Source organism: Cupriavidus sp. OTU4054, from assembly GCF_038440175.1.
GTDB classification, from domain to species: domain Bacteria; phylum Pseudomonadota; class Gammaproteobacteria; order Burkholderiales; family Burkholderiaceae; genus Cupriavidus; species Cupriavidus pauculus_D.
Genome location: NZ_JASATF010000001.1, coordinates 444,206 through 499,838, shown reverse-complemented (window position 1 = coordinate 499,838; position 55,633 = coordinate 444,206). Strand labels below are relative to the sequence as shown.

53 protein-coding genes (2 of these 53 cut by a window edge) are annotated in these 55,633 nt (G+C 67.0%); 36 read left to right on the top strand and 17 right to left on the bottom strand.

Annotated elements, in window-relative coordinates; translation table 11 throughout:
• A protein-coding gene (locus AAHB16_RS02520) for an ATPase domain-containing protein (protein WP_150372160.1) crosses the window boundary here: on the bottom strand, positions 1-558 show its beginning. 909 nt of this gene lie to the left of the window's left edge; only the first 558 of its 1,467 coding nucleotides appear in the window; the start codon lies at positions 556-558; its stop codon lies beyond the left edge, outside the window.
• A gap of 243 nt (positions 559-801) precedes the next feature.
• Between AAHB16_RS02520 and AAHB16_RS02515 the strand changes: the two genes are divergently transcribed.
• The 7 genes from AAHB16_RS02515 (at position 802) to AAHB16_RS02485 (ending at position 7,634) form a co-directional block, all read left to right on the top strand.
• A complete protein-coding gene (locus AAHB16_RS02515; RefSeq protein WP_342049980.1) occupies positions 802-1,440 on the top strand; it encodes a CDP-alcohol phosphatidyltransferase family protein in 639 nt (212 codons plus the stop codon).
• 5 nt (positions 1,441-1,445) lie between these two features.
• Positions 1,446-3,242: a bifunctional alpha/beta hydrolase/class I SAM-dependent methyltransferase gene (locus AAHB16_RS02510; RefSeq protein WP_342049979.1), complete on the top strand. Its 1,797-nt coding sequence runs from the start codon at positions 1,446-1,448 to the stop codon at positions 3,240-3,242.
• Complete coding sequence (locus tag AAHB16_RS02505) at positions 3,242-4,630, top strand: phosphatase PAP2/dual specificity phosphatase family protein (RefSeq protein WP_150372158.1); 1,389 nt, start codon at positions 3,242-3,244, stop codon at positions 4,628-4,630. The genes AAHB16_RS02510 and AAHB16_RS02505 overlap by 1 nt, the downstream gene beginning before the upstream one ends.
• Complete coding sequence (locus tag AAHB16_RS02500; RefSeq protein ID WP_223851276.1) at positions 4,617-5,087, top strand: hypothetical protein; 471 nt, start codon at positions 4,617-4,619, stop codon at positions 5,085-5,087. Before AAHB16_RS02505 ends, AAHB16_RS02500 begins: the two co-directional genes overlap by 14 nt.
• Positions 5,088-5,115: 28 nt before the next feature.
• A complete protein-coding gene (locus tag AAHB16_RS02495; protein WP_150372157.1) occupies positions 5,116-5,784 on the top strand; it encodes a lysophospholipid acyltransferase family protein in 669 nt (222 codons plus the stop codon).
• A 5-nt stretch (positions 5,785-5,789) separates the two neighbouring features.
• Positions 5,790-6,746 carry a phosphatidate cytidylyltransferase gene (locus AAHB16_RS02490; protein WP_150372156.1) on the top strand — a complete coding sequence of 319 codons (957 nt, stop codon included), beginning with the start codon at positions 5,790-5,792 and terminating at the stop codon, positions 6,744-6,746.
• Positions 6,747-6,896: 150 nt separating this feature from the next.
• Positions 6,897-7,634 (top strand): SDR family NAD(P)-dependent oxidoreductase, encoded by a 738-nt coding sequence (locus AAHB16_RS02485; RefSeq protein WP_342049978.1) that lies wholly within the window; start codon positions 6,897-6,899, stop codon positions 7,632-7,634.
• A gap of 222 nt (positions 7,635-7,856) precedes the next feature.
• Here the strand turns inward: AAHB16_RS02485 and AAHB16_RS02480 are convergent, their stop codons facing one another.
• Both AAHB16_RS02480 and AAHB16_RS02475 read right to left on the bottom strand, forming a co-directional pair.
• Positions 7,857-10,067 (bottom strand): amylo-alpha-1,6-glucosidase, encoded by a 2,211-nt coding sequence (locus AAHB16_RS02480; RefSeq protein WP_342049977.1) that lies wholly within the window; start codon positions 10,065-10,067, stop codon positions 7,857-7,859.
• 11 nt (positions 10,068-10,078) lie between these two features.
• Positions 10,079-11,158, bottom strand: coding sequence for a glycosyltransferase family 4 protein (locus AAHB16_RS02475; RefSeq protein WP_342049976.1), 1,080 nt, complete (start codon positions 11,156-11,158; stop codon positions 10,079-10,081).
• Positions 11,159-11,254: 96 nt separating this feature from the next.
• Between AAHB16_RS02475 and AAHB16_RS02470 the strand changes: the two genes are divergently transcribed.
• Positions 11,255-11,968 carry a Crp/Fnr family transcriptional regulator gene (locus AAHB16_RS02470; RefSeq protein ID WP_342049975.1) on the top strand — a complete coding sequence of 238 codons (714 nt, stop codon included), beginning with the start codon at positions 11,255-11,257 and terminating at the stop codon, positions 11,966-11,968.
• 163 nt (positions 11,969-12,131) lie between these two features.
• Positions 12,132-12,269, top strand: coding sequence for a hypothetical protein (locus AAHB16_RS02465; RefSeq protein ID WP_191002114.1), 138 nt, complete (start codon positions 12,132-12,134; stop codon positions 12,267-12,269).
• A 56-nt stretch (positions 12,270-12,325) separates the two neighbouring features.
• On the opposite strand, the gene AAHB16_RS02460 is transcribed toward AAHB16_RS02465, so the two are convergent.
• Entirely contained in the window at positions 12,326-13,255 is a 930-nt protein-coding gene (locus AAHB16_RS02460; RefSeq protein ID WP_342049974.1) for an AEC family transporter, read from the bottom strand.
• Between the two features lie 305 nt (positions 13,256-13,560).
• Here AAHB16_RS02460 and AAHB16_RS02455 point away from each other — a divergent pair, with 305 nt between their 5' ends.
• Positions 13,561-14,724: a patatin-like phospholipase family protein gene (locus AAHB16_RS02455; RefSeq protein ID WP_342049973.1), complete on the top strand. Its 1,164-nt coding sequence runs from the start codon at positions 13,561-13,563 to the stop codon at positions 14,722-14,724.
• Between the two features lie 67 nt (positions 14,725-14,791).
• Positions 14,792-16,399 (top strand): methyl-accepting chemotaxis protein, encoded by a 1,608-nt coding sequence (locus tag AAHB16_RS02450; RefSeq protein WP_342049972.1) that lies wholly within the window; start codon positions 14,792-14,794, stop codon positions 16,397-16,399.
• Positions 16,400-16,472: 73 nt separating this feature from the next.
• Here the strand turns inward: AAHB16_RS02450 and ybaL are convergent, their stop codons facing one another.
• Entirely contained in the window at positions 16,473-18,230 is a 1,758-nt protein-coding gene (gene ybaL / locus AAHB16_RS02445; RefSeq protein WP_150372149.1) for a YbaL family putative K(+) efflux transporter, read from the bottom strand.
• A gap of 275 nt (positions 18,231-18,505) precedes the next feature.
• Here ybaL and AAHB16_RS02440 point away from each other — a divergent pair, with 275 nt between their 5' ends.
• On the top strand, positions 18,506-19,405 hold the full coding sequence (locus tag AAHB16_RS02440; RefSeq protein WP_150372148.1) for a glutamate/aspartate ABC transporter substrate-binding protein: 900 nt from the start codon (positions 18,506-18,508) through the stop codon (positions 19,403-19,405).
• 18 nt (positions 19,406-19,423) lie between these two features.
• On the opposite strand, the gene AAHB16_RS02435 is transcribed toward AAHB16_RS02440, so the two are convergent.
• The 3 genes from AAHB16_RS02435 to AAHB16_RS02425 all read right to left on the bottom strand — a co-directional run bounded on the left by AAHB16_RS02435 (position 19,424) and on the right by AAHB16_RS02425 (position 22,449).
• The gene (locus tag AAHB16_RS02435) at positions 19,424-20,593 is read right to left on the bottom strand and encodes a CaiB/BaiF CoA transferase family protein (protein ID WP_342049971.1); all 1,170 of its coding nucleotides are present in this window, start codon (positions 20,591-20,593) and stop codon (positions 19,424-19,426) included.
• A gap of 16 nt (positions 20,594-20,609) precedes the next feature.
• Positions 20,610-21,605 (bottom strand): tripartite tricarboxylate transporter substrate binding protein, encoded by a 996-nt coding sequence (locus tag AAHB16_RS02430; protein ID WP_342049970.1) that lies wholly within the window; start codon positions 21,603-21,605, stop codon positions 20,610-20,612.
• A gap of 82 nt (positions 21,606-21,687) precedes the next feature.
• Entirely contained in the window at positions 21,688-22,449 is a 762-nt protein-coding gene (locus tag AAHB16_RS02425; RefSeq protein ID WP_150372146.1) for an enoyl-CoA hydratase/isomerase family protein, read from the bottom strand.
• An 80-nt stretch (positions 22,450-22,529) separates the two neighbouring features.
• On the opposite strand from AAHB16_RS02425, the gene AAHB16_RS02420 reads away from it, so the two are divergent.
• The 7 genes from AAHB16_RS02420 (at position 22,530) to AAHB16_RS02390 (ending at position 28,840) form a co-directional block, all read left to right on the top strand.
• Complete coding sequence (locus AAHB16_RS02420) at positions 22,530-23,225, top strand: GntR family transcriptional regulator (protein WP_150372145.1); 696 nt, start codon at positions 22,530-22,532, stop codon at positions 23,223-23,225.
• Positions 23,218-23,985 (top strand): IclR family transcriptional regulator, encoded by a 768-nt coding sequence (locus AAHB16_RS02415; protein ID WP_191002113.1) that lies wholly within the window; start codon positions 23,218-23,220, stop codon positions 23,983-23,985. Before AAHB16_RS02420 ends, AAHB16_RS02415 begins: the two co-directional genes overlap by 8 nt.
• A 122-nt stretch (positions 23,986-24,107) precedes the next feature.
• Complete coding sequence (locus AAHB16_RS02410) at positions 24,108-25,088, top strand: Bug family tripartite tricarboxylate transporter substrate binding protein (RefSeq protein ID WP_223851272.1); 981 nt, start codon at positions 24,108-24,110, stop codon at positions 25,086-25,088.
• A 14-nt stretch (positions 25,089-25,102) separates the two neighbouring features.
• Positions 25,103-26,041, top strand: coding sequence for an SMP-30/gluconolactonase/LRE family protein (locus tag AAHB16_RS02405; protein ID WP_342050019.1), 939 nt, complete (start codon positions 25,103-25,105; stop codon positions 26,039-26,041).
• Positions 26,042-26,051: 10 nt separating this feature from the next.
• On the top strand, positions 26,052-26,942 hold the full coding sequence (locus tag AAHB16_RS02400) for an isocitrate lyase/PEP mutase family protein (protein ID WP_342049969.1): 891 nt from the start codon (positions 26,052-26,054) through the stop codon (positions 26,940-26,942).
• 66 nt (positions 26,943-27,008) lie between these two features.
• The gene (locus AAHB16_RS02395; RefSeq protein WP_150372142.1) at positions 27,009-28,031 is read left to right on the top strand and encodes a Bug family tripartite tricarboxylate transporter substrate binding protein; all 1,023 of its coding nucleotides are present in this window, start codon (positions 27,009-27,011) and stop codon (positions 28,029-28,031) included.
• An 8-nt stretch (positions 28,032-28,039) separates the two neighbouring features.
• Positions 28,040-28,840, top strand: a complete 801-nt coding sequence (locus AAHB16_RS02390; RefSeq protein WP_150372141.1) for an HpcH/HpaI aldolase family protein — start codon at positions 28,040-28,042, stop codon at positions 28,838-28,840.
• Between the two features lie 36 nt (positions 28,841-28,876).
• On the opposite strand, the gene AAHB16_RS02385 is transcribed toward AAHB16_RS02390, so the two are convergent.
• Positions 28,877-29,584 (bottom strand): GntR family transcriptional regulator, encoded by a 708-nt coding sequence (locus AAHB16_RS02385; RefSeq protein ID WP_342049968.1) that lies wholly within the window; start codon positions 29,582-29,584, stop codon positions 28,877-28,879.
• A gap of 101 nt (positions 29,585-29,685) precedes the next feature.
• Between AAHB16_RS02385 and AAHB16_RS02380 the strand changes: the two genes are divergently transcribed.
• Genes AAHB16_RS02380 through AAHB16_RS02355 form a run of 6 tightly spaced genes read left to right on the top strand, consistent with a single transcriptional unit; the run spans position 29,686 to position 35,038 of the window.
• Positions 29,686-30,438, top strand: coding sequence for an SDR family NAD(P)-dependent oxidoreductase (locus AAHB16_RS02380; RefSeq protein WP_342049967.1), 753 nt, complete (start codon positions 29,686-29,688; stop codon positions 30,436-30,438).
• A gap of 29 nt (positions 30,439-30,467) precedes the next feature.
• Entirely contained in the window at positions 30,468-31,661 is a 1,194-nt protein-coding gene (locus AAHB16_RS02375) for an acyl-CoA dehydrogenase family protein (RefSeq protein WP_342049966.1), read from the top strand.
• Entirely contained in the window at positions 31,654-32,709 is a 1,056-nt protein-coding gene (locus tag AAHB16_RS02370) for a phosphotransferase (RefSeq protein ID WP_150372138.1), read from the top strand. Before AAHB16_RS02375 ends, AAHB16_RS02370 begins: the two co-directional genes overlap by 8 nt.
• A gap of 35 nt (positions 32,710-32,744) precedes the next feature.
• Positions 32,745-33,443: a CoA transferase subunit A gene (locus tag AAHB16_RS02365; protein ID WP_150372137.1), complete on the top strand. Its 699-nt coding sequence runs from the start codon at positions 32,745-32,747 to the stop codon at positions 33,441-33,443.
• A 15-nt stretch (positions 33,444-33,458) separates the two neighbouring features.
• Entirely contained in the window at positions 33,459-34,103 is a 645-nt protein-coding gene (locus AAHB16_RS02360) for a 3-oxoacid CoA-transferase subunit B (RefSeq protein WP_342049965.1), read from the top strand.
• Positions 34,104-34,129: 26 nt separating this feature from the next.
• The gene (locus AAHB16_RS02355) at positions 34,130-35,038 is read left to right on the top strand and encodes an IclR family transcriptional regulator (RefSeq protein WP_342049964.1); all 909 of its coding nucleotides are present in this window, start codon (positions 34,130-34,132) and stop codon (positions 35,036-35,038) included.
• Here the strand turns inward: AAHB16_RS02355 and AAHB16_RS02350 are convergent.
• The 3 genes from AAHB16_RS02350 to AAHB16_RS02340 are packed head-to-tail and all read right to left on the bottom strand — an operon-like array spanning position 34,933 to position 37,678.
• Positions 34,933-35,298 carry an AtuA-related protein gene (locus AAHB16_RS02350; protein WP_150372134.1) on the bottom strand — a complete coding sequence of 122 codons (366 nt, stop codon included), beginning with the start codon at positions 35,296-35,298 and terminating at the stop codon, positions 34,933-34,935. The genes AAHB16_RS02355 and AAHB16_RS02350 overlap by 106 nt on opposite strands.
• 12 nt (positions 35,299-35,310) lie before the next feature.
• Positions 35,311-36,666, bottom strand: a complete 1,356-nt coding sequence (locus AAHB16_RS02345) for an acyclic terpene utilization AtuA family protein (RefSeq protein ID WP_342049963.1) — start codon at positions 36,664-36,666, stop codon at positions 35,311-35,313.
• Between the two features lie 40 nt (positions 36,667-36,706).
• Positions 36,707-37,678 (bottom strand): Bug family tripartite tricarboxylate transporter substrate binding protein, encoded by a 972-nt coding sequence (locus tag AAHB16_RS02340; protein WP_342049962.1) that lies wholly within the window; start codon positions 37,676-37,678, stop codon positions 36,707-36,709.
• 205 nt (positions 37,679-37,883) lie between these two features.
• Here AAHB16_RS02340 and AAHB16_RS02335 point away from each other — a divergent pair, with 205 nt between their 5' ends.
• The 8 genes from AAHB16_RS02335 (at position 37,884) to AAHB16_RS02300 (ending at position 47,567) form a co-directional block, all read left to right on the top strand.
• Positions 37,884-39,485 (top strand): COG3904 family protein, encoded by a 1,602-nt coding sequence (locus AAHB16_RS02335; protein WP_342049961.1) that lies wholly within the window; start codon positions 37,884-37,886, stop codon positions 39,483-39,485.
• 117 nt (positions 39,486-39,602) lie between these two features.
• Entirely contained in the window at positions 39,603-40,826 is a 1,224-nt protein-coding gene (locus AAHB16_RS02330; protein WP_342049960.1) for a cytochrome P450, read from the top strand.
• Between the two features lie 179 nt (positions 40,827-41,005).
• Complete coding sequence (locus AAHB16_RS02325; protein ID WP_342049959.1) at positions 41,006-43,318, top strand: FdhF/YdeP family oxidoreductase; 2,313 nt, start codon at positions 41,006-41,008, stop codon at positions 43,316-43,318.
• Between the two features lie 133 nt (positions 43,319-43,451).
• The gene (fdhD, locus tag AAHB16_RS02320) at positions 43,452-44,321 is read left to right on the top strand and encodes a formate dehydrogenase accessory sulfurtransferase FdhD (protein ID WP_150372129.1); all 870 of its coding nucleotides are present in this window, start codon (positions 43,452-43,454) and stop codon (positions 44,319-44,321) included.
• Positions 44,322-44,336: 15 nt separating this feature from the next.
• On the top strand, positions 44,337-44,840 hold the full coding sequence (gene moaB, locus AAHB16_RS02315) for a molybdenum cofactor biosynthesis protein B (protein ID WP_150372128.1): 504 nt from the start codon (positions 44,337-44,339) through the stop codon (positions 44,838-44,840).
• A 9-nt stretch (positions 44,841-44,849) separates the two neighbouring features.
• Entirely contained in the window at positions 44,850-45,731 is an 882-nt protein-coding gene (locus AAHB16_RS02310; protein WP_342049958.1) for a molybdopterin-binding protein, read from the top strand.
• Between the two features lie 58 nt (positions 45,732-45,789).
• Entirely contained in the window at positions 45,790-47,235 is a 1,446-nt protein-coding gene (locus AAHB16_RS02305; protein WP_150373810.1) for an aminotransferase-like domain-containing protein, read from the top strand.
• A gap of 20 nt (positions 47,236-47,255) precedes the next feature.
• Positions 47,256-47,567 carry an ArsR family transcriptional regulator gene (locus AAHB16_RS02300; RefSeq protein ID WP_150372126.1) on the top strand — a complete coding sequence of 104 codons (312 nt, stop codon included), beginning with the start codon at positions 47,256-47,258 and terminating at the stop codon, positions 47,565-47,567.
• 9 nt (positions 47,568-47,576) lie between these two features.
• On the opposite strand, the gene AAHB16_RS02295 is transcribed toward AAHB16_RS02300, so the two are convergent.
• The 3 genes from AAHB16_RS02295 to wrbA are packed head-to-tail and all read right to left on the bottom strand — an operon-like array spanning position 47,577 to position 50,020.
• Positions 47,577-49,010: an FAD-binding oxidoreductase gene (locus AAHB16_RS02295; protein ID WP_150372125.1), complete on the bottom strand. Its 1,434-nt coding sequence runs from the start codon at positions 49,008-49,010 to the stop codon at positions 47,577-47,579.
• Between the two features lie 18 nt (positions 49,011-49,028).
• Complete coding sequence (locus AAHB16_RS02290) at positions 49,029-49,421, bottom strand: DUF2069 domain-containing protein (RefSeq protein WP_150372124.1); 393 nt, start codon at positions 49,419-49,421, stop codon at positions 49,029-49,031.
• Positions 49,418-50,020, bottom strand: a complete 603-nt coding sequence (wrbA, locus tag AAHB16_RS02285) for an NAD(P)H:quinone oxidoreductase (RefSeq protein WP_150372123.1) — start codon at positions 50,018-50,020, stop codon at positions 49,418-49,420. Before wrbA ends, AAHB16_RS02290 begins: the two co-directional genes overlap by 4 nt.
• Before the next feature lie 90 nt (positions 50,021-50,110).
• On the opposite strand from wrbA, the gene AAHB16_RS02280 reads away from it, so the two are divergent.
• The gene (locus AAHB16_RS02280; RefSeq protein ID WP_150372122.1) at positions 50,111-51,421 is read left to right on the top strand and encodes a YihY family inner membrane protein; all 1,311 of its coding nucleotides are present in this window, start codon (positions 50,111-50,113) and stop codon (positions 51,419-51,421) included.
• Between the two features lie 27 nt (positions 51,422-51,448).
• Here AAHB16_RS02280 and AAHB16_RS02275 read toward each other — a convergent pair whose 3' ends face one another.
• Together AAHB16_RS02275 and AAHB16_RS02270 are read right to left on the bottom strand one after the other, a co-directional pair.
• Positions 51,449-52,270, bottom strand: coding sequence for an alpha/beta fold hydrolase (locus AAHB16_RS02275; protein WP_342049957.1), 822 nt, complete (start codon positions 52,268-52,270; stop codon positions 51,449-51,451).
• Entirely contained in the window at positions 52,270-53,586 is a 1,317-nt protein-coding gene (locus AAHB16_RS02270) for an O-acetylhomoserine aminocarboxypropyltransferase (RefSeq protein ID WP_150372120.1), read from the bottom strand. Before AAHB16_RS02270 ends, AAHB16_RS02275 begins: the two co-directional genes overlap by 1 nt.
• A gap of 228 nt (positions 53,587-53,814) precedes the next feature.
• On the opposite strand from AAHB16_RS02270, the gene AAHB16_RS02265 reads away from it, so the two are divergent.
• Together AAHB16_RS02265 and AAHB16_RS02260 are read left to right on the top strand one after the other, a co-directional pair.
• The gene (locus tag AAHB16_RS02265; protein WP_150372119.1) at positions 53,815-54,291 is read left to right on the top strand and encodes a CBS domain-containing protein; all 477 of its coding nucleotides are present in this window, start codon (positions 53,815-53,817) and stop codon (positions 54,289-54,291) included.
• 82 nt (positions 54,292-54,373) lie between these two features.
• On the top strand, positions 54,374-55,633 hold the 5' portion of the coding sequence (locus AAHB16_RS02260; protein WP_150372118.1) for an MFS transporter. 642 nt of this gene lie beyond the right edge of the window; 1,260 of the gene's 1,902 nt are visible here — the first part of the coding sequence; the start codon lies at positions 54,374-54,376; its stop codon lies beyond the right edge, outside the window.

Below are 55,633 nucleotides of genomic sequence, written 5' to 3'. Positions count from 1 at the left end.
CAGTTCTTCCTTGAGCTGCAGCACGCCATCGACCATCGTGTGCTCGGGGCTCACGTCATCGACGCGCGCGCTGGTCAGGAACAGCACCGTGCAGCCCGTGAACGCGGCATGGCTCTGCAGTTCGGCGACGAACGTCTTGACGTCGAGCGCGGTCTCCGCGCGATCTTTTGCGATCAGCAGGCCGTCGAGGACCAGCGTGGTACAGCGCTGGCGCGCGAGTTCGGCGCGCAGCGCATTGACGAGCGCGGGCAGGCCTTCGTCGCGCAGGACCTTGAACAGGCTGATGTAGAAGATGTCCTGGCCGACGATCGATGGGTCGTAGAAGTCGAACGTCGAGAGCGCCTGGAAGAGGCGGTCGTGAGACTCGGCAAGTAGCGTCGCGTAGAGGACTCGCCCACCGCCGCGCACCTGACGGAACGCGAACTGGCTGGCAAGGATGGTCTTGCCGGCGCCGGGACTGCCCTGCACGATGTAGGACGCCCCCTGGACCAGGCCGCCGCACAGGATGGTGTCCAGTCCGGGTACGCCCGATTCCACGCGTACGAGTTGCTTGGTCATAGGTCAGTAGGTTGCCCGCAGTGTGCCGATGCGCGTCATTGTAGACGAGTGGACGGTTACCCCAGATTTCCGGCGGCCGTCCTGCCGGCGGCTGACACCTGTCTATGGGTTCGATCCGGTGATGTCAACGCCAAACGGTTCCCTGAATGTCGCTTATGGGAGACAATCGCGGCGGGCGAACGCAGTATGATCGCCGGCAGCAGGTCGGCGGCACGCATCGGGAACAAGAACACACAAGCCAAGATGACGCTCTACCAGATCAAACCGAAATTCCAGGCGCGGCTACGGCCGCTCGTTCAAAAGCTGGCCGCGCGCGGCGTTACCGCCAATCAGGTGACCCTCGCGGCCATGGTGGGGTCGATCGTCGTGGGCGGCCTCGTGGGCGCGCTGATCTGGCTGCCGGGGATATTCCTGCTGATGCCGGTCTGGCTGTTCGTGCGCATGGCCCTCAATGCCATCGACGGCATGCTGGCCCGCGAGCACAACCAGCAGAGTGTGCTCGGCGCCTACCTCAACGAGCTTGGCGATATCGTCTCCGACCTCGCGCTCGTGATTCCATTCGTACTGCCGTTCGGTACCGGCGTCCTGCCGTTCGCCGTGCTCGCCGTGATGGTCGAGTGCGCGGGACTTATCGGGCCGATGGTCGGCGCCAGCCGCCGCTACGACGGCCCGCTCGGCAAGAGCGACCGCGCGTTCGTGCTCGGCGCGCTCGGGCTCTGGCTGGGCCTCGGCTTCGGCCCCGGTCACTATGGCGGCTGGATCTGGGGCGTGCTGTGCCTGCTCTCCATCGCCACCATCGTACGGCGCGTGCAGCGTGGCGTGCAGGAAGCTACCGCAGCGCGCGCCGCATCATCGCGCAGCACGCCGTCCACCGAGGAGTGAGTGCCGTGGCTTCTATCCCGCGAACCCCGCGAACCCCGATCGAATCGCAGTTCCAGACGCACGACGGCCAGACCTTGTTCTACCGATACTGGCCGGCGGTCGATGACGCCTTGCCGAAGCGCGCGGTCCTGCTGTTCCATCGCGGCCATGAACACTCCGGGCGCGTCGCGCACCTCGTGGACGAGTTCGATCTGCCGGGGCACGCATTCTTTGCGTGGGACGCGCGCGGGCATGGCCGGTCGCCCGGGGAGCGCGGCTACAGCCCGAGCCTGGCCACATCGGTGCGCGATATCCAGACCTTTGTCGATCATATCGGCGCCACCTACGGGATTGCCGTCGCGGAGATGGCCGTGGTCGCGCAGAGCGTGGGGGCGGTGCTGGCGTCCACATGGGTCCACGACTACGCACCGCCGCTGCGCGCACTGGTGCTGGCGTCGCCGGCGTTCAAGGTCAAGCTCTATGTGCCGTTCGCGCGGCCGGGGCTCAGGCTGATGCACAAGCTGCGCGGCAAGTTCTTCGTCAACAGCTACGTCAAGGCGAAGTTCCTCACGCACGATCCCGAACGCATCGCGAGCTACGACACCGATCCGCTGATCACGCGGCCGATCGCCGTGAACATCCTGCTCGACCTGTACGACGCGGCCGAGCGCATCGTGGCGGATGCCGCGGCCATCACGGTGCCGACGCAACTGCTGATCTCGGGCGCGGACTGGGTAGTCCATCGCGGCCCGCAGGATGCGTTCTTCGATCGCCTGGGCGCGCGCGTCAAGGAGAAGATCGTGCTCGACGGCTTCTATCACGACACGCTGGGCGAGCGCGATCGCGCAAAGGCCGTGAGCGCGGCGCGGCGGTTTATCGTGCAGGAGTGCGAGGCGCCGTCCGCGCGCGTATCGCTGCGTCATGCCGATCGGGAAGGGCCCTTCCGCAACGAATCCGATCGCCTCGCGCAACCGCTGGCGCCGATGAGCCCGGCAGGTCTGTACTGGGCGGTCACGCGCGCGGGCCTGCGCTTCGGCGGCACCTTGTCGCGCGGCGTGCGGCTGGGCCACGAGACCGGATTCGATTCGGGATCGACGCTCGATTACGTGTATCGCAACGAGGCGGCGGGGCGATTCGGCATTGGCAAGGTGATGGATCGCAATTACCTCGATGCGATCGGCTGGCGCGGTATCCGGCAGCGCAAGGTGCACGTCGAGGAACTGATCGGCGAGGCGATCGCGCGATTGCATGCGTCCGGCACACCGGCGCGGATCGTCGATATCGCGGCGGGCCATGGCCGCTATGTGCTGGAGGCGCTCGCTTCGCAGCAGCAGCGGCTCGGGGCGCTCAATGGCGCCGCCGTGGAGAGCATCCTGCTGCGCGACTACAGCGAGCTCAATGTCGAGCAGGGCAGCGCGCTGATCCGCGCGAAAGGGCTCGGGCATATGGCGCGCTTCGTGCGCGGCGATGCGTTCGATGCCGAGAGTCTGGCCGCGCTGGATCCCGCGCCCACGCTGGCCATCGTCTCCGGGTTGTACGAGCTGTTCGGCGACAACGAGATGGTGGCGCGCTCGCTCGGCGGTCTGTCTCGCGCGGTGCGGCCCGGCGGGTACCTCGTCTACACGGGGCAGCCGTGGCATCCGCAGCTGGAATTCATCGCGCGCGCGCTGACCAGCCATCGCGCGGGGTCGGCATGGGTCATGCGGCGCCGCTCGCAGGCGGAGATGGACGAACTCGTGCGGGAAGCGGGGTTCGAAAAAGTCGCGCAGCGGATCGATCCCTGGGGCATCTTTACCGTGAGCCTCGCGCGGCGGGTGGCGTGATGGCAAGCGTCGTCGCCAGCGCAATACCGGCACGCCGCCCGTGGGGGCTGGCCATTACGCTGCTGGCCGGCATGGCGGTGCTCTTCTTCGGCACCTATAACGCCGCCAACTGGCTCGCAAGCCAGCGCGCGAACGTGCCGTACTTCCACTACGACTGGGAGCGGTATATCCCGTTCGTGCCGTGGACCATCCTGCCGTACTGGTCGATCGATCTGCTGTACGGTCTCTCGTTCTTCCTGTGGCGGACGCGCGAAGGGTTGCTCACGCACGTGAAGCGCCTGCTGATGGCGCAGGTCGTGTCGGTCGTGTGCTTTGTCGCGTTCCCGCTGCGGTTTGCGTTCGATCGTCCGCCCGCCGATGGATGGGCGGGCCAGCTGTTCACGCTGCTCGGCGGGTTCGACAAGCCGTTCAATCAGGCGCCGTCGCTCCATATCAGCCTGCTGGTCGTGCTGTGGGTCGCCTATGCATTGCATCTGTCCGGCCGCTGGCGGTGGCTGTTGCATGGCTGGTTCGCGCTGATCGGCGTGTCGGTGCTGACGACCTACCAGCATCACCTGATCGACCTGCCGACGGGCTGGCTCGTGGGATGGCTCTGCGTGTTCGCGTTTCCGCTCGCGCGCGCGGTCGTGCCCGCGGAAGCCACGGGGCTGGCGGTGGGCGTCGAGCCGTCGGGCATCGATCCGCGGGCGCGCGCGCTGGCCTTGCGTTATGGCATCGGCGCCGGCGTGGTGCTGCTGCTGTCGCTGGCCGCCTTGCAGGTCTCCGTGACCGCATGGCTCGTACTCGTCTGGGTCGCGCTAGCGTTGCTGTGCGTGGCATGGATCTATCGCATGGGTCGCGCGGAAGGCTTTGGCAAGGGCGACGACGGCGCGTTGCCGATGGCGGCCTGGTGGATGCTCGCCCCGTATCTGGCGGGCGCGTTTCTCAATTCGCGCTGGTGGACGCGCGGGCATGCGGCGGTCGATCACGTGGCGGATGGCGTGTGGATCGGCCGCCTGCCTGGCGAAGCCGAGATGCGGCAGGCGGATGCCGATGCGCTGCTGGACCTGACCGCCGAGTTTCCGCGGCGAGTGGAGAGCGATGCGTATTGCTGCGTGCCCGTGCTGGACCTGACGGTGCCGTCGCAGGCGCAGTTGCAGCGCGCCGTGCGGCAGATCGAGGCATGGCATCGCGAGGGGCGGACCGTGCTGGTCACCTGCGCGCTCGGGTATTCGCGCAGCGCGCTCGTGGTGGCATGCTGGCTGGCCGTGCATCGGCGATGCACGGCGGAGCAGGCGCTTGCCGCGCTGCGCGCGGCGCGGCCGCATGTGGTGCTGGGGCCCGCCAGCGTGGCGGCGCTGACAACGTTTGTGGAGCAGTTCGTGGAGCCATCGCATGCCGCACAGTGACGACGCTACCCTGCCGCCCCTCGACGCGCGCTGGCTCGTGCATGCGGCCAACGCTTCGCTGCGCGCGGCCGCGCGGCTCAATGTGGTGGGCCTCGTGCTTGCGTTTGCCGATGTGCTGCTGGCCGGCATCATGCTGTCGGCCGGATCGCAGTGGCTATGGATCGGCGCGTTGTGCGGACTCGCCGCACTGACGCAGCTGGTCCTGCTTATCCGCATCGAGATCGATCGGGGCCTGTTCGCGGCACTGGCGCATATGCAGGGCGAGGGCGATCTGCGTTCGCTGGATGCCGCGATGGTCGCGCTCGGGTGGATCTCCGCCAGCGACGCGAGCAAGCTGCCGCCGCGTCCGCTGGCCGATCGTGTGCGCGGCGCGAGCCGCTTCCTCAAATACGCGGCGCTGCTGGCCGCATGGCAATGGGTGGCCGCGATGCTGATCCTGTTCGCGCGGCTGTCATGACTTCTTTTCTCCTGGACGTCTTTACCGCATGAACTGGATAGCAAGACTCGTCGCGCGCGCGATCATCGGCTTTGCGCGGCTATTGACCGGTATGCAGGCGCGATGGAACGGCTGCATCCCGTCCGCCGCGCAGCGCGTGTACTTTGCCAACCACAGCAGCCATGGCGATTTCGTGCTGATCTGGGGCAGCCTGCCACCCGATCTGCGGCCTTCTACGCGGCCCGTGGCGGGCGCCGATTACTGGCTGAAGTCGCCGCTCCGGCGATTCATCGGGCGTGACGTGTTCCATGCGCTACTGATCGATCGGACCGGCGGGCAGGGTGGAGCGGCCGGCGGTGCGGTCGCGGATCCGGTCTCGCAGATGAAGGACGCGCTGGCCGCCGGATCGTCGCTGATCATCTTCCCCGAGGGCACGCGCAACACGACGGACGCGCGGCTGCTTCCGTTCAAGAGCGGCATCTACCACCTCGCGCGCAGCTGCACGGCCGATACCGTCGATGCGCCCGTCGAGTTCGTGCCCGTCTGGATCGACAACCTCAATCGTGTGATGCCGAAGGGCGAGATCGTGCCGGTGCCGCTGCTCTGTACGGTGACGTTCGGCACGCCGCTGACGCTGGCCCCTGACGAGTCCAAGGAAGCATTTCTCGAGCGCGCCCGGAATGGGCTGCTGTCGATCGCCCCCGAGCTGGAAGACTGATCACCATGCAGAGCCTGCACATGATGCATGAGACCCAATTGCTGTTTGCCGGCGCGTTCGGCGTGCTGATTTTCGCGTCGCTGGTCACGTCGATCCTGCGCTGGCGTGTGGCGAAGGGCCAGCCCAACAACGTGATCGACAACCTCGCGTCGCGCGTTTCCGCGTGGTGGTGGATGATCGGCATTCTCGGCGTGGTGTTCGCGATGGGACGCGGCGCGATCGTGATCCTGTTCGGCCTGCTGTCGTTCTATGCGCTGCGCGAGTTCGTGACGATCACCACCACGCGGCGCGGCGACCATCGCGCGATCGTCGCGGCGTTCTTCTTCTTTCTGCCCGCGCAGTACGTGCTCGTGTACATCGGCTGGTATGGATTGTTCTCGATCTTTATCCCGGTCTATGCGTTCCTGTTCCTGCCGATTCTCGCCGCGGTGTCTTCGGAGACCACGCGCTTTCTGGAGCGATGCGCGGGCGTGCAGTGGGCGGTGATGATCTGCGTGTTCTGCATCTCCCACGTGCCCGCATTGCTTACGCTGCCGATTCCCGATTTCGAGGAGCGCAACCTGCTGTTGATCGCGTTTCTCGTGATCGTGGTGCAGGGCAGCGATGTGCTGCAGTACGTATGGGGGAAGCTCGTCGGCAAGCGCAAGATCGCGCCGACGCTGTCGCCTTCCAAGACCGTCGAGGGGTTTGTCGGCGGCGTGCTGAGCGCGACGGCGCTGGGCGCGTCGCTGTGGTGGATCACGCCTTACGGTTCGCCGCTGAAGGCGGGGGCCGTGGCGCTGGTCATCGCGCTGATGGGGTTCTTCGGCGGGCTCGTGATGTCGGCCATCAAGCGCGACCGGGGCATCAAGGACTGGGGGCACATGATCCAGGGCCACGGCGGCATGCTGGACCGGCTCGATTCCGTGGTGTTTGCGGCGCCCGTGTTCTTCCATATCACGCGGTTCTGGTGGGTACCGTAATCCGCATTTGTTACCGCCGCGCACAAGTGTTTGTGGAGGCAGGCCGTTCATGAATCTCCGGGGCTGACCTAGATTTACGCCATCGACCACGACGGTTCGATTGGCAAGCGCAAGACGCCAAGGTCAATCCCAATATTGAAGAGGTTCATCATGAGCACAACGCAATCCACGCAATCCACGCAAGCGACCCAGAAGGTCGCCATCATTACCGGCGCATCGCAAGGCATCGGCGCAGAGCTGGTGAAGGCATATCGTCAACGCGGTTATCGCGTGGTCGCCACCGCGCGCGGCATCCGGCAGGGTGACGATCAGGACGTCGTCGCCGTGGCGGGCGACATCGCCGATCCGGACACCGCGCGCCGCGCCGTGGCCGCCGCCGTGGAAAAGTTCGGCCGCGTGGACGCGCTGGTCAACAACGCCGGCATCTTTATCGCCAAGCCGTTCACGCGCTACACGCAGGAGGACTTCACGACGAAGGTCGGCGTGAACCTCGCGGGCTTCTTCTACATCACGCAACTGGCCGTGGCCGAAATGGAGAAGCAGGGCAAGGGCCATGTGGTCAGCATCACGACCAGCCTGACCGACCACGCGGTGGATGGCGTGCCCTCGGTGCTCGCGTCGCTGACCAAGGGCGGCATCAACTCGGCCACCAAGTCGCTGGCCATCGAATACGCCAAGCGCAATATCCGCGTGAACGCCGTGTCTCCCGGCATCATCAAGTCGCCGATGCACGCACCGGAAACCCATGAGGCGCTGGGCAAGCTGCACCCCGTGGGCCATATGGGCGAAATGAGCGATATCGCGGAAGCGGTCCTGTTCCTGGAGTCGGCCCCGTTCATCACGGGCGAGATCCTGCACGTGGACGGCGGCCAGAGCGCGGGCCACTGAGTCGCATGGCGCATCGGACGAACCGGACGAATCAAACGAAACGAATCGAACGAATCAGACGAACGCCGACAGCCGGCCTACGCACAAGCCCATACATTTTCGTCCGTGCGCGGCGACGGCGCGCACAGCATTGCGATAAGTCGCTCCGGGCCCGCTCCTTTTTGGCGGGCTTCTTTTTTTGGAGGGGCGGGGCGGGCGATCTCGTCTCCGACGTTCGGGGGCTCAGGCTCGGGTGCGCACCTGGATTGCGCCGCGGCGCGCTATCACGTCGACGACGATGCGCCCCTCCACGCGACGGATCGCCACGTTCGCACTTGTCCCGCTGACCGTCAGGTTGTCTAGCAGCACTTCATCGAGGAACGACGGCAAGGTCGGCGTATTGAACGTTATCGCGGGTTCGTACGGATCGAAGTCCAGACCGAGGCACGCCTGCAACAGCAGTACCGGTGCCGCGGCCGCCCATGCCTGCGGCGAACAGGCAACTGGGTAGAATGTCGGGCCTTGACTGCGCCGACGCGGGAACCCGCAGAACAACTCGGGGAGCCGGCGTTGATCGATGTAGTTCGATGCGGAATACAGACCCTCGAATATGCGAATGGCCTCCGCGTGATGGCCATAGCGCGCCATGCCCTGCGCGATCAGGGCGTTGTCGTGCGGCCAGACGGATCCGTTGTGATAGCTCATCGGATTGAAGCGCGCCGCTTCGGACGAGACCGTGCGCACCCCCCATCCACAGAATGTCCTGCAATCCATCAACGCCGCAATCACCGATTGGGCGCGCTCTGGCCGGGCAATGCCCGTGAACAGCGCGTGACCTGCGTTAGAAGTCCGGACTCTGCAAGGCTTCTTGTCGCCGTCCAGCGCCAGGACATACGTCCCTAGCTCCTGATCGTAGAAGCGGGCGTCAAACGCATCGCGCAGGGCCTCCGCCCTGGCGCCGTGGGTCGCCGCCCCCGCTGTATCCCCAAGCGCCGAGCAGATAAGCGACGCCGCGTTCCACGCGCCATAGGTGTAGGCCTGCACTTCGACCAGCGCGATGGGTCCCGGCGCCAGCTGTCCATCCGCATGGAAGACGGAATCGCGACTATCCTTCCACCCCTGGTTGATCAGCCCCTCCGAGGACTGTCGACCGTACTCGACGAACAGATCGCCATCGCGATCGCCAAAATCGGTGATCCAATCGAGAGCGGCACGGATGTTCGGCCAGAGCGCCCGGATGGTTTCCATGTCGCCGGTGCGCTGGAGGTAGGCGCCGGCGAGGACGACGTACAGTGGCGTGGCGTCGACGCTTCCGTAATAGAGCCCGAATGGCACCTCTCCCAGTCGCGCCATCTCGCCATGGCGAGTCTCGTGGAGGATTTTTCCAGGCTCGGCGTCGGCGCTCGCATCGATCGTGGTTGCCTGCTTTGCCGCCAGGTACTGCAGGACGCCACGCGCCAGCTGCGGATCCAGCCATAACATCTGCAGGGCCGTGATGATCGCGTCTCGCCCGAATGCCGTGCTGAACCATGGGATCCCGGCATAAGGGTAGGGGCCGTGAGGTGTCTCCGTCCTCAGCATATGTAGGTCTGAGACGCTGCGGCGAGTCAGCTCGTTGAACGATTCATTCGACGTCTTGATGGCGGTTTCGCGCCTGGACATCCGTCGCAGCTCTCTCCGGGACTTACGCAGCGCCGAGAGAAACGTCACGGGGCCCGCAGGATCCGCCGACGGCGAAGTGCAGCGGACCTCGACGAACAATTGCTTCGACGACAACGGATCGAGCACCAGATCGAACGTTGCACAGTCTTTCTTCAGGTCATCCGGTGTCGGGTGGAAGCCAAGCGCAGTGCTGCGCAAGACATTGTCCAGGCCCGTGTACGACAACGTGACGGCCGCCGGCGCTAGCGCCGCGTCGTGATCTGTTCCACGCCGCGCGCGTTGGGTGCCTCGCACTTCGAACAGATCGGCGAAGTCCGCGGCGAAGTGGATCTCGATGCGTACGTGGCGCGCGCGTTCGTCGAAGTTGCGTACCGCGAGCCGCTCGTAGCAAGTGCCGTTCCACAGGAAACGCGTGCGGCGCAGGTGAATCAGGTCTCGTTCCAGCCTGAGGCGTCCGTCTTCGTCCGAGAGGTCCGGATTTGTCAGATCGCAAGTCAGCGCGGAATTGTCGTCGCTCAGCGTCGAAGATAGCAGCATGGGACGTGCGCCATCGATGGACAGCCGCAGGAACGACAGATGGCGGGTATCGAGGTGGTAGAGACCCTCCGGACTTCCCACCGCGCCGATCGCGTCGCCGTTGTGATCGAAAAGCCCGAAGGTATCCCCATGCTTGAGTGTGCGTGGCCGGCGCTCCTGAAGCGATGCCGTCGTAGGGATGTAGAACTGCGCCACACGAGGCGCACCTGCGACCAGTGTCGCATTGCCGCCATGGGGCAACGAATCAACCTGCATAAACTCTCCCTTCAAGCGAGCTCGAGTTCATCAGGCTCGTCCCGCAGCACGCTTCTCGCGGCGGGGAGAGCCAGGCTGTGGTAGATATGCACGTAATCGCGTGCCATGCGTCCCACGGTGAAGCGCGCATCGAACGCGGCGCGCACGCGACCGCGCGGCAGCTGGCCGAGCTGATGTACCGCTGCCACCGCATCATCGACAGTCTCGACGATAAAGCCGCTGACGCCGGGCTCGATGACCTCGCAAACCGAGCCACACCGGAACGCAATCACGGGGGTGCCGCATGCCATCGCCTCTATCATGACCAGGCCGAAAGGCTCTGGCCACGCGATCGGGAATAGCAGCGCAACGGCGTTCCCGAGGAACGCCGCCTTCTCGTTCTCGTCGATCTCGCCCACGTATTCGCAACAGGGGTTGGAGTCCAGCATGGGCTTGATCGTTCCTTCCCAATACACGCGGTCGACCTCGTCGATTTTCGCCGCGATCTTCAACGGCAGTCCGGCGCGGGCTGCGATATTGATCGCATGGTCGGGGCGTTTTTCCGGCGAGATGCGCCCCAGGAATGCCAGATAGCCGCCCGACGCCTCGGCATGGTATTCGAGCAGGTCTCCAGGCAGACCATGGAGCACCGTGCCTGCCCAGTTGACGGGCGGCATCGGGTGACGCTGGGCGGCCGACACAGACACCACGGGGAACTGCGGAAATCGTCTGTAGAACGGTTGGAGATCTGCAAGGTCGAGTCGCCCGTGAAGCGTCGTGACGACCTTTGAGGGCATCCGCTGCAGCAATGGGTAGTGCAGCATGTCGATATGGAAGTGCATCACGTCGAAGTCGTGTGCGCGCGACATGACGTCATCGAGCATCATGGCGTAATACGGCAAGGGGTCTCGAATCTTTGCATCGAGGCGCAGCGCCACGTCACAGCTCGATACGAGCGCGGCCCTGGTGAGCGAGTCTCCGCTTGCAAACAGCGTGACATCATGGCCTTGCGCCACAAGTTCCTCTGTGAGATAAGAGACGATCCGTTCGGTGCCGCCATATAGGCTGGGGGGGCAGCGTTCTGCAAGGGGCGCGATCTGGGCGATTCTCATGGTTCTTCCTGGGTCTGGCAAAAGATGGCGACGCCTGTCGGTGGCGCCGGTTTCACGCTCCCTCCCGGCCATACGCCAACGATCTGGAGAAAAGTGATGACGATCGCCCCTGATCCAATCTCCAATCGGTTGCTCGCGATGCTGCCCACTGCCGACATGAGCCGTATTGCTCCTCACCTGGAGCTGGTGCACATGCCCCTGGGACACGTCGTCCATGAATCGGGGGACAGGCTACCGTGGGTGTACTTTCCTATCGATGCCATCATTTCCCTGCTGTACGTACTGGCGGATGGCGCTTCCGCCGAGATTGCGATCGTGGGCAACGAGGGCATCGTTGGCATCGCCATCTTCATGGGCGGGGAGACCACGCCGAGCCGCGCCGTCGTGCAAAGCGCGGGTCCTGCTTATCGCATGAGTGCCGCGAAACTGAAGCAGGAGTTTCGGCACGGGGGCGCCATGCAGCAGCTGTTGCTGAGGTACACGCAGGCGCTCATTACTCAAATGGCACAGACGGCGGTCTGCAACCGACATCACTCCATTGATCAACAACTCTGCCGGTGGCTGCTGCTGAGCCGCGACCGGCTCGCCACCGACGATCTGGCGATGACGCAGGAACTCATTGCCAACATGCTCGGAGTAAGGCGATCTGGCGTGACAGAAGCCGCTTTGAAACTACAGGCTTCGGGGCTGATTCGCTACAGCCACGGACATATCGTGATTCTGGATCGCGCAGGGCTGGAGGCACGCGTCTGCGAGTGCTATGCCGTCGTGAAGACCGAGTTCGAGCGGCTTCTGCCGGCAGCGTTCTGATTCCGGCTCGATTGTGATCGTGGGCGATAGTTGAATCGGTACGGTAGCGGACGAAAAGACTTCCGGCCCTTCGCGGGCGTCAGGGAAGATATTTCCCTTTCGCGACCCTTATGCGCGTATGCTCGGACTGCCAGTCGGCAAACAATGACTAAGGAGTACCGCTATGGCCAAGGGTCAGTTGCGCGGCAATCGCGAAGCCAAAAAACCTAAACAGCCACCCAAGCCGCAACTTCCGGCCGCACCCTTCGGTACGCTGCAGTCGCGTGTTCGAAATGAAGTGGCGGGCAAGAAGAAGGTGTAGTCGAATCGCCGGCCGTGCGGCGGTTGACGTGATATTGGGCGTGGACGAGGCTTCCCTCACCCCCGCATCAACCACTTGATCCACCCCGCGATCGTCACGCTCGAGACGATCGTGGACAGCACCACCGCCGACGATACGGCGGCTTCGCCCGCGCGATAGCGCAATGCCAGCAGGTACGAATTGATGCCGACCGGCATGGCCGCGAACATCGTGGCCACGCCCGCGTAGGCGGGCGGCATGTCGAACACGTGGAAGGCGATGACCCAGACGAACAGCGGGTGCAGCACGAGCTTGCCGAACGTGATCAGCGCCGCCACGCCGAGCCCGTCGCGCAGGCGGTATTGCTGCATCGAGATGCCGAGCGAGAAGAGGGCACACGTCGATGCCGTGACGCCGAACGCGTTCACGATCGTGGCGGGTGTGCCGGTCAGCGGAATACGCAGCGTGCGCAGAATCCCGCCCAGCACGAGCGCGATGATGATCGGGTTGCGCGCGAGCCGGTTGGCCACGCCCCCGAGCCGCGCGCGCATCGTGCCGCCATCGCCGCGTTCGATCAGCACCGTGGCCGCGGTCATCATGATCGGCAGGTGGACGGCCAGCAGCAGGAATAGCGGCACCTTGCCCGCATCCCCATACACCGCCAGGATAATCGGCACGCCGAAGAACACGGTATTCGACTGGCTCGAGGCAAAGCCGCCAATGACGGCAGCCTGACCTTCGGACATGCCGCGCCAGCGCATGAACGCCGTCAGCAGTCCCCACACGAGCGCGCAACCGCCGAAGTACGCGATCCAGTAGCCAACATGGATGGCCGCGCCTTCGTTCGGCTGCGCCATCGTCTGCACGATAAGCGCGGGCACCGCCACCGCGAACACATAGTCCGAAAGTCCTTCGCCCACGCGCGGGGAGATCACGCCCATGGCCGCAAGCGCCCAGCCCGCGAGAACAATGGCGAACATGGGAAGGATCAGCTGGGTGAGGTCCATCGGGAAAACGCGGGACGGCGGGCAGAAGAAAGAAGTCGTGCATTGTATTGACGTTGCTACATTGTCGCCAGCGTCCGGCCATTCCGGTGCGCGGTGAACCACTCTGGGGCAGTGGGGCGTTCACGCACCAAAGGTGACGGAGTAGACACCCCACGAAGGATGGATGTGGGTGCAGGCGATTCGTGCCGTTACCCATGGAAAGGTATTCACCAAAAGACGGGGCGCCATAGCGGGGCGCCAGCGGAGGGAGGAGACGGCACGGTGGGCAGCCGACGGGGCAGCCTGCACAACAAGAGGCCGAAAACATGAGCGATGCAGCAATGCGTCCCGCATCCAGCGGGGCCAGAAAGGCGTTGTTGATTGGCGGCGGTGCGCCGAATTCCACTCTGATTGCCGGTGCACTAGCGGCATTCCTCGATAACGGCATCGAGTTCGATGTCATCTCCACTGCGGGCGCCGGGGCCCTCATGGGTCTGCTCTACACGGTGCCACGCGGCGGCGACCGGCGCGCCGCGCTGGAACGCTGGATGGAAGCCGGCGTCTCCGACGAGATCTACCGCGTTTTTCCGGTCAACTACAAAGTCTTCATGAAGCCGGGCGACACGGCGGATGTCTATCGGCAGTGGCTCGCCGCGATGCCGTGGACGCGTCCGTTCTTCGACGCGTTCGGCACCGACAGTCCCAACGGCATGCACGCGGACTGGATGCGGCTGATGCTGGCGAGCCTGTCGCCGAGCAGCCTCACGCCGAACAGTCTCGGCCTGTGCGCGCATCTGCCGTTTGCCGAGGAAGCGATCGACTTCGACGCGCTGCGCGCGGGCAATACGCACTTCTATATCAACGCGTACAACGTCACGCAGTCGCGCATGGAAATCTGGGGCAAGGAAGACATCACGCCCGACCATATCCGCGCGGCGTTCGCGTTTCCGTTTATCTATCCACCGTATCGCATCGGCGAGAGCGACTACATCGAGGGCGCGGCGATCCAGCCCGTGAACTTCGGCGCGCTGGTCTCCGACAGCGCCGACACGCCGGGGCTGCATCGTGACCTCGATACGCTCGTGATCTTCGACATCCTCGGCTCCGAGAAGCTGATCCGCAAGCCGCGCGGGCTCTACGACGCGTGGGTGCAGTCGATCATCACGCCGCTGGTCGCGCTCGCGCGGCAGGACGTGCGGCTGTTCGAGCTCGAGCACAACGTCGACGCCGCCACGGGGCAGCCCAGGCGCAATCTGCTCAAGGTCGATCTGATGGGCGGCATTCCGCCCGAGCACTGGCCCGAAGTCACCGACTGGTCGCGCTCCAACCTGCGGCGGCTGTTCGAGATCGGGCATGACGCCGGCATGGCCTTCTGCGCCGAGCATGGCGACCTGCTGCGGCAGCCGGCCGTGCAACCTGCATCCCCACCTGTTCCCAATGTGCCGATGCGCGCCGAGACCGGCGTGGCAGCGCGGCTCCAAACGGCGTGACGGCAGCGCGGGGGCACACCCGCGCGTCGCGTCGACTCTTCCAACACAGAACCAGGATTTCATTGCAATGACCATCGTCAAACGTATCGTCCTGACGCTCGTCCTCATCGCCCTCGTGCTCTCGGCCGTCAACGCCTGCGCGCTCTGGCAGATTCATCGCTCGCAGGAGCGGCTGCTGTACCTGCAGTCGAAGGTATTGCCCAGCTTCAAGGACCTCGACGCCGCCAAGGGCGCCGTGGCGGATATGCGCGTCTTCGGCTACCGGCACCTCGTGCTGTCGGACCCGCAGGCCAAGGCGCAGCTGGACAAGGTGATCGAGGGCGCCGTGGGGCGCTTCGACGCCGCGCTGCGCGACTACGAGCAGAACGACATCAAGGACGAGGACGACCGCAAGATGCTCGCGGCGGATCGCGCGGGCATGCAGGCGTATCGCACGGCGCTGGTGCCGTTCTACGCGGCGTCCAACGCGAACGATATCGAGGCCGCGCGGCAGGTGCTGTCGCCGGGCGGCGCGCTCGACAAGGGCGCCGCGCAGCTGCGCCAGGCCATCAACGACCACGTCGACTACAACACGAAGATTGCCGGCCTGCAGGTGGCCGACAACACCGAGGCCTATCACTGGGCGGTGGCCAACGTCGTGGGCGGTTCCATCGTCGCGGCGATTGCGGCATTCGTGTTCGGCGGGCTGCTGTGCCGCGTGGTGCGGCGCGGGCTCGAAGGCATGCGCGCGTCGATCGAGCAGGTCAACGAATCGCTCGATCTGTCGGTGCGTGCGCCGGTGGCGCGCATGGACGAGATCGGTCACGCGGCCACGGCGTTCAATCAGCTGCTCGGGCGGATTCGGGAGGCCATGACGCTGGTGCAGCAGTCCACGTCGGCGGTGAGCACGGCGTCGCGCCAGATCGCCAGCGGCAACGCGGACCTGTCGGGGCGCACGGCGCAGCAGGTGGCCTCGCTTGAAGAGACGGCGTCCAGCATGACGGAACTGACGGTCACGGTGCGCCAGAACGCCGACCACGCGCGCGAGGCGAACACGCTGGCGCTGGAGGCCAATGACGTCGCGGAAGCGGGCGTCACGGTGGTCGATCGCCTCGTGCACACGATGGAAGACCTGCATGGCGGCTCGGCCAAGATCGCCGAGATCACGGCGCTGATCGAAGGTATTGCCTTCCAGACCAATATTCTCGCGCTGAACGCGGCGGTGGAAGCCGCGCGCGCTGGCGAGCAGGGTCGTGGGTTCGCGGTGGTGGCGGGGGAGGTGCGCAGCCTGGCGCAGCGGTCTTCGGCGGCGGCCAAGGAAATCAAGGGCCTGATCGACGATTCGGTCGCGTCCGTGCGCGAGGGCTCGGTGCAGGCCACGCAGGCGGGCCAGACCATGAGCGACGTCAAGCGCGCGATCCGCCGGGTGAACGACCTGATCGGCGAGATTGCCTCGGCCTCCGACGAACAGAGCCGCGGGATCGAGCAGGTGAACGAGGCGATCAACCAGATGGAGGGCGTGACGCAGCAGAATGCGGCATTGGTGGAGCAGGCCGCGGCGGCATCGCACTCGCTGGAGGAGCAGGCGATGATGCTCGATGGGGCGGTGGGGGCGTTTCGGGTCGAGGGCGGGGAGGTGAACCGTGGCGAGACGCGGGCGGTGAGCTGGGGGCAGCCGCGGTTGGCCATCGCCTGAGGCCAGGGAGGATGGGCCTCTCCCCCCGGTCCGGGGGGAGAGGGCGAGAGCGCGAGAGGGGGGGCGCCCGTGATCAGGCGGCGTGCGTCCTCGGTGCAAACCGGGCCAGCACATGGCCCGACATCCCCTTGGCAAGCTCTTCCTCGCCGAAGAACACCTTGCCCACGCCTTCCTTGTTGAGCAGCGCGGACTCTTCCTCGCTATGCGTGCGCAGCACGATCTCGATCGTCGGGTTCAGCGCGCGCGCGATATTGGCCATCTGGCGCACGTCGAGCGGGTTGGCCGTGGCCACCACCAGCAGCGCCGCGTTCGCGATATGCGCCTGAATGAGAACGGCAGGATCCACCGCATCGCCCGACACCGCGGCGATACCGCGCTTGCGCAGGCTCTCCACCAGTTCGCGGTTCTGTTCGGCCACCACGTACGGCACGCCGTTCGACTCCAGCGCCGCGGCGATCCGGCGGCCCACGCGGCCGTAGCCCACCAGCACCACCTGACCCTCGAGGTACTTGCGCTCGGTCGTCATCGGCAGTTCGGCGTACGGATCCTCGCGCTGTTCGAGCCGGCGCGCCAGTTCCGATTTCTCGAGTATCCACTTGCGTAGCGGCTCGATGCACGCAAACAGCACCGGATTCAGCGCAATCGAGATCAGCGCGCCCGCCAGCACGAGGCTCATGCCTTCCTGCGGGAGCAGCTTCAGCGACAGCCCGAGCCCGGCCAGAATGAACGAGAACTCGCCGATCTGCGCCAGGCTGGCCGATACCGTCAGCGCCGTATTGAGCGGATAACGGAAGGCCAGCACCAGGGCCAGTGCCGCGATGGACTTGCCGAACATGATGATCAGCACCACGCCGAGCACATGAATCGGTTCCTCGATCAGGATATGCGGGTCGAACAGCATGCCGACCGACACGAAGAACAGCACCGAGAACGCATCGCGCAGCGGCAGCGATTCCTCGGCCGCGCGATGGCTGAACTCGGACTCGCGCATGACCATGCCCGAGAAGAACGCGCCCAGCGCGAACGACACGCTGAACAGCTCGGCCGCGCCATAGGCGATACCGATGGCGGACGCGACGACGGACAGCGTGAACAGCTCCCGCGAACCGGTGCGCGAAACCTGCCACAGCAGCCACGGCAGAATGCGGCGGCCGGCCACGAGCATCACGGCCACGAACGCGGCCACCTGCAGCAGCGTCTTGCCGATCGTGAGCCAGAGGTCGCCACCGGCCGCTTCGGCCGCGGCCGCGGCGGTATGCGCGCCGGGCGTGCCGGCCGCGCCCGCGGCACCGGCCATGTCGCCGCCGAGCACGCCGGCCAGCGGCGGCAGCAGCACGAGCACCAGCACCGTGGCCAGATCCTCCACCACGAGCCAGCCCACGGCGATCCGGCCATTCATGCTCTCGAGCACGCCGCGCGTCTCCAGCGCCTTGAGCAGTACCACGGTGCTCGCGCAGGACAGGGACAGGCCGAAGATCAGCCCCGCCCCCCAGCTCCAGCCCCACCACCAGGCGATACCCATGCCGAGCACGGTGGCCAGCGTCATCTGCGCGACGGCGCCGGGCACGGCGATGCGCTTGACCGCAAGCAGGTCACTCAATGAAAAATGCAGCCCCACACCGAACATCAGCAGCATCACGCCGATCTCGGAAAGCTGGGAAGCGAGGTTGACGTCGGCAACGAAGCCCGGCGTGGCCGGGCCGATGATGATGCCGGCAAGGAGGTAGCCGACCAGAGCCGGAACCTTGAGGCGCTCGGCGATAAAGCCAAGGATCAGTGCAATACCGAAACCGGCAGCGAGCGTGGTGATGAGGGAGATGTTGTGGTCCATTCAGCGGGCATTTACCTAGCGGGCTGAAAACGGGCGTGGCGCCGGCTTTCGCATGATTGGGAAGGGCGTCGCGCTTTGGCGGATCGCGGCTGCGCAAGCCACATGGTATCCCATGAATGCCGAAAGCCTCGGATAAGCCTCAAATAAGCCGCATGCGGCACGGCTGGCGCGATGCCCCGTTGCGGTGCGCGCGGCAGGCATCGATCTTGCTGCACATCGTGTTCCCCTTGGGTCAACGAGGGGTCAACGAGGTCAAACAAGGTCAAGGAGTCGTAATGAGTTTTGCCAAGCTGGCTAGCCTGATGGTCGCGGCAGGTATGTTGAGCGGCGCAGCACAAGCCGCCGAGCCGCTCACGGGCACGCTGCAAAAAATCAAAGATACGGGTGTCATCACGCTGGGTGTGCGGGATTCCTCGATTCCGTTCAACTACAACCTCGGTGGCGTGCGCCAGGTGGGGTATTCCTACGATATCAACACGAAGATCGTGGAGGCCATCAAGGAGCAACTGAAGCTGCCGAACCTGCAGGTGAAGGAGATTCCGATCACCGCGCAGAACCGCATCACGCTGCTGCAGAACGGCACGATCGACATCGAGTGCGGTTCGACCACGAACAACCTCGAGCGCCAGAAGCAGGTGTCGTTCACGAACACCATCTTCATCATCGGCACGCGCATGATGGTGAACAAGAGCAGCGGCATCAAGGACTGGGCCGACCTCAAGGGCAAGAACGTCGTGACGACGGCCGGCACGACGTCCGAGCGCCTGCTGCGCAAGATGAACGACGAGCAGCAGATGGGCATGAACATCATCAGCACGAAGGACCATGGCCAGTCGTTCCTGACGCTGGAGTCCGGCCGTGCCGTGGCGTTCATGATGGACGATGCGCTGCTGTTTGGCGAGCGCGCGAAGGCCCGCAACGTGAACGACTGGGTCGTCGTCGGCAAGCCGCAGTCGCGTGAGGCCTATGGCTGCATGCTGCGCAAGGACGACGCGCCGTTCAAGAAGCTGTCGGACAACGTGATTGCCGGCCTGATGAAGGACGGCGAGATCAAGACGATGTACACCAAGTGGTTCCAGGCGGCCGTGCCGCCGAAGGGCCTGAACCTCGACTTCCCGCTGTCGGAAGACATGAAGGCGCTGTTCAAGACCCCGAACGACAAGGCACTCGACTGATCTGGCAGTACGGGCGCGTCAGGCGTTGTTGCCGAACTCGCGCAGCAACGCCTCGCGGTCCTGATCGAGCGCGGGCGGGTTGCGCACGTCGCGCAGCGCGCCCGCCGAACCCACCTTGACGGGGTTGCCCGCGACGCGCAGCGTCTTGTCGTCGCCGATGCCGATATCGAGCAGCATCTCGCGCGCCGCCACATGCGGGTTGTCGAGGATCTGCGGCACGCCGTTGAGCGGGCCGTGCGGTACGCCCGCGGCTTCCAGCACCGCTTCCCAGTGCGCGGTAGTGTCGTGGCCCAGGCGTTCCTCGAGCACGGCCTTGAGCGCGACGTGATGCGCGTTGCGCGCCGGCACATTGGCGAAGCGCGTATCGCGTATCCACTCGGGGCGGTCGAGCGCTTCGCACAGCTTGGCGAACAGCGCATCGTTGCCCACGGCGATGACGATGAATCCGTCGCCGGTGGCGAACATGTCGAACGGCGTGATGGACGGATGCCGCGTGCCGAGCGGTGCGGGCACGTTCCCCGTGGCCGAGTACCGGGCGATCGGATTCTCGAGCAGCGCCACCTGGCAGTCGAGCATCGAGATATCGACGCGCTCGCCAAGCCCCGTCCGCACGCGCTTGAGCAACGCGGACTGGATGCCGATGGTCGCGTAGAGTCCCGCGCCGATATCGCCGATGGATACGCCCACGCGCGCGGGGTTGCCACCGGCCTCGCCCGTGACGCTCATCAGGCCGCCCATCGCCTGCACGACCATGTCGTAGGCGGGTCGGTTGCGATAGGGCCCGGTCTGTCCAAAGCCCGAGATCGACGCGAAGACCAGCCGCGGATGGCGCGCGTGCAGTGCCTCCCACGTATAGCCCAGACGCTCCATGACGCCCGCGCGGAAGTTTTCCACGAGCACGTCCGCCGACTCCAGCATGCGGTCGAGTACCGCGCGGTCTTCCGCCCGCTTGAGGTCGAGCGCGATCGACTGCTTGTTGCGGTTGATCGAGGCGAAGTACGCGGACTCGCCATCGACGAACGGCCCGACCTGCCGCGAGTCGTCGCCGCCGTCGGGGTTCTCGATCTTGATCACGCGCGCGCCCAGGTCCGCGAGCATCATCGTGCAGTAGGGGCCCGAGAGCACGCGCGTCAGATCGACGACGGTGATGCCGGCCAGCGGAAGTTGCTGCGAGGTGTCCTGCGTCATGAAGCGTGGCTCCTGCTCAATCGATCTTTGCGCCGCTGGAGACCGCGAGGTCCACGCCGACCTTGCCTTCGCGCGCGGCGAACTCGCGGAATTCGGCGACCGACGAGGAGATCGAGATCTCGTCGCCCTGCACCAGGAAGCGTTTCTTGAGTTCCGGATCGGACATGACCTTCGCGGTGGCCGCGTAGAGCTTGTCGATGATCTCGGGCGGGGTTTTCGCGGGCGCGAACAGGCCGTACCAGACGGAGAGGTCGTAGCCCTTGAGGCCGCTTTCGTCGATGGTCGGCAATTGCGGACTCGAGTTCGAGCGCTGCATCGACGTCACCGCGAGCGGAATGACCTTGTGCGTGTCGATCATCGGCTTGACCGACGGCGCGGTGCCGAACGTCAGCTGCACGTCGCCGGCCGCGACGGCCTGTGCCGACGGCGCGCCGCCCTTGTACGGCACATGGGTCATCTCCACATGGGCGAGTTTGGTGAAGTACACGGCGGCCAGATGCGTGATCACGCCATTGCCCGACGACGAGTAGTTGAGCTTGCCCGGCCTGGCCTTCGCCTGCGCGATCAGGTCCGTCACGCTCTTGATGCCGGCGTCCTTGTTGACGGCGAGGATCAGCGGCGCGGCCGAGAGCTTCGTGATCGGCGCGAAGTCGGACGCTTCATATCTGATCTTCGGGTACATGACCTTGTCCCCGCCCATCAGGCTCGCGGTGGCGATCAGCAGCGTATAGCCGTCGGGGGCGGACTTGGCGGCGAATTCGGCCGCGATGGTGGTGCCCGCGCCGGGGCGGTTGTCGACGACCACGGGCTGGCCGAGTTCGCGGCTCAGCGCGTCGCCGTACAGCCGCGCGGAGTTGTCCGCGCCGCCGCCGGGCGGAAAGCCGATGACGAGGCGGATGGGCTTGTTCGGATAGCCGGCCGCGGCGTTCTGCGCGGAGGCCGCCATCGGCACGAGCGCCGCTGCCATGAGTGCCGTGACGGCGATCTTGCGGTGATGCAACTGCTGGGTCATGCGTGTCTCCTCCGTGGCTGTCTCGCCACTGCTGGTCATTGCCCAAAGATGCTGCGATTTCCGTGCTGACTTTCCGTGCTGACTACTTGCCCGTGAAAACCGGTGCGCGCTTTTCCTTCCACGCGGCCGCGCCTTCGCGCAGGTCCTGCGACGTTTCCGACCGATGCTGGTCGCGTGCCAGCGCCGCCGCGTCGAGCTCCCCGCGCGCGATCGCGTTCAGGTGCCGCTTCATGCCGAGCAGCGAGATCGGCGCCATCGAGGCCAGCTGCGTGGACAGTTCGCCGACGCGCGCCTGCAGCCCGTCGGCGGGCACGATCTCGGTCAGGAAGCCGATGCGCAGCATCGTCTGCGCGTCGATGCGGTCGGTGGTCAGGAACAGATGCTTGGCCGCGTTGAGGCCGAGCCGCGATACGTAACGCTCCAGGCCGCCGCGATAGAAGTGCAGGCCGAGCCGGGCCGCGGGCATGAACATGTCGCAGTCGGGCACGCCGATGCGGAAGTCGCAGGCCAGGCAGAGATCGGTCGCGCCGCCATAGACGCCGCCGTGGATGGCCGCGATCGTGATGGGGCGCGCCTGCTCGATGACGTCCATCGCGTCGCCGAAGTTGACGGCTCCCTCGTCCGCCTTGCCGGCCAGTGCGCCGATGTCGTAGCCGCTGCAGAAATATTTGCCGGCGCCAGTGAAGCGCAGAACGAGTACGTGTTCCATCTCATTGACGGCCGTCACGTGGTCGCGCAACGTACGTACGTCTTCGGGAGACAGCCGGTTGGCCACGGCGGGGCGCTGCAGCGACACGGTGGCGATGCGGCCCTCCACGGTCAAAACGGGTTTGCTATCATCCATTGTCGTAATATCTCAGACTCGAATTGATATATTTACGCAGCCTATAGATATTTTTGTTAAGGACGAACAGGGGTATACCCGTGCAATCGTTACAGGATCGCATTCGAGAAAGCATCATTGCCGCCATCCAGAGCGGCGCGCTGCGTCCCGGCGCACAGATCGATGAAAAAGGGCTGGCCGAGCAGTTCGACAGCTCGCGCACACCGGTGCGCGAGGCCTTGCTGATGCTGGCGGCGCAGGGGCTCGTGACCATCGTGCCGCGCGCCGGCATGTTCGTGCATCGCCCGAGCGCGGCCGAGCTCGTCGCCATGTTCGAGACGCTCGCGGAAATGGAGGGCGTGGTCGCGCGGCTGGCCACGCAGCGCATGACGGCGTCGGGCCGCCAGGCACTGGCGCGCGCGCACGAGGAAGCGGGCACGACGGTTGCGCGCGGCGACACGGCCGCGTACGTCGAGGCCAATCGGCGGTTCCACGAGGTGGTCTATCAGGCCGCGGCCAACCCGTTCCTGTCGGAGCAGATCATCCAGCTGCGGCGCCGGCTCGCGATCTACTGGCAGGGCAAGGGGCTGATCAACGACGCGCGCGTGCCGAGCTCGTACCGCGAGCACGGCTTCGTGGTGGAGGCGATGCTCGCGGGGCAGGCCGATGCCGCCGCGGACGCCATGCGCACGCACGTCTCGGCCGGTGGCAAGGCGATTGCCGACCTCGTATTGCTCGCGGGCGCGGCCGAAGTGGAGGCAGAGCTGGCGGAACTCGCGGCACAGCAAGATGGCTGAGCGCCGCACCGGTACCCAGAGCATCGAGCGCGCGCTCGATATCCTGCGCGTCGTCGCGATGGGCGGGCGCACGGGCATGCGGCTCAAGGAGATCGTCGCGGCGGCGGGGCTGGCCGAGGCGACGGTCGTGCGTATCGTGCAGGGGCTCGTGGCCAACGGCATGCTCGCGCGCAACGAGCGGTCGAGCCGCATCGTGTTCGGCCAGCTCGCGCACGAGTTCGGCATGCTGACCGGCCTCGAGACGTCGCTGGACGTCGCGCACTGGCGGCCCGTCGTGCTGGATCTGGCCGCGATCACGGGCGAGACCATCTACCTGAACCGGCGCAACGGCTGCGACTCGGTCTGCATGGATGTGGCAATGGGCTCGCAGCCCGTGCAGGCGCATCCGATCGACGTCGGCGTGCGGCGGCCGCTCGGCGCGGGCGCGGGCGGACTGGCCATCCTGATGTCGATGCCGCAGGACGAGGTGGCCTATGCCCTCGCGCGCAATGCGACGCGCTATCCGTACTACGGGCTCGATTCGGCCGGCGTCCAGGCGCTCGTGGACAGCGGCCGCGCGCGCGGCTATGCGCTGCTGCAGGCGCTGACGATCCGCGGCGTGTCCGTGGTCGGCCTCACGGTGCCGGGGCCGGTGCCCTACCTCTCCATCTGCGTCTCGGGGCTCAGCACGCGGCTGTCGGGTCCCGTGCTCGACGAGACCGCCGCGCTGCTGCGCGAACGGCTCCATCGCGAAGCCCGCCGTATGGGGCTGATCGAATAAAACTCCGCATTGTGGAGTTTTACCGGGCGGGACGGGTGCCGCGGACCGTGCGCTGCTTTGATAATCGTTCTCAAGCAAAGCAAAAACAGCAGCACAACCCACCCATCCCGGGAGACATCATCGTGAAGCCCATCGTCAAGCGATTCGGCAGCGCGCGCCTGCTCGCGACGCTGCTGCTGGCCTGCGCATCCGCCTTCGCGCACGGCCAGTCCTATCCCTCCAAACCGGTTCGCATCGTCGTACCGTTCGCGCCCGGTGGCGGCCTCGACGCCATGTCGCGGCGCATCGCGCAGAAGCTCACCGAGCAGACCGGCAACACGTTCTTCGTCGAGAACAAGGCTGGCGCGAGCGGCACCATCGGCATCGCGCAGGTCGCGCGCGCCACGCCGGACGGCACCACGCTGCTGGCGAACGACGGCTCGTACACGATGCTCCCGTACGTATTCAAGACGCTCGCGTGGGACCACGCGAACGACTTCGTGCCCATCACCACGACGTCGGTGTCGCCCGCGGTGCTTGCGGCGGGACCCAATACGCGCTTCGACACGGTGGCGGAACTCGTGCGCTATGCCAGGGCGCATCCGGGCGAGGTGACGTACGGCACGGGCGGGGTCGGCAGCTCGCTGCATTTCGCGTGCGAGCAGTTCGCGCAGGCCGCGGGCATTCAGCTGCGCCATATCCCGTTCAAGGGGGCGGGCGAGGCGGTGGCCGCCGTGGCCGCGGGCACCGTCGATATCGTGATGGGCGGGCCGTCGTCGGCGCTGACGCTCGTGCAGGCCGGCAAGCTGCGCGCGCTGGCGGTCAGCGGCGCGCATCGGCTGGACGTCCTGCCCAAGGTGCCGACGTTCGGCGAATCGGGTATCGACTACCAGATGCGCTACTGGACCGGCCTGGCCGCGCCCAGGGGCACGCCGCCGGAGATCGTCGCGTTCCTGCAGAAGCAGGTGGCCAAGGCGATGGAAGGCGAGGATGTGCGCGCGTATTACGCGTCCATCGGCGCGGAGGTGGGCGGCATGCCGAGCGCGGAGTTCGCGACGTTCATGCGCAATGAAGTGGGCCGCTGGAAGTCGGTGGCCGCCAACGCGAATATCCAGCCCGAATGACGAGCATGCATGCAATGTTTCCGCCGAAGCCGCCCGTCGTGCAGGACGCGGAAATCTTCACCCGGCTGCCGGACCGCTTCCGCCGCGAGACGGTGTCCGAGTGGGGCCGGGTCAACCGGCCGGGCCATCCCGTCGATTCGTTCCTGGAAGGCCCCGTGTTCGACCGCGCGGGCAACCTCTATGTCTGCGATATCCCCCACGGCCGCATCTTTCGCATCGCGCCCCACGGCGAATGGACACTGGTCGCGCAGTATGACGGCGAGCCCAATGGGCTGAAGTTCCACGACGACGATCATCTGATCGCGGCCGACTACCGGCGCGGCCTCATGCGCATCGACGTGCGTGACGGCAGCGTGGTGCCCCATCTGTCGCGCCGGCACAGCGAGAGCTTCAAGGGGCTCAACGATCTGGTCTTCGATCGCGCGGGCAACCTGTATTTCACCGACCAGGGCCAGTCGGGCATGCACGATCCCGCGGGGCGGCTTTACCGTCTTTCGCCCGACGGCAGGCTCGACGTCCTCGTCGACAACATTCCGAGCCCGAACGGCGTGTGCCTGTCGCCGGACGAGCGCGTGCTCTATCTGGGCGTGACGCGCGCCAATGCCATCTGGCGCGTGCCGCTGCATGCGGACGGCGGCGTATCGAAGGTCGGCGTGTTCTTTACCTCGTACGGCCCTGCCGGACCCGACGGTCTGGCGATGACGCGCGATGGCCTGCTGCTGGCCGCCAACCCCGGGCTGGGCCACGTGTGGGTGCTCAATGCGCGCGCGGAACCGGTCATGGTGTTGCGCAGTCCGGCCGGCACGTCGGTGACCAACGTCGCCTTTGGCGGCGAAGGACGGCGCACGGTCTACTGCACCGAGTCGTCCACGGGCACCGTGCTGTGCGCGACGATCGATCAACCGGGTCTGGTGCTGGCGCGGGCGCTCGTACCGGCCGATGCCCATCCCTGAGGAGTTCGCGATGCTGCAAGACCTGCCTACCGTTACCGCGCGCCGCGTACAGATGCGGCTGCGGCTCGAGTCCGGCCGCACGCTCTGGGTGCCCGGAGCGTACGACGCGCTGAGCGCGCGCATGATCGTCCATGCGGGATTCGAGGCCGTGGTCGTCAGCGGCTTTGGCGTATCGGCGTCGATGCTCGGCATGCCGGACACGGAGCTCCACACGATGACCGAGAACCTGTCGGTCGTGCGCGCGGTCTGCCACGCGGTGCCGGTGCCCGTGATGGCCGACTGCGATACCGGCTACGGCAATGCGATCAACGTGATGCGCACCGTGCGCGAGTTCGAGGCCGCGGGGGCGGCATCCGTGACGCTCGAGGACCAGATCTCGCCCAAGAAGTGCCCGGCCGTCAGCGATGCCACATCGCTGCTGCCGCTCGACGAGGCGGTCGGCAAGATTCGCGCGGCCGTGGCGGCGCGGCGCGATCCGTCGATGGCGATCATCGCGCGGACCGATGCGCGCACGCCCGAGGAAGCGTTCGCGCGCGGCAAGGCCTATGCGGCGGCCGGTGCCGATGTGATCAAGCCCATCAGCAAGTGTTTCGACTCGTTCGAGGGGTTGGTGCAATTGCGCGAGGCCGTGCAGCGGCCGCTCGCGATCTCGCTGCTCGGCAAGCTGCAGCGCAACCTCACGACGCAGCAGATCGAAGCGCTCGGCGGTATCTGCACGTTTCCGCTGCTGCCGCTGCTGACCGCGGCCGCGGCGTTGCAGAGCAATCTGGCCGCGCTGCGCCGGACGCTGCAGCCGGAGGCGGTGCCGATCGCCCCGATGCGCGAGATGGACTTCAAGCGATGGATCGGCTTCGACGACGTGGAGGCGCTCGAACGCCAGTTTCTGCCGCAGGCGCACTGAGCGCCCCCCGCGCGACACCGCCGCGCGGCACCCCCGCGGCACCATGATAATGAGAGGAGACAGGTTATGACCACGAGACGCAGCTTTTGCCTGACCGCGTGCGGCGCCTTTGGATCGCTGCTGGGCGCAACCCTGGCCGGCGCGGGCACGTCGGCATGGGCCAACGACAGGACTGGCGAGAAGACTGGCGACAGCTGGCCGAACCGCCCGATCCGCATCATCGTGCCATTCACCGGTGGCAGCGGTGCCGATGCCACCGCGCGGTTCTACGCGGAGAAGATGTCGCCGATGCTCGGCCAGCCCGTCATCGTCGAGAACCGGCCCGGCGCCGATGGCGCCATCGGCATCATGGCGGTCAAGGCGCTGCCCGCGGACGGCTACACGATCCTGCAGGGCAGCATCGGGCCGATGACCGTCAACCCGGCCATCAACGCGGACCTGCAATACGACCCGATGCGCGACTTCGTGCCGCTGACCGGGTATGGCCGCAACATGAACGTGATTCTCGTGGCCAACGATTCGAAGCTCAACACGTTTGCCGACCTCGTCGCGAAGGCGAAGGCGTCGCCGGCGGGGCTCAACATGGGCACGTTCTCGCCCACGCTCGCGCTGACGGGCGCGTGGCTCGCCAAGCTGGCCGGCGTGAAGTTCACCAACGTGCCGTACAAGGGCCAGGGTCAGGTGATGACCGAGGTCATCGGCAACCAGCTCGACTTCGGCATGGTGGACCTCGGCGGCGCCTCGACGCTCATCCGCTCGGGCAAGCTGCGCGCGCTCGCGGTTACCGGCGATACGCGACATGCGGACTTCCCGTCGATTCCGACCATCAAGGAGAGCGGTATCTCCGAGTTCTCGCAGTACAGCTGGAATGCGTTCTACGTGCGCACCGACACGCCCGCGCCCATTCGCGCGAAGCTCGGGGAGATGATCCGCTCGGTGATGACGAGCGATGCGACCATCCGCACGCTCTATGCGCCCAAGGGGAGCGAGGGCATTCCGCTGACCCCCGCGCAGATGCAGAAGCTGCAGCAGGAAGAGATCACGCGCTTCCGGCGCGTGGCCGCCGAAGTCGGCATGGCCGCCAAATAAGGAGGCGCATGTATCCCGCACCGAATCCGCTGCGCGTCAAGCTGGCCGCTGGCGAATGCATCGCCGGCATGTATATCCAGACTGCGAGCCCCGATTGCGTGGAGATTGCCGCGGCCGCCGGCTACGACTACGCGATCATCGACCAGGAGCACGGGCCGTTCGGCTACGGCGAGACCGTGGCGCTGATCCGCGCGGCCGAGGCGAGCGGCATCTGTCCCGTGGTGCGGGTGCCCGATCATCGCGCGTCGGAAGCGCGCAAGGCCGTCGAGGCGGGCGCGATGGGCGTCTATGTGCCCGACGTGCGCACGGCCGCGCAGGCCGTGGCCGCGGTGGCGGCCGTGCGCTTTCGCGTCGATGGCGACGGCGGCATGCGCGGGGCATGCCCGACCGTCCGCGCGGCACGGGGGCGGGGCGCGGCCGAATGGGACCGGTATGTGGCATGGTCCAACGAGAACGTCATGGTCACGCTGCTCGTCGAGAGCGAGGAGGGGCTGGCCAACCTCGATGCGATCCTTGCCGTGCCGGGCATCGATATGGTCGCGCTCGGCCGCTTCGACCTCGCGCACGAGATGGGGCTCGATGGCGATCGATATGGCCGCGTCATCGGCGATATCTTCGAGACGTTCGTCGCGGCGGCCGAGCGGGCTGGCGTGCCGTACGTCACGCGGCTGCGCCCGGCCGATGCGGCGGCGATGCGCGCCGAGCGGCTGCAATGGGTCGCGCGCGGCGCGCGCAATTTCACGACGGGCTCCGATCGCGAGTTCATGGCGAAGGCGTTCGCCGCGGCGCTGGCACCGATGCGGGATTGAGGCCCTGCCTTTCGTGCCGTCGGCCCGCCGTGCGATCTACGGCTGGCGATCCGCCAGAATGGCCTCTCGCACGTTCTGCACGTGCGCGGCGCCGGCGGCTTCCGCCTCGTCGGCGCTGCCGGCGAGTACCGCCGTGGCGATGCGGCGGTAGTCCGTCAGCCGCATCTGCTGCAGCGACGTGAGCCGATGCTGCGCATGGACGATCGGCATATGGATGGTCGGGAACAGCCGGCGCAGTTCCTGATTGCCGCCCATATCGAGCAGCGCGCGGTAGAAATGCCGCCGAGCGGTCGAGAAGGACACCACGGCGCCACGCGCCTCGTCGCTCCGGCTTCGCTCCGCTTTCTCCGCACTCACGAGCTCCTGCACCGCCGCGCGCAACGTCTGCGCATGCGCGCGATCGCCGCTGCCACGCGCGGCCGTGCGCGCGAGCAGGCCGGTCATGCGTTCGGCCACATCCAGCACATCGAGCGTGTCCTGCAGGCTCAGGCGCCGGATCATGGCGCCGCGATGGCGCGGCAGCTCGACGATGCCTTCGGCGGCCAGCCGCTGCAGCGCTTCACGCACGGAATTGCGTCCCACGCCGAACTCGGTCACGAGGTCCGTCTCCACGAGCCGCTGGCCCGGCACGAAGCTGCCGAGCTCGAGGCCCTTCAGGATGCCGAAGAACACGTGGTCCGACGCGCTGCGGCCGGCGGCGTCATTGGCGGGCGAGAGGGGGAGAGGGGCGGTAGATAGGGTCACGACGGCGATTCTAATGGATTGCCCCCGGACTTTCCATCGTTGACATAGGATGAAATCATCCTACAATTTCGTCCTGACATAAAAAACGACGGAGACGATGAATGACGGACACGCTGCTGGGCCTTCGGGGCAAGCGCGCACTGGTGACGGGCGCATCGAGCGGGCTGGGCGCGCACTTTGCCCAACGCCTGGCCGCGCAGGGCGCCGAAGTGGTGCTGGCGGCACGGCGCGTGGACGCGCTGGAACACGTGGCGCGGCAGCTCGAACCCTATGGCAAGGCCCAATGCGTGGCGCTGGACGTGACGGACGCCGCCTCGCGCGCGGCCATGGTGGAGGCGGCCGGGCCCATCGACATCCTGATCAACAACGCGGGACTCGTGCGCGAAGGCGCGGCACTCCGGCATACCGAGGCCGACTGGGACCTCGTGATCGACACGAACCTCAAGGGCATGTTCTTCGTCGCGCAGGCACTGGCGGCCGGCATGCGCGAGCGCGGGGGCGGCAGCATCGTGAATATCGCGTCGATCCTGGGCCTGCGGCAGGCGGGCGGCGTCGTATCGTATGCGGTGTCCAAGGCCGGCGTCGTGCAGCTCACGCAGTCGCTCGCGCTCGAATGGGCGCGCCACGGCATTCGCGTCAACGCGATCGCGCCGGGCTATATCGATACGGAACTCAATCGCGATTTCTGGCAGACCGATGCCGGCCGCGCGCTCATCACGCGCATTCCGCAGCGTCGGCTCGGCCAGCTGCAGGACCTCGACGGTCCGCTGCTGCTGCTGGCTTCCGATGCCTCGCGCTATATGACGGGCGCGGTGATCGCCGTGGACGGCGGGCACCTCGTCAACACCCTCTGAACCTGAACGCATCGACATCAAGGATTTCCATGTTTACGCCGTGTCCCACCGATAGAAGCCGCGAGATCGCGGACCGCGTCGAGCGCTTCGTGCGCGATGTGGTCGTGCCGTACGAGCAGGACCCGCGCGCCGCATCGCACGGCCCCTCGGCCGAGCTGGTCGAGGAGCTCCGCGCCAAGGCGCGCGCCGCGGGCGTGATGACGCCCCATATCCTGCCCAACGGTTCGCACCTGACGCAGCGCGAGACGGCCGCGGTGCTCAAGCGCTCGGGCCTGTCGCCGCTCGGCCCCGTGGCCGTCAACACGATGGCGCCCGACGAGGGCAACATGTTCCTGATCGGCAAGGTCGGCACCGCCGCGCAGAAAGCGCGCTTTCTCGCGCCGCTGGTCAGCGGCGAGGCCCGCTCGGCCTTCTTCATGACCGAGCCGGCCGAGGAGGGCGGCGCGGGCTCGGACCCGTCGATGCTCCAGACCCGCGCGGTGCAGGATGGCAACGAGTGGGTGATCCGCGGCCGCAAGAAGTTCATTACGGGCGCGGAAGGCGCGAAGGTCGGCATCGTGATGGCGCGCACCGGCGACGGCGAACGCGCGCAGGCCACGATGTTCCTCGTGGATCTGCCGCACCCGGCCATCCGCCTGGAACGCGTGCTCGATACGATCGACAGCTCGATGCCCGGCGGCCATGCGCAGCTGCTGATCGACGATCTGCGCGTGCCGGCGGACCAGGTGCTCGGCGAAGCCCACGAAGGCTTCCGCTACGCGCAGGTGCGGCTCTCGCCCGCGCGGCTCTCGCACTGCATGCGCTGGTTCGGCACGGTGGCGCGCGCGGACGAGATCGCCCGCGCCTATGCGACCACGCGCAAGGCCTTCGGCAAGCTGCTGATCGACCACGAGGGCGTGGGCTTCATGCTGGCGGAGAACCTCATCGACCTGCAGCAGGCCGCGCTGATGATCGACTGGTGCGCGGGCGTGCTCGACGACGGGTCTTCGGCGACCACCGAGAGCTCGATGGCGAAGGTGGCCGTATCGGAGGCGCTGTTCCGCGTGGCCGACCGCTGCGTGCAGATCCTCGGCGGCAACGGCGTGTCGCGCGACACGATCGTCGAGCAGGCCTTCCGCGAACTGCGCGCGTTCCGCATCTACGACGGTCCCACCGAGGTCCACAAATGGTCGCTGGCCAAGAAGATCAAGCGCGACACGCTGGAGGGCGCGCATCATGGCTGAGCGCGGCGGCGGCACCGTCGCCGTGCGCGCGCAGCATCGCATCGACGAAGCGGCGCTGCGGCGCTGGATGGAAGAGAACGTGGCCGGGTTTGCGGGCCCGATGCGGATCGACCAGTTCAGCGGCGGCCAGTCGAATCCCACGTACCGGCTGCGCACGCCGGAGGCACACTATGTATTGCGGCGCAAGCCGCCCGGCGAGCTCGTCAAGGGCGCGCATGCGGTGGAGCGCGAAGCGCGCGTGATGGCGGCACTGGGCCAGACGGGATTCCCGGTGCCGGCCGTGCATGGCCTGTGTACCGACGATACGGTCATCGGCAGCTGGTTCTTCGTGATGGACATGGTCGATGGCCGCATCTTCTGGGATGCGAGCTTCCCCGAGGTGCCCGTTGCCGAACGCGCCGCCTATCTGGACGCCATGAACGCGACGCTGGCCGCGCTCCACGGTATCGACTACGCGTCCATCGGACTCGGCGACTACGGCCGGCCCGGTGGCTATGTCGCGCGGCAGATCGAGCGCTGGTCGAAGCAGTACCTTGCCGATGAACTGGCCGGGCGGCACCCGGCGATGGACCGGCTGGTCGATTGGCTGCCCGCGCATCTGCCGGCGTCGGACGCGACGGCCATCACGCACGGCGACTTCCGCGTGGACAACATGATCTTTCACCCGACCGAGCCGCGCGTGATCGCGGTGCTCGACTGGGAACTGTCAACCCTGGGCGATCCGCTGGCCGACTTCGCCTACCACGCGATGATGTACCGCATGCCGCGCGACATTCTCGGCGGCATCGCCGGGCTCGATCTTGCCGCGACGGGCTTGCCCGACGAAGCCGACTATGTGGCCGCCTACTGCGCGCGTACCGGGCGCGACGGCATCGCCGACCTCGACTTCTACGTCGCCTTCAATATGTTCCGCTTCGCGGCGATCCTGCACGGCATCAGGGGCCGCGCCGCGCGGGGCACGGCGGCCAGCGCCGACGCGCAGGCGATGGGCGAGCGCTTTGCGCGCGTGGCCGAACTGGCATGGGAGCAGACCGCCAGCATGCGATAGCCAGAACAAGACAACGCATTTCAGGAGACAAGAACATGAACAAGATCTACGGCTCCGCATCGGCGGCGCTGGAAGGCGTCGTGCACGACGGACAGACGATCGCGGTCGGCGGCTTCGGGCTATGCGGGATTCCGGAAGCGCTGATCGACGCGCTGCGCGACAGCGGTGTGCAGAACCTGACCGCGATCTCGAACAACGCGGGCGTGGACGGCTTCGGGCTCGGCAAGCTGCTGGAGACGCGCCAGATCCGCAAGATGATCGCGAGCTACGTCGGCGAGAACAAGGAGTTCGAACGCCAGTACCTGGCCGGCGAACTCGAGCTCGAGTTCACGCCGCAGGGCACGCTGGCCGAGAAGCTGCGCGCGGGCGGGGCCGGCATTCCGGCCTTCTTCACGAAGACGGGCGTCGGCACGATGGTGGCCGAGGGCAAGGAGGTGCGGGAGTTCGACGGCAGCCAGTACGTGATGGAGCGTTCGCTGGTGCCCGACGTCGCGCTGATCAAGGCCGATGTGGCCGACCACGCCGGGAATCTGCGCTTCCGCTATACCGCGCGCAACTTCAATCCGGCCGCGGCCATGGCCGGCAAGCTTTGCATCGTCGAGGTGGAGCGGCTCGTGGAGACCGGCGCGATCGCGCCCGACGATATCCATCTGCCGGGCATCTACGTGCATCGCATCGTCGTCAACGCCCATCCCGAGAAACGCATCGAGAAGCGCACCACGCGCCCCGCCTGAGCAGGAGACACCGATATGCCATGGACGCATGAACAGATGGCCGCGCGCGCGGCCGCGGAACTGCAGGACGGCTTCTACGTGAACCTCGGCATCGGGCTGCCGACGCTCGTCGCCAACCATGTGCCGGCCGATATCGACGTCTGGCTGCAGGCGGAGAACGGCATGCTCGGCATCGGGCCGTATCCGACCGAGGACGAGGTCGATGCGGACCTGATCAACGCGGGCAAGCAGACCGTGACGACCGTGCGCGGCACGTCGATCGTCAGCAGCGACCAGGCGTTTGCCATGGTGCGCGGCGGCAAGATCAACCTGAGCATCCTGGGCGCGATGCAGGTCAGCGAACGCGGGGACCTGGCCAACTGGATGATCCCGGGCAAGATGGTCAAGGGCATGGGCGGCGCGATGGACCTCGTGGCCGGTGTCGCGCGCGTGGTCGTGCTCATGGAACACGTGGCGCGGCGCAAAGACGGCGGCTTCGACCTCAAGATCCTGCCGCAGTGCACGCTGCCGCTGACGGGCGTGAACGTGGTCAGCCGCATCATCACGGACCTTGCCGTCATCGACGTGACGCCGGATGGACTGCGCGTCATCGAACTCGCACCCGATGTCACGCCGGGTCGTTTGCAGGAACTGACGGGCGCGGCGCTGCAATTCGCCTAGCACCGGTTCCATCGACGGAGGCCACCATGGCATCGCGTCCTTCCCCGGTCCAGCGCGCGCTTTCGGTACTGCGCGCGCTGTCCGACCCCGAGGTCCGCCGCATGAGCGACGTGGCGCGCGCGACCGGTCTCGACCCGGCCACGGCGTCGCGGCTGCTCGACATGCTCGTGCAGGAAGGGTTTGCCACACGCGACGATCGGCGTCGCTACGGCATCGGCCCCGAGATCTTCCAGCTCGCCGATGTGGCCCAGCGGCGCGTCGATCTGCGGCAGCTCGCGCGGCCCGCGTTGCAACGCCTTGTCGAGGCATTCGAGGACACGGCCGTGCTCACGGAAGCGAGCCACGGAGAGGCCGTGTGCTCGGACCTCGAACCGGGGACGCATCCCGTGCATGCGCACTACGTCACGGTCGGCACGCGACGGCCCCTCGGCGTCGGGGCGGGCAGTCTGGCGGTGCTCGCGTGGCTGCCCGCCGTGGAACGCGCGCGGCGGCTGCAGCAGACCGCGCGCAAGCTCGTCAACTACCCGCGGCTCACGGTGGCGGCGATCGATGGCGAAATCGACGCCGCGCATGCGCGCGGGCACGTGATGTTCCTCGACTGGGTCATCGACGGCATGGGCGGCATCGCGGTGCCGATCCTCGACCACGAGGGGCACCCGATCGGCGCGCTGAGCGTGGCCGGGCTGAGCACGCGGCTACGCGCCCGCGAGGCCACGCTCGCGCGCCGCCTCCGACAGGAAGCGAGCCAGATCGCGACCGCATGGACCCGTGCATCGACGGGCCCGGGGGCCGGGTCCTCCGCACGGACGCTCGCGTCGGCCGGCGAGCCTCAGTGCGCATCCCCACGCGCGCCGGGCCCGCGCAGCAACGGCGCCAGCGCCTCGGGAATCTCCACCTCGAAGCGCAATACCGCGCTGGCCAGTGCCTTGCCATAGTTGTCGATGGCCAGGCTGCGCGATACGCCGCCGCCCAGCGCGCCCTCGGCCACGAAGTTGAGCACCTGCAGGCCATCGACATCGTGGCGCGTCACGTCGCCGGCGATCAGCGTGCCGTAGTGCGCCTTGAACGCGGCGGCCGTCAGCTGCGCCTTGAGGTGGGGGTAGAACTCGGGCGCGTAGGCGATGACGGCCGTGTTCGAGGTATTGCCCTTGTCGCCGGAGCGGGTATGCGCCACGCGGCGCAGCGGAACACGCATCGGAGTCTCCTTTCAGACGAACTGCACGTGGGAAGCGACAAGCGTGCGCGGCACCAGCGCCGACCATACGCCGATGATCTCGCGCGTGCGGTCCTGATGCGGCACGCGCTTGCCTGTGGACGCCAGCCCGCAAACGGCCATGCTGTCGATCTCGCGGCCCACCTTGGCGGCTTCTTCGCGTGTGCGCGTGCGCGCGGCCACGCGCACGGCAATCTCGTTGGGCTCGCACGCCGGCACCGGGGACGCCGCGCCATGCACGGCGTTGACGCCGAGAAAGTCGATGCGCAGTTCCTCCGCGTCGAGCTTCGCCAGCGCAAAACGTTCGGCGAGGATGGTCTTCGCCAGTTCGGCCTTGCCGAGGCAACCGGGCCCCGCATAGAAGAACATGTCCTCGCCGATATGGCCTTCCGTGCAGCCGAGCGAGACCTTGAGCGTATCGGTGCGCGGCTGGCCGCTCACGCCGCTCAGCCGCACGCGATCGGGCCCGGCCTGCTCGAGCCGCGCGGTGGAGAAATCGACGATGACATCGGGCGTGATATAGCGGCGCGGGTCGTGCACCTCGTAGAACATCTGCTCCTTGACGGTCTCGAGATCGATACGGCCGCCCGTGCCGTCCACCTTGCCGATGATGGCGGTGCCATCGGCCTCGACCTCGGCGATCGGGAACGCGAGGTTCCACGGCTCGGGCACATCCTTGTAGCCGGGGTCGCCGAAGTAGCCGCCCGTCACCTGCGCGCCGCACTCGAGCAGATGACCGATCGCGCTGCCGCTGGCCAGCCGCGCGACATCGTCGGCCGCCCATCCGAAATGGTGGATCATCGGCGCGAGAAACAGCGACGGGTCGGCCACGCGGCCCGTGATGACGATCTGCGCGCCGGCGCGCAATGCCTCGACGATCGGTGTCGCGCCTTCATAGGGCTCCGCGCTGATCAGCGTGTCCTTGAGCGTGGCGACGGGCTTGCTGCTCTCCAGCAGCGTCAGGTCGAGTTCGCAGATCGTCTTTGTCAGGTCGGTCGTCGTCACCGCGGCGATCTTCACGCCGGGCAGGCCGAGTTCCTCGCACAGCGCGGCCACGCGCCGGGCCGCGCCGAGCGGGTGGATCCATCCCTGGTTGCTGACGATGCGCGTGCCATGGGCGATGCAGTGCGGCAGCACCGCGCGCATGCGTTCGTCGAGGTAGGTGTCGTAGCCGGCGAACGTCGGGTCGCGGCGCTTGCGGACCTGCGCGGCGGAGACGGTCGCCTCGGCCATCGTCTCGAAGCACAGGTAGTCGAGCCGGCCGAGGCGCGCGGACAGCGCCGCGGGTTCGACGCGATCGCCCCACCAGCCGGAGCCGGAGCCGATGCGCAGCGTTCTGGGTTGGGTCATGATGGTCTGCCTGGTTGATATCGACGGACGACGGCGATGGCTATTGCGCCACGATGCCGGCGGTGCGGATCACGCGCGACCACTTCTCGGTATCGCCGCCGATCTGCTTCGCGAACGCGGCCGAGCCTTCGCCGCCGGGCTCCGCGCCGAGCTCCTCGATGCGCCGCTTGACCTCGGGCATCGCGAGCACCTTGTCCACCGCCTGCTGGAGCTGCCGCACGCGCTCGGGCGGCGTGCCCGCGGGCACGAGCAGGCCGAACCACGAGTTCACCTCGTAGCCGGGCAGGCCCGATTCGCGCACGGTGGGCACCGATGGCAGCACCGATGCGCGCTTCGTGCCCGTGACGGCCAGCGCCTTGACCTTTCCGGCCTGGATCTGCGCGAGCGCGGACGGCAGGTTGTCGAACATCAGGTTGACCTGCCCCGCGAGCAAGTCCGTCATTGCGGGCGCCGCGCCCTTGTACGGCACGTGCTGCATGCGCGTGCCCGCCATCATGTTCAGCAGTTCGCCGGAGAGGTGAGGCGAGCCGCCGGTGCTCGTCGAGGCATAGTTGATCTTGCCCGGTTCGCGCCTGGCCAGCGCGATCAGTTCGCCGATCGAATGCGCGTCGAGCGTGCTGTTGATCAGCAGCACGTTGGGCGAGTTCGCGACCAGCGTGACCGGCGCGAAATCCTTTGCGCTGTCGTACGGCATGCGCGCGTAGATGAACTGGTTGGTCACCTGCGTGCCGAGCGTGCCCATCAGCAGCGTGTAGCCGTCGGGCGCGCTGCGCGCCACCGCTTCCGCGCCGATATTGCCGCCCGCGCCGGGGCGGTTGTCGACGACGATCGACTGGCCCAGGACCTCGCCGGTCTTTTGCGCGACGAGCCGCGCGAGGATGTCGGTGGTGCCGCCGGGCGTGAATGGCACGACGAGGCGCAGCGGCTTCGAGGGGAACGTTTCGGCGGCGCCGGCGGGCAGGGCGCTCAGCGTGGCGGCGAACATGGCGCACGCGAAAGGCAGGAATTTCATCGGGCTGTCTCCGGAGTGGTTTCGTAGCGAAACTCTGTGCGGCACATGGTAGGAAGGGCCCGGAAACCCCGTCAAACAAAAGCCCGATATTTTCATTGGATGAAAATCCAACAGCGGGCTGGACGGGGCTTTGACGCTTGGCGGCGGCCGGCGCTATGCTGCTCGCGCGTTCAAAACACCAACAACAATTCAGGGGTCAAACAACATGACGGGCTATTTCCGCCGGCACTGGCGCGGCGAGTACTCGCTGCCGGTGTCTTACTGGCTCAACGGCAACCTCCCGGCGGTGCTGCTGATCGCGCTGGCGCCGCTGCAGGACTGGCTCGCCAACGGCAGCGTGCCGTTGCGCATCGGCGCCGCGATCTGCGTGGCGATGCTCGTGGCGACGGCGTTGCTGTGGGGCTGGGCGCTGACGGGCATCTGGCGGTCGGCGCGGGGCTATCGGGCGCGCGGCGGGTCGCGCGTGTGGACATGGCTGGCGCGTGGATCGGTGGCATTGAGCGCCGTGTCGCTCGGCTATCTGGCGGTGACGTCGATGGTGCCTGTCGGGCGCGAGTTCGCCTATATCGCGCTCGGCAACGACCCGCTGGGCGAGGTTCGGGTGGAGGCGTCGCCCGATGGGCGCGACATCCTGCTGACGGGCATGCTGCGCGAAGGCGTGACCGCGCGCGTGAGGGCGGTGCTGGCCGCGACGCCGAATGCGAGGATGCTGCGGCTCGATTCGCGCGGCGGCCGGCTCGTGGAGGGCGAGATGCTCGCGCGGCTCGTACGCGAACGCGGGCTCGATACGCATGTGGATGCGCGCTGCAGCAGCGCGTGCACGTTCGTCTTTCTCGCGGGGCAGGAGCGCACGGCTTCGCCGGAAGCGCGCATCGGCTTTCATCTGCCCGCGGTGCCGGGCACGTACGCACCCGCGCAGCATCTGGCCTCGGAGCGGATGATCGCCACCTATCGCGCGGCGGGGTTGCCCGAGGCGTTTATCGCGCGCGTGGCGGCGACGCCGAACCGGTCGGCGTGGTATCCGACGCGGGAGGAACTGATCGACGCGCATGTGATCACGCGTGCGGGATTGCTGGGGGCGTCGACGCCTGTGTCGCCGGGAGCGGCGTCGAGGGATCCAGCGACGGACCCAGCGGCGGTCCCAGCGGCGGTCCCAGCGGCGGACCCATCGACGGCAGCGCCAAAGACCGCGCTCGCCGACGCGCTCGCCGCCGACGCCCTCGTGCAAGCCTACGAATCCCGCTTCCCCGGCTCGCTGCCCGCGCTCACGGACAAAAGCTGGGCCACGATGGCGGGCGGTGGCACCGACGCCGACGTCATGGCCGCGGCGCGCGCCTTTATCCGCGTCTCCCTGCCGCCCCTGCTCGGTGCGGCCGACGGCGCGCTGCTCGACCGGTATATGGACATGCACCTCGCCCAGTTGTCCGCCGCGCGCGGCATGGGCGGCGCGGCGTGCGACGCGCTGATCGACGGCAGTATCCGCACCGCCGCCATGCTGCCCCCCGCGCTCGTGGAAGAGGAACGCGCGACGATGATCGCGCTGCTGACCCCGGCGCCCCCGCGCAACACCCAGGCACGCGCCAACCGTCACGAGGCCGACGCGATGATCGCCACCGCCGTGCGCCTGCTGCCCGTGGAACACGCGCGCATACTCCACAACCCCGAGCTCTACGCGAGGCAGCCGGGCAAGGTCTGCGAGGCCACGCTGTCCTTCTACCGGCTCGTCCGCTCGCTGCCCGACGCGCAGCGCCAGAGGACCGAACGCGCGCTGTTCGCGCGTTCCGCCTCCGGCATGGCCTTCGAATGAAGGCCTTTGACCCGCAAACGCGTCGTATTTGAAAACACGGGCCCCCATCGCTCCCTAGAATTCCCCCCCAAAGGAGGATAGCCCCGCGACGTACTGGCGCGCGGGGCGGCCCGTGAGATGAAACTGAGCGATCTGTCGACCCCCGAGTTCTTCGAGAATCCGTACCCGCTGTACGCGCAGCTGCACAACGGCGATGCGCTGCACTATCTGGCACCCAATCTGGCCATGACCGCGAACTTCTCGCTGATCGAAGCGATGTTCGCGGACCGGCGGCTCGGCAAGGCCCTGCTCGCCGGCGTGCGCGCGCGCTATGGCGAGACAGGCCCCGAACAGCCCGTGTTCCAGGCATTGAGCCGCATGTTCCTGTTCATGAATCCGCCCGTGCACACGCGGCTGCGCGCGCTCGCCACCAAGGCCTTCAGCGGCCGCAATATCGATTCCCTTCGCAACGTCTCGCAGGCCGCGTCCGATCAACTGATCGATGCGCTCCCCGCGGAAGGCGAGTTCGACCTCATGCGGGATCTCGCCACCCCGTTGCCCGTGGCCATCATCTGCCGCCTGCTCGACCTGCCCGTGGAAGACGGCCTGCGTCTCGGCGCGGCCACGGCCGCCGTCAGCATGGCGCTCGACGTGGCGCCGCTGGGACCGGACACGCTCGCCCGCGCCAATGCCGCCGCCGAGGAGCTGGAGGCGTACTTCCGCACCGTGGTCGAGGCGCGCCGCAAGGCCCCGGGCACGGACCTCGTTTCGGCATTCGTCACGGCCGAGGTCGATGGCGACCGGCTCAGCGACGACGAGGTGATCTCGCAGATCCTGCTGCTGTTCGCGGCGGGGCACGAGACCACATCGAACATGATCGGCAATGCGCTGCTCGCGCTGTTCCGGCATCCCGACCAGCTCGCGAAGCTCAAGGCGGACCTGTCGCTGATGCCGCAGGCCATCGCCGAATGCCTGCGCTACGACGCATCGGTGCAGGCGATGACGCGCGCCGCGCTGGAGGACGCGACCATCGAGGGCGTGACGATTCCGCGCGGGACGGTGGTGTTCATGATGATCGGCGCCGCCAACCGCGATCCCGCGCGTTTCGCCCATCCGGACCGGCTCGATATCACGCGTACCGATGCCGGCAAGCAGATCGCGTTCGGCGGCGGTATCCACTATTGCCTGGGCGCGCGGCTGGCCCAGCTGGAAATGGAAGTGGCGCTGACCACGCTTTTGCGCCGCGTGCCCCATCTGACGCTGACCGACACCGTGCATCCCCAATGGCGCCGTCAGGGCAATATCCGCGGGCTCCAGGTGCTGCCGGCAACGCGCGAGCCGGTGGTCCAACTCGGTGCATGAGTACAGTTAGGCTAAATATGTGTACTTTTGCGCATATATGAGCGTGCATTGCACAACTGTACTCCTTCCATCCGGTACAGTCTGTGTGCTCCCCGCACCCCTCCAGTCCCATAGGCTACCCCTCATGTCGCGGGGCCGAATCGAGTTCCGCGCGGAGTCCGAGGAAGTCGCCCCCCGTTATGAGCAACACCCCAGAAAAGGGCCATGTGGCCCCCTACACGCACCCGGCCGGCGGCTGGGGTGCCCTCAAGTACGTCGCCATCAATCTGGTCAAGGAAAAGGTGGCCGGCGGCAAATACAAGCTGCTGTTCAAGCAAAACCAGCCCGACGGTTTCGACTGCCCCGGCTGTGCCTGGCCCGATCGCCAGCACGCCTCGACGTTCGAATTCTGCGAAAACGGCGTCAAGGCCGTGGCCGCGGAGGCGACCAGCAAGCGCGTCACGCCAGCCTTCTTCGCCCAGCACAAGGTCACCGATCTGCTGAAGCAATCGGACTACGAGCTCGAGCAGCATGGCCGGCTCACGCATCCGATGGTCTACGACAAGCAGACCGACAAGTACGTGCCGATAGCATGGAACGACGCGTTCCAACTGATCGCGCGTCATCTGCGCAAGCTGCCGAACCCCGACGCCGCCACGTTCTACACGTCGGGCCGCGCGAGCAACGAGGCCGCCTTCCTGTTCCAGCTGTTCGTGCGCATGTACGGGACGAACAATTTCCCCGACTGCTCGAACATGTGCCACGAGGCCACGAGCCGTGGCCTACCGGTGACGGTGGGCGTGGGCAAGGCCACGGTGCTGCTGGACGACTTCGAGCACGCCGACACGATCATGATCTTCGGCCAGAACCCGGCGACCAACCACCCGCGCATGCTCGGCGAGCTGCGCGAGGCGGCGCGCCGCGGCACGACCATCGTGTCGATCAATCCGCTGAAGGAACGTGGCCTGCAACGCTTTGCAAGCCCGCAGCACCCGAGCGAAATGCTCACGGGTTCCAGCACGCAGATCGCATCGATGTTCGTCACGCCGAAGCTGGCCGGTGACTTCGCGCTGATCAAGGGCCTGGGCAAGCGCGTCGTGGAACTCGACGACGCGGCCATCGCGGCCGGCGCCCCGCGTGTCATCGACGTCGATTTCATCGAGACCCATACGTCCGGCTTCGACGCGTTCATCGAAGACCTGCGCGCCGAGAGCTGGGCCGATATCGTGGCCGAGTCGGGCGTGCCCCGCGAGGACATCGACGCGCTGGCGGACGTGTACGTCAAGAGCCCGCGCGTCATCTCGTGCTGGGGCATGGGCATCACCCAACACAAGAACTCGGTCCGCACGATCCAGATGCTGTCCAACGTGATGATGCTGCGCGGCAATATCGGCCGCCCCGGCGCGGGCCTGATGCCCGTGCGCGGCCACTCGAACGTGCAGGGCGATCGCACCGTCGGCATCGAGGAACAGCCGAGCGAGGAGTTCCTCGACCGTCTGGGCGAGGTGTTCCAGTTCGAGCCGCCGCGCCACCATGGCCAGGACGTCGTGGGCGCCATCCAGGCGATGCTCGACGGCCGCACGAAGGTCTTTATCGGCCTGGGCGGCAACTTCGCGATGGCCACGCCGGACACGCCGCGCACGTGGCAAGCGCTGCGCAACTGCGACCTCGTGGTCAATATCGCAACCAAGCTGAACCGCAGCCATCTGATCATGGATGGGGACGCGCTGATCCTGCCGACGATGGGCCGGACCGAGATCGACCTGCAGGACGGCGTGCCGCAGGGCGTGACCGTCGAGGACTCGGTCTGCATGGTCCATATGTCGTACGGCATGAACAAGCCCGCGTCGCCGGACCTGATGTCCGAGACCGCGATCGTCGCGGGCATGGCCGCGGCCACGCTCGGCTCGGACAAGGTCGACTGGAAGTGGTATGCGAGCGATTACAGCCGCATCCGCGATGCCATCGAGAAGGTGATTCCGGGCTTCGAGGATTACAACGAGCGTGTGGCGAAGCCGGGCGGCTTCCACCTGACGCCCGCCTCGCGCAACCGCATCTGGCGCACCGAGTCGGGCAAGGCCACGTTCCTCGTGCATGCGATCGACAAGGACACGCCGATCAAGCGCGCGCGCGAGAAGTACGGCGAGGACCTGATGGTCATGATGACCACGCGTTCGCACGACCAGTACAACACGACGATCTACGGCCTCGACGACCGCTATCGCGGCGTGTTCGGGCTGCGCCGCGTGGTGTTCATCAATGCGGCCGACCGCGAGCGCCTGGGCTTTGCCGCGGGCGAGCGCGTCGATATCACGTCCGTGTGGGACGACGGCATCGAACGCCATGCGCAGGACTTCCTGCTCGTGGATTACGACATTCCCGCCGGTTGCCTGGGCGCGTACTACCCGGAAACCAACCCGCTGGTGCCGCTGGAAAGCATCGGCGACCGTTCCGGCACCCCGACCTCCAAGTCGATTCCCGTGCTGCTGCGCCGGGCCGCGCTGCAGGCCTGACGCGCTCGGGTCCGCCCGATGTCAGGCCGATGTCCGCCCGATGCTGTCATCGGGCGGCGGCCGCGCAACTGTACGCCTCTCCCCGGTCAAGGTCGGATACCATGGATCCATGCCTTCAGCATGCGAGAACCCGATGACGTCCACCGAACCGTCCCCTCCAGTCTCCGTTTCCCCGCCAGATTTCGACGCCTCGTCGGGTGAGCGGCCCGGCTTCGTCGAGCGCGGCATCGTCCGCCACAAGGCCGGCGTGGCCACCGAGGGCGAGGACAACGTGGCCGAAGAAGTCCCGGTCGCGCTGGTCTACAACGATATTTCCCATGCCGTCATGATGGCGACGCCGCGCGACCTCGAGGCGTTCGCGATCGGCTTCTCGCTGACCGAAGGCATCGTCGATAGCGCGTCCGAGATCTACGAGGTCGAAGTCGTCGAAGGCTGCGACAGCTTCGAAGTCCAGATGCGGATCAGCCAGCGCGCGTTCATGGCCATGAAGGAGCACCGCCGCGCCATGGCCGGCCGCACGGGCTGCGGTGTCTGCGGCATCGAGAGCATCGAGCTGCTGGACCTGCAGCCGGTGCCGATTGCCGCGCCGCGCGCGGTGCTGGAACCCACGCGCGACATGATCGAACGCGCCGCGGCGGAACTGCCCGCCTGGCAGACGCTGATGCGCGCCACGGGCGGCGTGCACGCGGCCGCGTGGTGCGGTGCCGATGGCTCGGTGCGCTACGTCTTCGAGGACGTGGGCCGCCATAACGGGCTGGACAAGCTGATCGGCCATCTGGCCAGCGCGCGGGTGCCGCTCGACGACGGCTTCGTGTTCCTGTCCAGCCGCGCGAGCTACGAGCTCGTGCGCAAGGCCGCGCGCATGAACATCCAGCTGGTGGCCACGATCTCGGCGCCGACGTCGCTGGCCATCCGCATCGCCGAGATGGCGGGCGTGCGCCTGCTCAGTTTCTGCCGCAAGGACGGCTACGTCGAATACACGCGCGCGCCAGGCGGGCGCTGACACAGGAGTTCCATCATGGCCCTCGATCATCGCCTTTCGCTGGCCTGCGCGGTCCTCACCGTCAGCGACAAGCGCACAGCCGATAACGACACGTCGGGCGACCTGCTCGCGCGGCTGCTGGCCGAGGACGGCCACCGCTGCGTGCGGCGCGCGATCGTGCCGGACAACCGCTATCAGATCCGCCGCGTGCTCAGCGACTGGATCGTCGCGGACGATATCCAGATCATCCTCACCAACGGCGGCACGGGCTTCCACGAGAGGAACGCGCTGCCGGAAGCCGTGCGGCCGCTGTTCGATCGCGAGATCGACGGCTTTGGCGAACTGTTCCGCTCGCTGTCGTACCAGACCGTCGGCGGCTCCGCGATGCAGTCGCGCGCGCTGGCGGGCACGGCCAACGGCCGCATCGTCTTCTGCGTGCCGGGCTCGGAGGATTCGTGCCTGACCGCGTGGAACGGCCTGCTGCGCGCGCAGCTGGACAGCCGCACGCGGCCCTGCAATTTCGCCTCCGGTTTCCGCTAGGAGCGTGCGATGCTGAAGTTCGATGAAGCCCAGGCCCGCTTTGCCGCGAGCGTGGCGCCTGTGCGTGAGTCGGAACAAGTCTGGCTCGAACTCGCGGCCGGCCGCGTGCTCGCGGACGACCTCGTTTCCCGGACCGGCGAACCGCTGCCCGGTGCGGGCACGCTGCTGCAGCCCGGCCATATCGCCGCGCTGGCCGCGCAGGGGTATGTCGAGGTGCCCGTGTACCGGCTGGTCGAGGTTGCGTTGCTGCGCGTGGGCGAGGCGCCCACCGAGCACGCGCCCGACGCCAACGGGCCGATGCTCGAGGCGCTGGTCCACTCGCTCGGCGCCGTGGTGCGCCGGCGCGGCCATGTCGCCGAGGATGGGGCCCGCCTGCACGACGCGCTGGTCGATCTGGTCGAAGAAGGCGAGTGCGACGTGGTGTTCGTCAGCGGCGCCCCGCAGCGGTTTGCCGCGGCGCTGGTCGCCGCCGGTGGCGAGCTGCTGTGCCGGCAGGTCGATATGAACCCCGGCCGCGCGGTCCTGCTGGGACGGCTGCGCGACCGTCCGCTGGTCTGCCTGCCCGCCGACGCGGCCGCCGCCTATGTGACGTTCGTCCTGCTGGTCACGCCGATGCTGCGCCGCATGCAGGGCCGCGCGTCGATCTATCCGCCCGTCAGCCGGGTGGCGCCCGGTTTTGCCGTGCCGCAGCATGGCGAGGGCGATGCGTTCTGGCGCGTCGAGCGCGCCACGGCCGCCGATGGCACCGATTGGGTGCGCGCCGATACCCGGCCGGATGGCTCCGTCGCGACGCTCGGCGATGCGTCGGGCCTGGTCCGCATCGCTCCGCATATGTCCGAGAGGACACAAGTCCGCGTTCCGTATTACGATCTCAGCCGTTGGCTGTGCTGAGGCACCTCATGGGGGTGACGGCTGGCCGTCATTGACTCAGTGGAAAGGCTGGCAGGCGGTGAACCTATACGAGAAGCTTGCGACGGACATCGAGGCGCTGGTGCAGCAGGGCGTGCTGTTGCCGGGGGAGCGGATTCCGTCGGTACGGCAGGCCAGCCAGCATCATCGGCTCAGCATCACGACCGTCATCCGCGCCTATGTGCTGCTGGAGAGCCGGGGGATCATCGAGAGCCGTCCGCAATCGGGCTATTTCGTGCGCGCGCGTCGCGAGGAGCCGCCCGTCGAGCTGCGGCCGTCGCGGCCCGATCCGCGGCCGTCGGCCGTGGACGTGAGCGGCATGGTGCTGTCCACGCTGCGTTCGATCCGGTCGGACGAGGCCATCGCGCTCGGGTCGCCGTATCCCGATCCCACGCTGTTTCCATGGCAGCGCATCAACCAGTACGCCAACAATATCGGGCGCCGCTACGCGACGTGGAGCGTGCTCGACGATCTGCCGCCGGGCCAGCCGCAGCTGATTCGCCAGATCACGCGGCGGTATCTGGAGAACGGCTATACGGTCGATCCCAACGAGATCATCATCACCATCGGCGCGACCGAGGCGATCAACCTGTGCCTGCAGGCGGTGGCCAAGCCCGGCGATGCCATCGCCGTGGAGTCGCCGACCTACTACGCGATGCTGCACGCGATCGAGCGGCTGGGCATGCGCGCGGTCGAGGTGCCGACCGATCCCGTGGAGGGCATGGACCTGCCGTCGCTGATGCGGCTCATCGACGAGCGGAACATCAAGGCATGCATGGTCATGCCGAATTTCCAGAATCCGCTCGGTTTCCAGATGCCCGACGAGCGCAAGCGGCAGCTCGTGGCGCTGCTCACCGAGCGCGATATTCCGGTCATCGAGAACGACGTCTATGGCGAGCTCTATTACGGCGATGCGCATCCGACTTCGCTGAAGGCCTACGATACGAAGGGCATCGTGCTGCATTGCGCGTCGTTCTCGAAGACGCTGACCAATGCGTGGCGCATCGGCTGGGCGCTGCCGGGGCGGTACCGCGAGACCGTGGAGCGCCTCAAGTTCCTGAACACGCTGACCACGCCCGCCATTCCGCAACTGGCCATTGCCGAGTTCCTCAAGAACGACGGCTACGACTTCCACCTGCGACGCGTGCGCAAGGCCTATGCGCAGCAGGCCGACATCATGGCCGCCGCGGTGCGGCGCTTCTTCCCGCCCGGCACCAGCACGTCGCGGCCCACGGGGGGCTATGTGATGTGGGTGCAGCTACCCGAGGGCGTGGATGCGATGGTGTTGTATCACGCGGCATTGGAGCGCAAGATCACGGTGGCGCCGGGGCATATGTTCTCGGCGGTACCGACCTATACGAACTGCATCCGGCTCAATTACAGCGCGGCCTGGACGCCCGAGATCGAGGCGGCCGTGGTGACGCTGGGCAAGCTTGTGGCATCGCAGCAGGCGCGCACGGGGCCGGTGCAGGAGATGTCCGGATAACCCAGAGCGGAGACAACAACATGGAAGACCAGACCCCGGCAGAAGAGACTGGCGCGGAGGACATGGACCCGGCGGTCGCCGGTATCCTCCAGGTGCTATGGACGGCCAGCCAGGAGACGGACGGCAAACGCTGGTCGCTGGCGCGCATCAGCAAGCGCGCGGGCGTACAGATGAGCGTCCTGCGCCGCGTGCTGACCCAGCTCGAGCAACTCGAGCTGGCGGAGACGACGATGGACGAGGAAGGGCGCGGCACCGCGCACCTGACGGAGGAGGGGGAGGCGTTATGCGCCGAACTATTCGACGGACAGGCCTCGCAGCTGACGCGGCATTGAGCGCCGCGCTCAGACCACCTTCCCCGGATTCATCAATCCCCGCGGATCGAACGTCTGCTTGATCGCGCGCATGAGGGCAAGCTCCACCCCGCTCTTGTAGCGCGCATTCTCCCCAAGCTTGAGCTGCCCGAGCCCGTGCTCGGCCGAGATCGAGCCGTTGAAGCGGTGCACGCTGTCGTGCACGATCCGGTTCACCGTGTCCTGGTTCGCCAGGAACGCATCGTGGTCCCCGCCCTCGGGCGGCGACACGTTGTAGTGCAGGTTGCCATCGCCGAGATGCCCGAACGTGACCATGCGCGCGCCCGGAAACACGGTCTGCAGCAAGTCGTCCGTGGTCTCGATGAACTCCGCCACCCGCGAGATCGGCACCGCGATATCGTGCTTGATGTTCTTGCCTTCCTCGACCTGCGCCAGCGGAATATGCTCGCGCAGGTTCCAGAAATCGCGTGACTGCTGCACGGACTCCGCCACCACCGCATCGATCACCACACCCGCGTCGAACGCGGCAGTCATCATCGTCTCGAAGATGGCGCGCGCATGTTCCTCGCTCTCGCTATCGGAGAGCTCCAGCAGCACGAGCTGCGGATACGCCTGCGCGAACGGATAGCGCAGCTGCGGATAATGCCGCGTGACCAGCGTCATGCAGAGCTCGGACATCAGTTCGAAGCCCGTCAGCATGGAACCCGCATGCGATTGCGCGATGGAGAGCAGCGCGAGCGCGTCGCGCGGACTCTGGAGCGCGGCCAGCGCCGTCACGCGCGCGCGCGGCGCCGGATAGAGCTTCATGACCGCGGCGGTAATGATCCCGAGCGTGCCCTCGGCCCCGATGAACAGATCGCGCAGGTCGTACCCCGTATTGTCCTTGCGCAATCCCCGCAGCCCATCCCAGATCTCGCCCGTGGCCGTGACCACCTCGAGCCCGAGGCACAGGTCGCGCGTATTGCCATAGCGGAGCACGCCCGTGCCGCCGGCATTCGTCGACAGATTCCCGCCGATCGTGCAGCTGCCTTCGGCCGCCAGACTCAGCGGAAACAGCCGGTCGTGCTCGCGCGCGGCGTCCTGCAACTGCTGCAGGATCACGCCCGCTTCCACGGTCACCGTGTTGTTGAGCGGATCTACCTGCCGCACGCGGTTGAGCCGCTGCAGCGACAGCACGACCACGCCGTTCGCGGCCGCTTCGCCAGCCGCCGGCGTGGCGCCGCCACAAAGGCCGGTATTGCCGCCCTGCGGCACGATCGCCATGCCATGCGCATGACAGGCATGCACGACCGCGGCCACCTCCTGCGTGCTGCCGGGCCGCAGGACGGCCAGCGCATCGCCGGTGTAGCGGCGGCGCCAGTCGGTGAGGAAGGGGGCCTTGTCCTCGGTCTCGGTCAATACATGCTGCGGACCGATGGCGGCGCGGCAGAGGTCGAGGAACGAATCGGGTTTGGCGGCGGGCATCGGGCGGTTGTCTCCGGCTTATCGTTTGTCGGGTCGCGCTGCGCGGGCGCGTTTCTTGTACGGGCGCAGATAAAAGATCGTGCTGAAGAAGAACACCAGGGTCAGCGCCACCTCGACGATCGCCAGCGTCGCCGACGGTCCGCGATCGCTGGTCGCGCGCACCACGCCTTCGGTGAAGTACAGCAGGATCAGCATCGACGACCACTGCAGCGTATACCGGTTGCGCGCGATCACGCCGCGCAGCACGGGCAACAGGAACACGACCTTGAGGATCAGCCACGAGCCGCCTGGCCGCAGCGGCGCGAGAAACCACTCCCACGCGATGCAGAGCACCATCAGCGCGATCAGGCTCCACAGGCTCGCGCGATGCAGCGCGGCGTTGTGGAGCGCGCCATCGGTCGCGGCGGTCATGCCGAGGCTCCCGCGAGCCGCAACGCGGTCTGCGCCAGCCGCTTGCCCATCGCGCGGGCGAGCGCGGCCTCCTGTTCGGTCACCGGCCCCCGGTTATCGACATGCGCATGATGGCTGGGCCCATACGGCGTGCCGCCGGCCGTCGTCGTCATGAGCCCGGGCTCGGCGTAGGGCAGGCCCATCACGAGCATGCCGTGGTGGAACAGCGGCAGCATCATCGAGAGCAGGGTCGTTTCCTGTCCGCCGTGCAGGCTTCCCGTGGACGTGAATACGCAGGCGGGCTTGCCGGACAGCGCGCCCGACAGCCATTGCGAGACCGTGCCGTCGAGGAAATATTTCATCGGCGCGGCCATATTGCCGAAGCGCGTCGGGCTGCCGAGCGCCAGTCCCGCGCATTCCTCGAGGTCGCGCAGTTCGACATAGGGCGCGCCTTCGTCGGGGATATCGGACGCGGTGGCCTCGCAGACCGTGGAGACCGGGGGCACCGTGCGCAGGCGCGCCTGGGCGCCCGGTACGCTGTCGATGCCGTTGGCGATCAGTTCGGCGAGCTTGCGGGTGCTGCCATGACGGCTATAGAACAGGACCAGAATGTCGGACATGGAGGCTCGGGCGGCGATAGGGGCTTTCAACAATGCGCGTATTATAGTTGCGTGCTTCTTTCCACCCATTTCAAGGAATATCGGACTCGCATGGCCGCTGCACGCATCGCCCGCCTGCGCAGGGAATGGAACCTGCAGAAGGTGCGCGCGCTTTCCCGTTACGCATTGCGCCGCGCCGCCGAAGACCGCCTGCCGCAGGTCTCGGCAAGCCTGACGTTTACCACCGTGCTGGCCGTGGTGCCCGTGCTGACCGTCGCGTTCGCGCTGTTGGCCGCGTTCCCGGTCTTCCGCGAATTTCGTGGCGAAATCGAGGGCTTCCTGTACCAGAATCTGATTCCGGGCGGCAATATCAGCGACTCGGTCTCGCGTTATATCGGCCAGTTCGCCAAGAGCGCGCGGGGGTTGACCGCGCTGGGCCTGGTCGGCCTGATGCTGACCTCGGTGCTGACGATGCTGACCGTCGAGGATGCGCTCAATGCGATCTGGCGCGTCAAGCGCCGGCGGCCGTTCGCGCAGCGCGTGCTCGTGTTCTGGGCCGTGCTCACGCTCGGCCCCGTGCTGATCGGCGCAAGCCTCTCGATCAGCTCGTACCTGATCTCGATCTCGGCCGGCTACGTGTCCACGATTCCGTTCGGCGTGGGGCTATTGGTCGGCGTCACCCCGGTGGCCCTGTCGGCCATCGCGTTCGCGTTCCTCTATATGGCGGTGCCGTATGCGTACGTGGAATGGCGCGATGCGATCGCCGCGGGGCTGGTGGCGGCCATTGCATTCGAAATCGCCAAGCGCGGCTTCGGGTACTTCATCACGCATATCCCGACTTACACCGCGGTCTACGGCACGTTCGCGGTGCTGCCGCTGTTCCTGCTCTGGATGTACGTCAGCTGGCTCGTCACGCTGCTCGGCGCGACCATCGCGGCGAACCTGCCGGTGATCCGGCAGGGCTACTGGCGCCGCCGCACGTTCGCGGGCAGCGAGTTCTTCGACGCGCTGGGCGTGCTGTACCTGCTGTACCGCGCGCGCGACGAGATGCCGCGCAGCGTGGGGGAGCTCGATATGGGCCGCAAGCTGCGGGTGGAGGCCGATTATCTGGCGAGCCTGCTGGGCAAGCTCAAGGGCCTGCATCTGATCGGCAAGCTCCAGCAGGAGCGCGGGCAGGCGCACTGGGCACTGCTGTGCGATCCGTCGCAGGTCACGCTGCGGGTCCTGCATGACCGGCTGGTGCTGAACCTCGCGCGCCTGCCGCGCACCGCGCTCGCGCACCAGATGCAGGGCGTGGAACGCCTGCGCGGCATCCTCGACAATCCGCAGTTGGACCAGCCGCTGGAGGTGGTGTTCCGGCAGCAGGAAGAGGGCAAGCCGGTACTCGAGGTGGTGCCACCCGGGTGGCACGGACAGGTTTAGGCGCATCGAACGGCGCGGGCGCGACCCTCAACGGCCCTGCACCCGCCGCGCAAACGCTCCCAACGCATCGAGCACCTCGTCCGGCCGCTCCCCCATCAACGCATGCCCGCAGGGCACGGTCACGATGGACGCATCGGCCATGCGCGCGGCCAGCGCCTGCGCCGCCTTGGGCGATGTCATCTGGTCCTTCGTTCCCATGACGAACAACGCCGGACACCGCACCGCCGAAGCCGCTTCCTCGCCATGCGCATACGCATTGCACGCCGTGAAGTCGGTATGGAACACATGCGCGCCCGGATTGCGCCGCGACACGCGTTCCATCAGCCGCTGGCTACCCCCATGCATCCACGCCCCGGGTCCCGGCGACGAAGGCTTGTTGGCAAGGCTGGACAGCGACCACTGCGTGACCATCGCAATCGCCTCGGGCTCCCGATGCAGCGCCGCCTCGAGCAGCGCCTCGGACACCTTCATCGGATAGGCCGTCGCCAGCAGCCCGATCCCGCGCACGCGATCGGCATGCCGCGCCGCGCATTCGAGCGCGATCAGCGAGCCCATGCTGTGTCCGAACACGAGCACGGGCGCTTCCACCCCGGCCGCCGCCACCAGCGCCATGACCCAGTCGGCCATCGCCTCGACGGTCGTGAGCGGCGCACCGGCGCTGCGCTGATGCCCGGGCAGATCCACGGCCAGCACCGAGAACCCGTGATTGGCGAACCACCGCGTCTGCAGGCTCCAGACCGTGTGGTCGTTCTGCGCCCCGTGCACGAACACGGCACAGGGCAGGGCGGGATTGAACGGCTTGCCGCCGGTATAGGCATAGGCCTGCTGGCCAAGAACCGTGAGTTCCATCAGCGAGCTCCTCCCTTGGCACCGGCACCCATCGCGCGCTCCGCGGCCTTGAGCCCGCGCTTGAGGTCGTCGATCAGATCATCGGCATCCTCGAGCCCGATCGACAGCCGGATCGTGCCCTCGCCAATCCCCGCCGCCTTCAGTGCGGCCGCGTCCATCCGGAAATGCGTGGTCGAAGCGGGATGAATCACGAGCGACCGCGCGTCGCCCACATTGGCCAGATGGGAGAACAGCGACAGGCTCTCGATAAACCGCTGTCCCGCCACCCGGTCCGCCCGCAGATTGAAGCTGAACACCGCGCCGCACCCGCGCGGCAACAGCCGCTTCGCGAGCGCGTGATCGGGATGCGATGCGAGTTCGGGGTACGCCACCGCCTCCACCATCGGATGCGCGGCAAGGAAGGCCACCACCTTGCGCGTATTGTCGACATGCCTTGCCATGCGCAACGGCAGCGTCTCGATGCCCTGCAGCAGCTGCCACGCCGCCATCGGATTCATCGCGGCTCCGAAATCGCGCAGCCCCTCGCGCCGCGCCCGCAGCAGAAATGGCGCCACCGTGCTTTCCTCGGTGAACACCATATTGTGAAAGCCCGCGTAGGGCTCCGACAGTTCCGGAAAACGCCCCGATGCTTCGAAGTCGAACGTTCCGCCTTCCACGAGCACGCCGCCGATGGTGGTGCCGTGCCCGCCCAGGAACTTGGTCGCCGAGTGATAGACCATGCCGGCGCCATGGTCGAAGGGCCGCAGCAGGTAAGGCGTGGTGAACGTGGAGTCCACGAGCAGCGGAATCCGGTGATCCTGCCCGATCTGCGCGACGGTCTCGATATCGAGCACGTCGAGCCCCGGGTTGCCCAGCGTCTCTCCGAACAGCAGCCGCGTCTCGGGCCGGATCGCCGCGCGCCAGGCATCGATATCGCGCGGATCGACGAACGTGGTCTCGATGCCGAACCGCCGCAGCGTGTAGTGGAGGAGGTTGTGGGAGCCGCCGTAGAGCGCCGACGACGCCACGATATGCGAGCCCGCGCCCATCAGCGTGGCCACCGCCAGATGGAGCGCCGCCTGCCCGGACGCGGTGCCGATGGCCCCGGCCCCGCCCTCGAGCGCGGCCACCCGTTCCTCGAACACCGCGACGGTCGGATTGGAAATGCGCGAGTACACGTGCCCCGCGCGTTCCATATTGAACAGGGAGGCGGCGTGTTCGCTATCGCGGAACACGAACGAGGTGGTCAGGTGGATCGGTGTGGCGCGGGCCCCGGTGGCGGGGTCCGGCGCGGCGCCGGCATGCAGCGTCAGCGTGTCGAATCGGGTTCCGGACATGAGTGTCTCGCTTGTAGTGGTCTCCGGTGGGCATCCTAGCACCGGCGCGGTGCGGCGCCATCGAGGGAAACGCGCAGGCGCCCGCGTACCGAAGGAATGCTCGCTTTACTTGGCTGCCCGGTTTGGGCTAGCATCGGCGCATCGGACGGGCCTTTCCGGCTTTTCCCTTGCCATTCAGAAACATACATACCGATACAGGCCCGCCTGCCGGCGGCCCCGGAGACCGTCATGAAAGTCAGCGACATCCTGCAGATCAAGGGCAACACCCTGTACACCGTCAACCCGGACACGTCGCTGCTGGAAGCCGTCAATACGATGGCCGAGCACGATATCGGCTCCGTGGTCATCATGGAGTACGGCGAGCTGGTCGGCATGCTGACGTTCCGCGAAATCATCGAGACGCTGGCGAAGAACAACGGCACGGTGGGCACGCACAGCCTGCGCAAGATCATGGACGACGCACCGCTGACCTGCACGCCCGAGACCGACGTGAACGAGGTGCGCCGCATGATGCTGGAGCGCCACACCCGCTACCTGCCCGTGCTCGACAACCGCACGCTGATGGGCGTGATTTCGTTCTACGACGTCGCCAAGGCCGTGGTCGAGGAGCAGAGCTTCGAGAACAGGATGCTCAAGGCGTATATCCGCGACTGGCCGGAAGAGCGGACCGAAGAACGTTCGGACGAGCGCACCGCGCAACCCTGAGCGCGCACGCGAAGCGTCTCGGGCGCGCCATCAGCGCGTCTTCTCCCTAGCGCATCAATCGAAGCCGTCTAGAAAGCCATCGATGAGCCAACATAGTCAGTTCCGCCTGCTGGGTCTGCGGCGGTTCGCCCCGTTTTTCTGGACACAGTTCCTCGGGGCCATGAACGATAACGTCTTCAAGGTCGCGTTCACGTCGCTGGTGACGTACCACACGGCACTGTTCGAAGGCGTCGATGCCCACTCCGCCGCGTTCCTGATCTCCGCGATCTTTATCGCGCCATTCGTGCTGTTCTCGGCCACGAGCGGGCAGATCGCGGACAAGATCGAGAAATCGCGACTGATCCGGCTCGTCAAGTCGCTCGAGATCGCCATCATGCTGCTGGGCCTCGCCGGCTTCTACTGGCATAGCGCGCCGATCCTCTACACGGGCACCTTCCTGATGGGCCTGCACTCGACGCTGTTCGGCCCCGTCAAGTTCGCGTATCTGCCCCAGCATCTGGACCAGACCGAACTGGTCGGCGGCAACGGGCTCGTGGAGATGGGCACGTTCGTCGCGATCCTGTTCGGCACGATCATCGGCGGCGAACTGGCGGGCCTGACCCGCGACGGGGTCGTGGTGGGGCCGCTCTACGTCGGCATCGTCTGCGTGGTGCTGGCCGCGGCCGGGCGCCTTGTCTCGGCGGGCGTGCCGGACTCTCCGGCGCCGCAGCCGGACCTGCGCATCAACTGGAACCCGTTCACCGAGACGTGGCGCAACCTGATGCTCGCGCGCGAGCGCCGCGTGGTGTTCCTGAGCCTGCTCGGCATCTCGTGGCTGTGGTTTCTCGGCGCGACGTTCCTGACCTCGTTCTTCAGCTTTGCCAAGGACGTGCTCGGCGGCGACCAGAACGTGGTCACGCTGCTGCTGGCGGTGTTCTCCATCGGCATCGGCTTCGGCTCGCTGCTGTGCGAACGGCTGTCCAGCCGGCACGTGGAAATCGGCCTCGTGCCGTTCGGCTCCATCGGCATGACCGTGTTCGCGGTGGATCTGTATCTGGCCACGCACGGCGAGGCGTCGTCCGGCACGTTGTCCGGCATCGTCGGATTCATGGGGGCCCCCGGCCACTGGCGCGTGCTGGTCGATCTGTTCGGCGTGGCGATGTTCGGCGGCTTCTACAGCGTGCCGCTGTACGCGCTGATCCAGAGCCGCTGCGCGCCGACCCACCGCGCGCGGATCATCGCCGCCAACAATATCCTGAACAGCTTCTTCATGATCGCGGCCTCGCTGCTCGGCGTGGCGCTGACGTCCGCCGGCTACTCGATTCCGCAGCTGTTTCTCGTCGTCGGCCTGCTCAATGCGGTG

What these genes read in the sequence shown, in the direction of transcription:
- AAHB16_RS02515 (WP_342049980.1), top strand. Translation starts at nt 802, where the DNA reads ATGACGCTCTACCAGATCAAACCGAAATTCCAGGCGCGGCTACGGCCG.
- AAHB16_RS02505 (WP_150372158.1), top strand. Translation starts at nt 3,242, where the DNA reads ATGGCAAGCGTCGTCGCCAGCGCAATACCGGCACGCCGCCCGTGGGGG.
- AAHB16_RS02500 (WP_223851276.1), top strand. Translation starts at nt 4,617, where the DNA reads ATGCCGCACAGTGACGACGCTACCCTGCCGCCCCTCGACGCGCGCTGG.
- AAHB16_RS02495 (WP_150372157.1), top strand. Translation starts at nt 5,116, where the DNA reads ATGAACTGGATAGCAAGACTCGTCGCGCGCGCGATCATCGGCTTTGCG.
- AAHB16_RS02490 (WP_150372156.1), top strand. Translation starts at nt 5,790, where the DNA reads ATGCAGAGCCTGCACATGATGCATGAGACCCAATTGCTGTTTGCCGGC.
- AAHB16_RS02485 (WP_342049978.1), top strand. Translation starts at nt 6,897, where the DNA reads ATGAGCACAACGCAATCCACGCAATCCACGCAAGCGACCCAGAAGGTC.
- AAHB16_RS02480 (WP_342049977.1), bottom strand. Translation starts at nt 10,067, where the DNA reads ATGCAGGTTGATTCGTTGCCCCATGGCGGCAATGCGACACTGGTCGCA.
- AAHB16_RS02475 (WP_342049976.1), bottom strand. Translation starts at nt 11,158, where the DNA reads ATGAGAATCGCCCAGATCGCGCCCCTTGCAGAACGCTGCCCCCCCAGC.
- AAHB16_RS02470 (WP_342049975.1), top strand. Translation starts at nt 11,255, where the DNA reads ATGACGATCGCCCCTGATCCAATCTCCAATCGGTTGCTCGCGATGCTG.
- AAHB16_RS02465 (WP_191002114.1), top strand. Translation starts at nt 12,132, where the DNA reads ATGGCCAAGGGTCAGTTGCGCGGCAATCGCGAAGCCAAAAAACCTAAA.
- AAHB16_RS02460 (WP_342049974.1), bottom strand. Translation starts at nt 13,255, where the DNA reads ATGGACCTCACCCAGCTGATCCTTCCCATGTTCGCCATTGTTCTCGCG.
- AAHB16_RS02455 (WP_342049973.1), top strand. Translation starts at nt 13,561, where the DNA reads ATGAGCGATGCAGCAATGCGTCCCGCATCCAGCGGGGCCAGAAAGGCG.
- AAHB16_RS02450 (WP_342049972.1), top strand. Translation starts at nt 14,792, where the DNA reads ATGACCATCGTCAAACGTATCGTCCTGACGCTCGTCCTCATCGCCCTC.
- ybaL (WP_150372149.1), bottom strand. Translation starts at nt 18,230, where the DNA reads ATGGACCACAACATCTCCCTCATCACCACGCTCGCTGCCGGTTTCGGT.
- AAHB16_RS02440 (WP_150372148.1), top strand. Translation starts at nt 18,506, where the DNA reads ATGAGTTTTGCCAAGCTGGCTAGCCTGATGGTCGCGGCAGGTATGTTG.
- AAHB16_RS02435 (WP_342049971.1), bottom strand. Translation starts at nt 20,593, where the DNA reads ATGACGCAGGACACCTCGCAGCAACTTCCGCTGGCCGGCATCACCGTC.
- AAHB16_RS02430 (WP_342049970.1), bottom strand. Translation starts at nt 21,605, where the DNA reads ATGACCCAGCAGTTGCATCACCGCAAGATCGCCGTCACGGCACTCATG.
- AAHB16_RS02425 (WP_150372146.1), bottom strand. Translation starts at nt 22,449, where the DNA reads ATGGATGATAGCAAACCCGTTTTGACCGTGGAGGGCCGCATCGCCACC.
- AAHB16_RS02415 (WP_191002113.1), top strand. Translation starts at nt 23,218, where the DNA reads ATGGCTGAGCGCCGCACCGGTACCCAGAGCATCGAGCGCGCGCTCGAT.
- AAHB16_RS02405 (WP_342050019.1), top strand. Translation starts at nt 25,103, where the DNA reads ATGTTTCCGCCGAAGCCGCCCGTCGTGCAGGACGCGGAAATCTTCACC.
- AAHB16_RS02400 (WP_342049969.1), top strand. Translation starts at nt 26,052, where the DNA reads ATGCTGCAAGACCTGCCTACCGTTACCGCGCGCCGCGTACAGATGCGG.
- AAHB16_RS02395 (WP_150372142.1), top strand. Translation starts at nt 27,009, where the DNA reads ATGACCACGAGACGCAGCTTTTGCCTGACCGCGTGCGGCGCCTTTGGA.
- AAHB16_RS02390 (WP_150372141.1), top strand. Translation starts at nt 28,040, where the DNA reads ATGTATCCCGCACCGAATCCGCTGCGCGTCAAGCTGGCCGCTGGCGAA.
- AAHB16_RS02380 (WP_342049967.1), top strand. Translation starts at nt 29,686, where the DNA reads ATGACGGACACGCTGCTGGGCCTTCGGGGCAAGCGCGCACTGGTGACG.
- AAHB16_RS02375 (WP_342049966.1), top strand. Translation starts at nt 30,468, where the DNA reads ATGTTTACGCCGTGTCCCACCGATAGAAGCCGCGAGATCGCGGACCGC.
- AAHB16_RS02370 (WP_150372138.1), top strand. Translation starts at nt 31,654, where the DNA reads ATGGCTGAGCGCGGCGGCGGCACCGTCGCCGTGCGCGCGCAGCATCGC.
- AAHB16_RS02365 (WP_150372137.1), top strand. Translation starts at nt 32,745, where the DNA reads ATGAACAAGATCTACGGCTCCGCATCGGCGGCGCTGGAAGGCGTCGTG.
- AAHB16_RS02360 (WP_342049965.1), top strand. Translation starts at nt 33,459, where the DNA reads ATGCCATGGACGCATGAACAGATGGCCGCGCGCGCGGCCGCGGAACTG.
- AAHB16_RS02355 (WP_342049964.1), top strand. Translation starts at nt 34,130, where the DNA reads ATGGCATCGCGTCCTTCCCCGGTCCAGCGCGCGCTTTCGGTACTGCGC.
- AAHB16_RS02350 (WP_150372134.1), bottom strand. Translation starts at nt 35,298, where the DNA reads ATGCGTGTTCCGCTGCGCCGCGTGGCGCATACCCGCTCCGGCGACAAG.
- AAHB16_RS02345 (WP_342049963.1), bottom strand. Translation starts at nt 36,666, where the DNA reads ATGACCCAACCCAGAACGCTGCGCATCGGCTCCGGCTCCGGCTGGTGG.
- AAHB16_RS02340 (WP_342049962.1), bottom strand. Translation starts at nt 37,678, where the DNA reads ATGAAATTCCTGCCTTTCGCGTGCGCCATGTTCGCCGCCACGCTGAGC.
- AAHB16_RS02335 (WP_342049961.1), top strand. Translation starts at nt 37,884, where the DNA reads ATGACGGGCTATTTCCGCCGGCACTGGCGCGGCGAGTACTCGCTGCCG.
- AAHB16_RS02330 (WP_342049960.1), top strand. Translation starts at nt 39,603, where the DNA reads ATGAAACTGAGCGATCTGTCGACCCCCGAGTTCTTCGAGAATCCGTAC.
- AAHB16_RS02325 (WP_342049959.1), top strand. Translation starts at nt 41,006, where the DNA reads ATGAGCAACACCCCAGAAAAGGGCCATGTGGCCCCCTACACGCACCCG.
- fdhD (WP_150372129.1), top strand. Translation starts at nt 43,452, where the DNA reads ATGACGTCCACCGAACCGTCCCCTCCAGTCTCCGTTTCCCCGCCAGAT.
- moaB (WP_150372128.1), top strand. Translation starts at nt 44,337, where the DNA reads ATGGCCCTCGATCATCGCCTTTCGCTGGCCTGCGCGGTCCTCACCGTC.
- AAHB16_RS02310 (WP_342049958.1), top strand. Translation starts at nt 44,850, where the DNA reads ATGCTGAAGTTCGATGAAGCCCAGGCCCGCTTTGCCGCGAGCGTGGCG.
- AAHB16_RS02300 (WP_150372126.1), top strand. Translation starts at nt 47,256, where the DNA reads ATGGAAGACCAGACCCCGGCAGAAGAGACTGGCGCGGAGGACATGGAC.
- AAHB16_RS02295 (WP_150372125.1), bottom strand. Translation starts at nt 49,010, where the DNA reads ATGCCCGCCGCCAAACCCGATTCGTTCCTCGACCTCTGCCGCGCCGCC.
- AAHB16_RS02290 (WP_150372124.1), bottom strand. Translation starts at nt 49,421, where the DNA reads ATGACCGCCGCGACCGATGGCGCGCTCCACAACGCCGCGCTGCATCGC.
- wrbA (WP_150372123.1), bottom strand. Translation starts at nt 50,020, where the DNA reads ATGTCCGACATTCTGGTCCTGTTCTATAGCCGTCATGGCAGCACCCGC.
- AAHB16_RS02280 (WP_150372122.1), top strand. Translation starts at nt 50,111, where the DNA reads ATGGCCGCTGCACGCATCGCCCGCCTGCGCAGGGAATGGAACCTGCAG.
- AAHB16_RS02275 (WP_342049957.1), bottom strand. Translation starts at nt 52,270, where the DNA reads ATGGAACTCACGGTTCTTGGCCAGCAGGCCTATGCCTATACCGGCGGC.
- AAHB16_RS02270 (WP_150372120.1), bottom strand. Translation starts at nt 53,586, where the DNA reads ATGTCCGGAACCCGATTCGACACGCTGACGCTGCATGCCGGCGCCGCG.
- AAHB16_RS02265 (WP_150372119.1), top strand. Translation starts at nt 53,815, where the DNA reads ATGAAAGTCAGCGACATCCTGCAGATCAAGGGCAACACCCTGTACACC.